Source organism: Halobacillus sp. 12SKB (assembly GCF_052941655.1).
Map to the genome: position 1 here is coordinate 2,203,619 of NZ_JBRFWR010000001.1, position 57,671 is coordinate 2,261,289.

Genomic DNA, 57,671 nt, shown 5'->3' on the forward strand with positions numbered 1-57,671 from the left:
AAAGGAATTCGTACCGCTTAAAGCTCAGTTGGATGAGTTGGAATATGTTTTGGCAGACACGGAACGGGAACTAGAAGAAATACAACAAACCTATCAAGTGGAGGAAGGACATTTGGATTCTCACCGAAGCTTGAAGAAGTGGTTTAATCAAATGCGTAAACGCGTGACTAGTCTTGATTTCAGGCGGGCAGATGGTGAAACTTCCTATGTCCTCCTCCGCGAAGAGGTTGAAGATACGGAAAAACAATTGCAGGAACTTGAAGAGCAGCACGGGTATTTCCAGGAGCGTGTTCAAAACCTCAGAAAAGATGAACGTGAAGCCAAGCAGAAATTGACGAAAATGGAGAGCCTTCTTTTAGATACTCATCGTAAATTAAAGAGAAGCAATATTCCTGGTATTCCTACCTCTATCTATGAAGATATGAAAGCAGCCAGTCATCAAGTCGATGAGGTATTTCAAAGTCTTGAGGCACAGCCGCTGGATATGGCTGTAGTCAATGAAAAACTGGATGAGGCAATGGAAATGACGGAGCAGTTGAGTGGAGATGCGGAAAAGGTAATGGAAACAGCTCAGCTGGCAGAACGTGTGATTCAATGCGGCAATCGTTATAGAAGCAAATATCCAATCTTAGCAGCGAAACTTCTTGAAGCAGAGGAGAAATTCAGGTCTTATCACTATGATCAAGCACTGACTCTTGCAACAGAAGCCATTAAAGAAGTGGATCCAGCTGCACTGTCCAAGATTGACAAAGAGGAAGAAGTCCTAGTTTAGGAAGTGTCTCATTTGAATAAAAGAATCATCATCGGATTAATTTCAGGAACAGTTCTAATATGGGCAAGTGTTCTTACCGTTGTTATTCAAACTTCAGATATCAGGATGTTGGAAAGCGGGGAACATGGTTTTACTCGGCCTATGACAATGGAAAAACACTTGAATGATCAATCAACCGCTGATTTTTTTGAAAGAATCCAAGGAGTAGAAAATGATACTACAACAATCTTTGGAGGAAAAACGTTGACAAAAGCCTGGGTCAACGATGTTCGTGAAGATGGAAAGCTTAGTATTGATACCCTCCTTAACTCTCTTGAATTTAATGACACCGACAATAGTTAGGAAAAGAGCATCTGCTTAAGGCAGATGCTCTTTTGTTGTTCATAACCAAGTGTTTCATTTGACTTCATGTTATGATAAAATAATGAGCTGCAATTCGAAAATAAAAGGAGTCAGAGCCCATGATTTACCTAGATAACAGTGCTACAACTCATCCGCACTATGAAGTGTTGGAGAGTTTTCAAAAGGTCGCAGACCAATATTTTGCCAATCCTTCATCTGTTCATCGTTTTGGGAGTGAAGCGGAACGTTTATTGGGTCGATCAAGAAAACAAGCGGCCCAGCTATTAAACGTTGAACCGCAGGAAGTGGTTTTCACCTCCGGTGGTACGGAAGGAAATAATATGGCGATTAAAGGGATTGCACTTCAACATCAATCCAGAGGGAAACATTTGGTTACGACTATGATTGAACACCCTTCTGTTATGGAAGCATTCAAGGCACTGGAAACATTGGGTTTTGAAGTCACTTATATAAATGTTGATCAGAACGGGAAAGTTAATCCTGAAGATATTAAGCAAGCATTAAGGGAAGATACGATCCTTGTCAGTGTGATGAGTGTAAATAATGAGCTGGGTACCGTTCAACCCGTGCGGGAAATCGGAGAATTACTCAAGGCTCACCCTAAAGTATTCTTTCATGTCGATCATGTTCAAGGATTAGGAAAAATAGAGCTTTCTGTCAAAGATTGGGGTATTGATCTATGTACCCTTTCTGGTCATAAAATTCATGGATTAAAAGGGACAGGAGCTCTACTCATGCAGAAGCATGTGAGTGTTTTTCCTCTATTGCATGGAGGAAGCCAAGAATCAGAAGTCAGAGCAGGAACAGAAAATCTACCTGGTACAGTAGCGTTTGTAAAAGCTCTAAGACTGCTTCATGAAGATCGCAAACAAAAAGTAAACCACTTAAGTAGAATGAGAGCGATGGTATGGGAAGGGCTCATGAAACGTGACTATTGTAAAATCAATTCACCGGAGGACGGGGCTCCTCATATCATTAATTTTTCCATTACAGGATATAAACCTGAAGTCATTATTCACGCCCTAGGGGAAGAAGGGATCTTCATTTCCACCAAATCTGCCTGTTCTTCCAAACAGCCGGACGTGAGTGCTGTACTCAAGGCATGCAACTTGGATTATGAGCGGACGACTTCGGCCTTGCGTGTCAGTCTTTCTACAAAAAATGAATTCAATGAAATTGAACTGTTCCTGAAGCAATTAGATCAAACAGTTGAAAACTTACAAGCAACGATGGGGTGAACATAATGAATTTCGATCGGATTATGATTCGGTACGGTGAAATGGCGTTGAAAGGGAAAAATAAACGTGCATTTGAACAAAAACTGCAAAGTAATATTGCTATAAAGCTGAGAAAGTATCCAAATACAACGATAAAGAAAACACAAGGACGCATGTTTGTCCTGCTGAATGGGGAAGACCCTCATAAAGTAATGGAAGAATGCCAGGAAGTATTCGGTATTCACAGCCTCAGTTTTGCTGTGATGGTGGAAAAAGAAGAAGAGCAGATGAAAGATGCTGTGATGCTGGCCTTTCATGATGCAAGGAATGCCCGCACCTTCAAAATATCATCAAAACGGACGGACAAAACTTTCCCTATTCCTTCGCAGGAGCTCAACCCTTTATTAGGGGGCCATATCCTCCGTCAAACGGAAGATGTAAAAGTCGATGTGCACAATCCTGATGTTGAAATAAAAGTAGAAGTTCGTCATGAAGGATGTTATGTGACCGCACAAGATTACCCGGGAGCGGGAGGACTGCCTGTTGGTACCACAGGGAAGAGTTTGTTGATGCTTTCAGGTGGAATCGATAGTCCTGTCGCCGGTTATTTGACAATGAAACGTGGGGTTGAAATTGAAGCGATTCATTTTCATTCACCTCCCTACACAAGCGAACGGGCGAAACAAAAAGTCATTGATCTTGCCCAGGCCTTATCCAACTTTGGTTCCAAAGTGAAGATTCATGTCATTCCATTCACAGAAATCCAGCAGAAGATTCATCGTGAAATGCCAGAAGGTTACAGCATGACAATCATGCGCCGTATGATGATGAGAATCAGTGAGCAAGTGGCAGCTAAGAATGAACTTCTTTCCATCACTACTGGCGAAAGCCTAGGGCAAGTAGCCAGTCAGACGATGGAGAGCATGAATACCATTAATGAAGTAACCAATTACCCGATTATCAGGCCGCTTGTTTCAATGGACAAAATAGAGATTATCGATATTTCAAGAAAAATTGGAACATATGAGATTTCTATACGCCCTTTTGAAGATTGCTGTACAGTATTCGTGCCAAAAGCACCTAAGACCAAACCAACAAGAAAAAATGCCAATTATTATGAATCCAATTCAGATTTCACCGAAGATATCGAAAAAGCATTGGAAGATTCCTATACCATTGAAGTCTCCCCTGATCGTCAATCGGGTCAAAAAGACGAAGAATTCGATGATTTACTGTAGATTATATTAACTCTGGTCTCTAAGACCAGAGTTTTTTATTGTCCAGGAAATAATGAAAGGTTACATTTTGGTTTAAGTCAGATAGAACTTTAACATCTCGATGCCGTAGCACTGATACTCACATTAGTTCGTTTAGTAGCTTGTACTTCATTTCTTGCCACATATCGATTATGGTATAGATAAAAGGAAGAAAGAGGGAGTGTTAAAAGTGAAGCTCTGGTATGGTGGAAAAATATATACGATGAAAAAAGAAGGAGAATGGGTGGAAGCGGTCGTGACCTCCGAGGGGAAGGTGAAAGCAGTTGGCGATACACAACGGTTATATCAAACCTACAAAGATCAAATAAAGGAAGAACACGATCTAAAAGGGGCTGTCATGTACCCGGGATTCACGGATAGTCATTTACACATCATTGGCCACGGAGAACGTCTGCTGAGGCTGGACCTTTCATTTATGAAATCTGCAGAAGAAGTGAAACAGGCGTTGCAACAGCACGCAGAACAACTGCCACCTGGAGAATGGATCATTGGGGATGGTTGGAATGAAAATCAATGGGAAGAAAAACGCATCATACATAAAGATGAGCTTGATGAAATTTCTTCCGAACATCCTATGATGCTGACAAGGGTGTGCCGACATGCCTTATTAGCGAACACAAAAGCAATGACCATGGCTGGAATTAAGAAAGACACCAAAGACCCTCAGGGAGGCGTAATCGTAAGGGACGAACATGGAGAAGCGACCGGGTTCTTTCATGATCAGGCGCAGGAACTTATTAAAGGGGCCATGCCTGAAGTGACGCCTGAGTATCTGAGAAAAGCTACGGATTTAGCTGTTAAGGATATGCATTCTTTTGGTCTTGTAGGCGGTCATAGTGAAGACTTGAATTATTATGGGGGTTTTAAAAAAACGTACGATGCGTTCCTAAATGTGATTGACGGTAAGGAAACGAAATTCCGTGCCCACCTATTGATCCATCACGGTGTCATTGAACAGGTAGATCAAGAAAAACTAGGGTTCAAAAAAGGGACGGACTTTGTGGAATTAGGAGCTTTGAAAATTTTCTCTGATGGAGCATTAGGCGGAAGGACGGCATGGTTAAAAGATGCGTATGCAGATGATCCGGAAAACCATGGTGTGGCCATTCACACTACTGAAGAGCTTGATCACCTTGTAAAAGAAGCAAGAAAAAGAGATATGCCGGTTGCTGTACACGCCATTGGTGACGGAGCTGTTGAAGCGGTGGCGAATGCCATTGCGTCTAATCCTCTGAAAAACGGGGAACGTGATCGTATTATTCATGCACAAATTCTAAGCCCTGCGTTAATTCATCAATTGCAGCGCTTAAATATCGTTTTGGATATTCAACCAACCTTTGTTGCTTCTGACTTCCCGTGGGTCATAGAACGTCTGGGAAACTTAAGGTTAAAGAATTCTTATTCCTGGAAAACGCTGCTTGATGCGGGAATTAAATGTGCTGGAGGATCGGATGCCCCTATAGAAGAGATTAACCCTTTGCTGGGTATCCGAGCAGCTGTAGACAGAAGGGCCTCCTATGATCACGCTGTCTATCAGGCAGAAGAGAAGCTGAGCGTTTATGAAGCCATTTCCCTTTATACGAAAGGGAGTGCTCAAGCGATATACAAGGAGAATGAACAAGGGATGATTCAGGAAGGGTTCCTTGCTGACTTTACCGTCTTAGATAGAGATCTTTTTGCTCTTAAATCTCATGAACTCGCAGACGCAACGGTTACGATGACCGTTGTAGACGAAGACATTGTCTACCAACGCTCCTAATCGCTCAGCAAAACAAGTTATTAAACGATATGGCAGGATAGTGTAAGACTTGATTATTAGATGTTTCGGGGTTCGTTGCTTGGGATGAGCGTCAGGGGTGGCTGGGAAGCAAGTTATCCTCCGCAGCCCCGAATCTCTAACACTAAAGTCTCGAAACTGAGTCTTCCACAAACAAGAGCTTATCTATAATAGGGACATTTTATACTAAAAAGGAACTTCCGATGTGTCGGAAGTTCCTTTTTTTAGGTGCTGACGATATTACAGGAACGTACGTTTAACGCGGTCCCAGTACGTATTGTTTTTTAGTTTGACCGTCTTAATGACGTTCTCACTGAGATTGATGGTAACGTCGTGAATATTACGGATGGAAAAAGCCTCGTTATCCATGCCAATAATCGGATAATCATTTCCATCTTGGCGGACTTTGAGCTTGAGAGACCGTTCCCCACTTAAAATAAAGGAAGAGCCTAGCGTACGGTAGCGGTTATTGTTAAGAGAAGCAAGCTCACTAATTTGGAAGCACGGAAGCTTCGGATCTACGACCGCACCGTTAATGGATTTATTGTAAGCGGTGCTTCCAGTAGGAGTGGCAATAATTAAGCCGTCTCCACGGAAGGTTTCAAAATGCAAGTCATCAATGTGGACATCAATGACAATTGACTTGATCAACGTGGAGCGGACGCTGCATTCATTTAAACACATGAAGGTGGATTCATCATTAATTGTTGTTTCAATAACTGGGAAGCGGCGTACTTCCACTTCAGAATTCTTCATCGCATCAATCATTTCATCGTGGTCATCGATGTCGAAGTCACAGTAAAGACCTGCTTCATGGCCGGTTCTAATTCCTACATAAAGGCAGTCCTGTCGGAACCCCGTTTTGCGGACAGCCTGCAAGAAGGTGCCGTCGCCACCTACAGCGATGATGATGTTGGCATCTGTGGAATCCTCGACAATATGAAAATCATTGTCGCGTGCAAGTTGGAATAAGGATTCCAATTTATCATTTAGTTCTTCGGTTTGTTGATAAAAAAAGTATAAATTTCTTCGTTGGTCGTTCATCAAGCATCCTCCTTTTATGTATAGCTTGATGTCATTTTATCATTTCATCCTTGAAACCGCACACAATTTTCAAACAAATCGGGAAAGTTTAACATTGTTGAATTGAAGGGTGGAATTCGATATGGTGGATATAGATGAAAACGTAAATGAAGGTTGGCGCATCATGTTTGCTTCAAACAGCTGCGCCAATTTCTTTTGAGATGGTCCTATAATTTTCACCAAGTGTGAAAGCATGATTTTATTTTAAGGAGAATGATTATGAAGCAGGAACAAGTGGAAAAACTATTTCAATGGATCGATGATACTTCAACGGTTATATCTGAAGACTTGAATATCACTTATTTAGAAGCGATTGCAGAAACGATGGATGTTCTGTTCAATGGACAGCCTTTTGACGATATGGGAGATTCTTTGCAGACCTTTCTCACGAATGAACTGCTGAAAGTGAAAAAAGAAGAGTTCGAAAAAGAAGAAATACGAAAAGCGGTTCAACTTGCCATCCTAAAAGGAATGAAGGGAGCCACTCAGCAGCAGCACCTCATCACACCAGACTCGGTGGCTATGTTTATGGGTTATCTGGCTTCTAAGTTGTTCGAAGGAAAAGAAAGCTTGAAACTCTTTGATCCAGCTTCGGGAAGCGCAAATTTAATGACCTCTGTTATGAACCAGCTGGATATGTCGCTGCAAGCATATGCCAGTGAAGTAGACCCTACTCTCATACAGCTTGCCGTTGCGAATGCCAATCTGCAAAAAAATGAAATTGAATTCTTTCATCAGGACAGTCTGGCCCCTTTCTTAATGGAACCTGTGGATTTTGTGATGGCTGATCTACCTGTCGGTTATTATCCGGATGACGCTCAAGCAGAAAGATATAAGCTTAAAGCGGATGAGGGCTTGTCCTATGCCCATCACCTGTTTATTGAACAAGGATTGAATTATACAAAAGAAGGCGGCTTCCTTATGTTCATCGTGCCGAACTTCCTTTTTGAGAGTGAGCAGTCAAAGGCGCTGAATGAATTCTTACGTGAGCATGCTCACATCGTGGGAATGCTTCAGCTTTCCGATAGCTTATTTAAAGATGAAAAGCATGGAAAGAGCATTTTAATTTTACAGAAAAAAGGTCAAGAAACGAAGGCGCCGAAGCAAGCATTGTTGGCCAAGCTTCCTTCCTTTAAGAATCCGAATGGAATGGCGGATATCCTTGCTCAGATGAACCAATGGTTTGATGAATATAAAAGAACGCAATTGTGAGAAAATAACGAATATAACAAGTAAACGTTATCATAGCTCAACGACCTTGAAATCGATGATAACGGGTGATTAAATAGTAGTGGTAGAAAATTACGAACCTATATTTTTAAGGGGATGAGCAACGTTGAGTAATAAAATTCTTGCTATAAATGCAGGTAGTTCATCACTGAAATTCCAACTGATTGAAATGCCTGAAGAAAATGTAATTACCAAAGGTCTAGTCGAGCGTATCGGCTTGAATGATGCTGTATTTACAATTGAAGTAAATGATGAAAAAGATGAAACCGTAACAGATATCCCTGATCATGGAGAAGCTGTAAAAATGCTTCTTGATAAATTGACTGCGAATGGAATCATCGACTCTCTTGATGAGATCAATGGAGTGGGTCACCGTGTCGTTCACGGAGGCGAGCGTTTCAGCGAATCTGTACTCATCACGGATGAAGTCATCCAAGAAATCGAAGAAGTATCCGACTTGGCTCCATTGCATAACCCTGCAAACTTGACTGGCATCAACGCTTTCCGTGAAGTGCTGCCGAATGTACCTCATGTAGCTGTATTTGATACGGCATTCCACCAGTCTATGCCCGAACAGTCTTACCTGTACAGCCTGCCATATGAGTATTATGAAGACTATGGCATCCGTAAGTATGGTTTCCATGGTACTTCCCACAAGTATGTTTCTGAACGTGCTGCTGAGATGTTGGGACGCCCGGTGGAAGAGCTTCGACTTCTATCATGCCACCTGGGAAATGGTGCTAGTATTGCAGCCATCGAAGGCGGCAAGTCCATTGACACATCCATGGGCTTCACACCACTTGCTGGGGTTACAATGGGGACGCGCTCTGGTAACATCGACCCTGCATTGATTCCATTCATCATGGAGAAGACAGGTAAAACAGCGAATGAAGTCATGAATGTATTGAACAAAGAAAGTGGTATGCTTGCGCTTTCCGGATTCTCCAGTGACTTGAGAGATATTGAAAAGCGTGCAGAAGATGGGGATGAGCGTGCCGAACTTGCTCTTGAAGTCTTTTCCGCTCGTATCCACAAATATATCGGTTCTTACGCTGCACGTATGCACGGCATCGATGGAATTATCTTCACCGCTGGTGTAGGTGAAAACAGTGTTACGATGCGTGAGCGTGTGTTGAAAGGTCTTGAGTTCATGGGCGTGTACTGGGACCCTGCTCTTAACAAAGTTCGTGGCAAAGAAGCATTTGTAAACTACCCTCACTCCCCTGTGAAGGTCATGATTATTCCGACAAACGAAGAAGTCATGATTGCTCGTGACACCGTTGAAAAAGGACTATAAAAGGAAAAAGCAATCGCACCTAGGTGCGATTGCTTTTTTTTGAGCTTTCAGTCTACAATATATGGTAAGGAACAAAGACGAGGAGGGAGCGCTTTGTCACACCAAAGAATCCGTACGGAATTAAAGACATGGTTAGAGCAATACCAGCAGTATCAGCCGAATGATTTTGAGATGGTTTATGATCATTGGGTTCAACAAAGCTTGATGAATGTAGATCCTCAGGTGAAAAAAGCATTTTTCTCAAAATTAGATGCCTGGTTTTTCCATACTCATGCTTTTTTGCAAGGAACTTCTTATCAATATGAGGCCAGAAAACGAATCTTAACGGTGGGGAGGATTTTTTCAAATCAGATTGAAAAAATCGAAGATATGGAGAAAGAGCTGACCGTAGAACAGTTGACCTACATAGCCGAGCAGCAGATGGCTCGGGGGCGGCTTTATTCTTTTGCGCAGGGTGGCTTGACAGGGGCCGGTGGCTGGCTTTTCTTAGGAATGGATTATCCTTTAATGATGTTAATGAATATAAGAGCCATCCAGCTGATTGGTCTAACATTTGGCCATGAGATGAACCACCCCTACGAAATGATGATCTCCCTCAAAGTTTTTCATGCTGCTACCTTGCCGAAAAGACTAAAAGCAAGTGCTTGGAATGAGTTAATGGAAGAAGTGAAAAAGAAAGAACATCCTTTTATCTTTGCAGGAGAGGATCAATTGACTGATGAAGGTTGGATGGAACAACCGATGAAACAATGTTTCAAATCCCTATTCATCCTCATGTTCAGAAAAAAGCTTGTTCAAGGTCTTCCATTCATCAGTATCGCAATAGGTGCTTATTCAAACTATCATTTAACAAAACAAGTGACAGAGTTCGCTATGAAGTTTTATCAATATCGTCACCTTATGAACAAGGAAGGAGCGTCTTGATTGGCTGTTGAAGAACATAAAACAAGCGCTAGGGATTCAATTTCCTGCCTTGTGCTCACAGTGAGCGACACCCGTACAGAAGAAACGGATAAAAGTGGTAAGCTGATGATCGATAAGCTTACGAAGGAAGGACACACGGTAGGGGCATACCATATTGTGAAAGATGAGCAAAGTCAAATTCATGACTATGTGAAGCGGGGAGTGGATCACCCGGATATTGATGCAGTCTTACTAAACGGAGGGACTGGGGTGGCCAATCGGGATGTAACGATCGAAGTGATTGAAAACATGCTGGATAAAGAGATGCCTGGTTTTGGAGAAATCTTCCGAATGCTCAGCTACACAGAGGATATCGGATCAGCGGCAATTTTATCCCGGGCCATCGCAGGTGTATCAGGACGAACGGCTGTTTTCTCTACCCCGGGTTCTTCTGGTGCTGTCAAACTCGCGATGGATCGATTAATCCTTCCTGAACTTTCACACGTTGTTGGAGAACTGAATAAAGACAAATAAAAGAGCCCTTGATCAGGGCTCTTTTATTTGTCTTGGCTTTCTTCTGTGTCATCCGGTCGCACAACAAGCACATCGCAGGTAGCGTATCTTGTGATGTGTTCGGATACACTACCGATAAAGAAACGTTCCATCGCATTCAAGCCTGTTGCACCGCAGATGATCAGGTCAGCATTATATTTCGGAGCGACATCTTTAGCAATTTTTACTTTTGGAGAACCGTATTCAATGTCAACCACTACATTCTTCACACCGGCTTTTTCTGCTTTTTCCTGGTAGTCATTTAATAATTCGGTCGCATATTGTTCCGCGCGGATCGCAAGGGAACGATCATAGGCTTCTACGGTCGCAAAGGCTCGTGTATCCACCACGTGAGCTAAAACCAGTTTCGCCTCATTCCGGTTTGCGATGTCAATGGCTTTATTGAATGCCACTTCTGCCGTTACAGAACCGTCGACCGCCACAACAATATCCTTATATTCAAAAGTCATGCTGGATGCCTCCTCTCTTTTCTATATCATTATTATATCATGCCCGTTTATTGGATAGACGGACGAATCGTGCATAATTATAACAATTTTGCGAAAAGTAAACAGGGAGGTGGTCACATGAAGAAACCGAAAAATCCAATCCAAAGAGAAAAAGAAACAGAACAGGATCAGCAACTCATGCAGTCCATGAATGAAAGTTACCAATCTGGAAGTAAGAAAAAAGATAAGCGCTAATAAAAGCCCCAACAGCTTTATGCTGTTGGGGTCCTTGATTTATCTTTCTTTTTTAAAAACGGGTAAATCGTGAAGATCAACAAGAACGTTAAGAATCCCGGAGACCATGATTCAGGAAGAAAGAAATAAAGAAGGCTACCTGCCACAATCGCTCCCATGGCCAGACTGTTCACATACCGTGGCTTCGTTAAGAGAATCAGATCTTCTTCGTCCAAATGAATTCTTTTTACAATGAGGTAATCACTGCAAATAACAGCTGAGATTGGAATGATTAACCCACCAAGCAAAGAGATGAATGATTCGGCTTCATTTACAAGGGTGGGAAAACCACTTAGGAGCACACCTACTGAGCCGAAAACAACGGCCGCTTGAACTCTTGAGAGTTTTGGGAAGGTATTCAAAAGGCTGAATCCTCCTGTGTACGCATTACTGACATTAATGCTGACCATAGAAATGATGGCGGTTGCAGTAATAATCGCTATAAGAAGCGGGGAATTCGTCAACTCAGTGGATGATACATATGGGTTGATATCGTGAAAGAGATAGGCGGATGCACACCCGATGACCGCTGTTATAAAGAAGCCGAGTCCATTTCCAATTAGTAGTCCATAAAAACCATGAGAAGGGGTTTTTGCATACCTTGTCATATCCGCTGATGCACTTACGCCTGATACATACTGCACAAAAGCAAGGCTCGCAAAGAATAACATGGAGGAGAAAGACCCTTCCAACCCCCCCTTTTGAAGCAACATCAGTGAATCAGGTGTGTGATTTGTAGTAAAGTAAACATACAAGATCGTTGCTTCACCGATGAGTAATAAAGGTAAAAAATAGCTCATGGCTTGTTTTACCGCATCAAAACCAACAATGGCAAGTGTAACCATGAGGATGGAAAGAGGAATTGAATAAACCCAAAATGGAAGTTCTATACCTGTTAAACGTAACATCAATTGTTGGATGACATATGTACCACCAATGGTTTGTACACTGAACCAATAAAGAGAAGTGAGACTTCGAATCGGTGCGGATAAAAAACGGGTCCCATTAACTCCAAGAATGGTACGTAACGCATATTGCGCCGGGATGCCGAGTCTTGCACCTGGTAAGGATAAAAATGATACAAGTAAGAAGCCGAGGATTGCCCCGATGCTTGTGGAGATGACACCTGTCCAGAAGGAAAGTCCACCTTCCAACACAGCCAGTGCGGGAACAAGAAAGTTACCTGCGTTGGCAGCTATGGCAATCTGAATGAAAGCAAAGCGGTACCAGGGTGTATCCCGTCTCTCAGCAGGGACAGCTTCTAAACCATATTGTTCAATCACACGTTTCCGTGGTGCATAAGCTTTCAACACATTCACGTCCTTTCTGACCCAATCATTGTACAGAAAGGTGACTCAAGTGTAAATGAAAATGGAGACTTAAGGAGGTTTGGTCAGATGAGACATGCATTGATTACAGCCGGGACCAAAGGGCTTGGCAGGAAAGTAGCCGAACACATGTTGAAACAAAATCATTCCATTACCGTTACATATAGAAATGATGAAGCCAAAGCCCTCTCTTTACTCGATGATTTCCCGGGTGATCATGACAGAATACAAATCATACAGGCTGATGTGACGGTTAAAGAAGACGTCCATCGCCTTACAGAAAGTGCACTGAATCGTTTTGGAAGAGTAGATTATCTAATCAACAATGCAGGGCCTTATATTTTTGAACGAAAAAAGCTGATGGACTACACAGAGGAGGAGTGGAACTCGATGATTCGAGGGAACCTTGATGCAGTGTTTTACCTTATGAAAGCCGCTGTTCCTCATATGAGGAAGCAGAATTTCGGCAGAATCATTAATTATGGGTTCCAAGGTGCACAATCTGCTTCAGGATGGATCTATCGCTCTGCTTTCGCTGCAGCAAAAGTTGGACTTGTATCCCTGACTAAAACCATTGCCTATGAAGAAGCAGAATATGGTATCACATCAAATATGATATGTCCGGGAAACATAACAGGAGAGTGGAAGGAAGCGTGCATTGAGAAGAGCCGAAAAAGTAAAGATGAAGAAACGCCAATAGGGCGTCCTGGAACAGGGGAAGATGTGGCACGAACCATTGCTTTTTTATGTGAAGAGGACTCGGATATGATTACGGGTACGATCTATGAAGTCACCGGAGGATTAGACGTTATACACAGACACCGGTAATGGGTGAGGAATTTGTCAATCCTGGAGTGTTTTCATCACATGTAAAAGATTTGGTACAATGGGAAGGCTTTCTTTTGTTATTAGTTGTTTTGTTTGAGACCCATTACGAGAAACAGCATAAGGAGGTAGGCTTGCGGTGAAGATAGGTGTACCCAAAGAAGTGAAAAATAATGAGAACCGTATAGCAATGACGCCAGCAGGAGTTGTCAGTTTAACTAATGCAGGACATGAAGTGTTTGTAGAAACAGGTGCAGGATTAGGCTCAGGATTCACTGATGATCAATACAAAGAAGCAGGTGCTGCAGTCGTTGAGTCAGCTCAGAAAGCATGGAGTCAGGAAATGGTCATGAAAGTGAAAGAACCTGTTCCGGAAGAGTACGATTATTTTTATGAAGGTTTAATCTTATTCACTTATTTACACTTAGCGCCGGAATCTGAATTGACGAAAGCTCTCGTAAAAAAGAAAGTAATCTCAATTGCATACGAGACCGTCCAATCACCGAATGGATCATTACCGCTTTTAACACCGATGAGTGAAGTAGCAGGAAGGATGGCTTCCCAAATTGGTGCCCAATACCTTGAAAAGTCAAAAGGTGGAAAAGGAATTCTGTTAGGAGGCATCCCGGGTGTAAGACGCGGAAGAGTCACTGTTATCGGTGGAGGCGTTGTAGGTACAAATGCAGCTAAGATTGCCATGGGACTTGGAGCTGATGTCACCATCATTGACCTGAACCCTGAACGATTGCGTCAGCTTGATGATATTTTTGGTTCTGATATCAACACGTTGATGTCGAACCCGCTTAATATTCAAGAAGCCTTGGAAGAGTCCGATCTAGTTATTGGAGCTGTTCTTATTCCAGGGGCTAAAGCGCCAAGCCTTGTTACTGAAGATATGGTCAAATCAATGAAAGAAGGATCTGTCATTGTGGATGTAGCCATTGATCAGGGAGGCATTTTCGAAACGACCGATCGGATAACCACTCATGATGACCCTACTTATGAAAAGCATGGGGTCCTTCATTATGCAGTAGCAAACATGCCGGGTGCCGTTCCAAGGACGTCTACAATCGGGTTAACGAATGTAACCGTTCCTTACGCTCTTCAGTTAGCGAATAAGGGATATGTGAGGGCGTGTCAGGAAAATGAGGCGCTTTATAAGGGATTAAACACGCTTGGAGGACATGTGACCTACAAAGCGGTCGCTGAAGCTCAAGGTCTTGAATATACAGATGCCAAGCAACTTTTTAATAAATAATGATTTAAAAAAGCGAGGACTTTACGTCCACGCTTTTTTCATAGTCTTAAACCATTCTTACGCCATATAGCAGGATTGTGGAAGATTTGATTTCGCTACTTTTGTTGAGTGGGTGGGGGCTGCGGGGAATAACTCGCTTTCCGCGGGAGCGCGATGAGCCTCCTCAGGCTGACGCCTTGCGGGGTCTCACCAAGCACTCTTTTCCCGCAGGAGTCTCGTCATTCCCCTCCGCCCCTTTGCTATATCAGTGTCTCGAAACCACTTCCCGAATAATCAGCTTTTCAGCTTGATGAGAGGATTAGGATACAACTCCATGCCTAGGTATCTGAATCCTTAAAGCTTGAAACAAAGCGTTTTATGCTTTAACAATCGGTGTAACGGAAGACAGTCCAACTTGGTAAAGGGGTTCGTATCTCACATACATCTGAATGGGGTGGTTGGAAAGCTGCGAGACTCCCGTGGGAAAAAGGAGATAGGCGAGATCCCTTAGTGCTTCAGACCGCCCGAGGAAGCTCGCCACTCCCCCACAGGAAAGTGAGTAGCTTCCCGGCCACCCCTGATGCTCATGTTGGGCAACGCCCCCCGGGAACATTTCGAAACTGAGTTCCACAATTGGGAGCTTTAGTTGAATAATTGGTTGTTAACTGTAGTCTTTTAGGCTGATTTGATATGGTTCGTATTTGTGTCTTTTGTGTCTGCATCTTTCTGTTTTCTAAAGATGGTTGCAATGATCGGGCCTGAGATGTTGTGCCAAACACTAAAAATAGCACTGGGTACAGCAGCGAGCGGGTTGAAGTGCACGGCTGCGAGAGACGCGCCAAGGCCAGAATTTTGCATACCAACCTCAATGGAAATGGCTCGCTGTTTTGCCGGCTCCATGTTGAACAGCTTTCCTAACCCGTAGCCTGCTAAGTAACCGAGGAGGTTATGGACGACGACGATTGCGAATATAGCTGCTCCTGTCTCGGCAATTTGAGATTGATTGACACTGACAACTGCTGCGACGATGGCTACTATACTAATAACGGATATAAGTGGCAGGGCTTTGACCGTCGCTTGTACTTTATTCTTGAAAATGGACTGCACGATAAGACCTAGAATAATCGGCACAAGAACGACCTTAACGATGGAGACGAAAAGATCTCCTGCTGAAACCGGAAGCCACTGGCTTGCAAACACCCAAACGAGTAATGGGGTGAAGAGGGGGGCCAACAGGGTTGATACAGCTGTAATAGAAACAGAAAGAGCGGTATCCCCTTTGGAGAGATAAGTCATAACATTGGAAGAAGTTCCTCCTGGGCAGCACCCTACAAGAATGACACCGACCGCTACTTCTGGCGAAACGGGAAGGATCGTCACTAATAGAAAAGCGAGAATCGGCATAAGAGTAAACTGTGCTCCCACACCGACCGCTACATCTTTCGGTCGTTTAAAAACTTCCTGGAAGTCTTTCTTAGACAGAGTCAACCCCATCCCAAACATGATAATCCCTAATAAGGGAACAATATATGGGGCGATCCATGTAAATCCTCCCGGAAGATAAAAAGATAAGGCCGCAAACAGGAGCACCCAGACAGCGAAAGTGCTACCTGCAAATTGACTTATTTTTTCTAATGTTTTCATTCGATTCAACTCCTTATGTAAAAAGATATTTTCTGATTATACGCTCTTTTCAGAAAAAACAAAGGTTCAAAGATCAGAAAAAAATGAAAAAAAGCATGATAGGGGCCTGGATTTGAGATTCCTTAAGATCAGGCGTAAAATAAAAAGAAAAAAGTGAAACCTTTTAAGAACTTATCACGTACATACAGGTACACAGGGTCACAGTTGAAGGAGAGGTGAAGATTTGGGTTTCTTTTCTAGATTGTTTTCTAAAAATGAGAAGCAGGCACCAGAAGTGAAAGAGCGCACACCGTTGAATATCCAAGTCGGGGACATTGTCACATACGATCTTGTGGATTATGAAGTTGTTGGGAAAATTACGTATCGTGACGGTGGTTACGAGTGGTTCTCTTATCAGCTGTTGGAAGGGAATCAAACGAAGTGGCTGGCAGCTGAAATGGATGATGAGCTGGAATTAGGGGTGTATGAGACGGTCAAACTCCCTGTATCCATGCCCTTCCCTGAGAAACTTGAGTATGAAGGCCAAACCTTCTTCAAAGATGAAGAAGGAGAAGCGCGGGTTACGGGAGAAGGAAGAAGTACGAACATTAATGGGCGTACCTCCCGATATGCAGAGTATATTTCGGACGATGAAGAATTGTATTTAAGCCTTGAATCATGGGGCAGTGAAGTAGAAGCCAGTGTAGGGTATGACATAGAAGCCTATGAAATCAAAATCCTGGCAGGTACAAAATAAGGAGGAAGTAAAATGTTTAAATTTTTTAATCGTGTAAAGACAGTCGTAGGTTCAGAGTTAAATGCTATGTTGGATAAAGCAGAAGACCCTGTGAAAATGCTTGATCAATTCATGCGTGATATGGAGAATGACATCCGTGAAGCTGAAAGTGCGGTAGCTAAGCAGATTGCGAACGAGAAAATGTTGAAAAGAAAATACGATGACTCTCAGGCTCTTGTAGATAAGCGGATGCAGCAGGCGGAGAAAGCCATTGAGGCAGGAAATGAAGATTTGGCTCGTCGTGCCTTAGAAGATAAGAAGAACCATCAGGATCAGGCAGATCAATTCAAGGCTTCCTGGGAGCGTGCTCAACAGGATGCGAATAACCTTCGTCAAAAGCTGGATGAAATGAAGAAGGAATATCAGGAAATGAAATTGAAGAAAGATTCCTTGAAAGCACGTGCCGAATCTGCGAAAACGCGTACTAAAATGAACCGTACCATGTCGAACATCGGTGGAGATCAGTCACGTCAAGGTTTTGAACGTATGGAAGAAAAAGTCATGCACTATGAAGCAGAAGCTGAAACGAGTGAGGATATGTCTTCACAATCCCGCTCCTTAGACGATGAATTTGAAGATTTGGATAATAAAGACAGTGTAGACAGTGAATTGGAAGCCCTGAAGAAAAAGATGAACAAAGAGTAATCTCTGGTCCAACATTCGTGCCTGGCTTAGTGGTCAGGCACGGCTGTTTTATGGACTGGAAAATAACAAATTCCGAGTCGTGTATCGATTGCCTTTTTATTGACATCCGGCTTTAGCGCTCAGTGTGACCTGAGCAATTGTTATGTGGAAGGAGGATGTGTGTTGAAAGATTATGCAGGGATCATAGTCGTAGGAATCATTGCCTTTTTCTTATTGTTTAATGTATTCGGCGGAAATGACGAAAGAGGGATGTCCGGTTCTTATACCGAAGATACATATGGAGAACTACCTTCAGAGCCTGACCGGTCAGAGATACTAAGTGGGTTAGCAAATTCAGAAACAAACGATATCGAATCGCTGATTCAGAATCATTTCCCTTTATTGGATACAGTCCGATCTGATCAGGGCATCTCTAGAATTTATATGACAAAAGAATTGACGTTAACCGAGGTCTCAGATTCTTTGACCTCAGCTATTCCTCCTGAAGAAATAAGTGAAAGGCAGGAAAATAAGCAAGCTCTCATTTATCCTGATCATTTTGTGATCCTCCAGGAAAGTACGGAAGAACCTGGGGTCATTACAATTGAACTTGCATCAGATGATTTTGTGAGAAATCATTATTCACCCGGTTTCTTTAGTGGGCTATTTTTAGGATCTATTCTTAATCGCTCTTTGGGATCTAATGACTGGTATGAGCGCCGAAGGGCCAATTGTCAGCAAACCGGGAACTGTTACGGTGGATATGGGATGTACGGGAATTATAATTCAGGTGGAACCACTTCTATGAGAGGGTCATCGAACCGTGGTGGAGGTCCTGGCACAGGAAAATAAAGGAGGTTATCATGATGGAACCATTTTTGGCTACGTTAGGTTATTTTGTAATGGCAGTTGTGATTGTTGTAATTGGATTGGTTATCTTTGAATGGTTAACCAGGCAGTATAAGGATTGGGAAGAGGTAAAGCAAGGGAATCAGGCAGTGGCGATGTCAATTGCAGGAAAAATCATCGGCATATGTATTGTACTGTCATTCGCAATCTATCATAGTTTCACTGTATGGGATACGTTGATTTGGGGAGCGTACGGGGTTGTCCTTCAAATGATTGCCTATCTATTGTTTGAACTGTTCACACGTAAGTTTTCTGTAGAAACGAAATTAAAGGAAAATAATACAGCGGTCGGAATCATTACAATGGGTGTATCGATCGGTTTAGCTTTTGTTATCGGTGCGTCGATTACATAACGGCCTTGGAATATTTGAGAGAAGCCACTATGATCCATTCTCATAGTGGCTTTTTAACATTCAAGTTTAAGTGGAGTGAACGAAGTGGAAGCGAATATTAGAAAAAGTCATTTTATATATTGGGCCTCAGGCATTGTTTCCATATGCGGTATTATTTTCGAAGTGTTATTTGGGGCTCTCGGATCTTATATTCTTGGTGATGGTGTAAAGCAGTACACATTGACAATCAGCTTGTTCCTTACCGGTATGGGGATCGGTGCGAGTATAAGTGAGAGAGTGATGAAGCAACTGATTGTCACGTTCATCTGGATTGAATTTATGGTGGCCTTAATCGGTGGCTTTTCCAGCTTCACGATGTTTGGGATGACGGCTTTTGCCCCTGCAGGAACGGATGCTCTGTTCCTATATCTAGTAACATTCACCATCGGGGCTCTGACCGGTCTTGAGCTGCCGATCCTTATCAGAAAGGCAAATGAAATAGGGGTCGAACTCAATCGAAGTACGGCCAGGGTTCTCTTTTCAGATTATGCCGGTGGATTGATTGGTGGTCTCCTTTTTGCTTTCTATCTCAGACCGCAAATGGGTATGGTGAAAAGCGCCTTTTTTGTTGCTTGTATTAACTTAGCTGTTGCTGTATTGGTCTTGTATTTATTCCGGTCTGAAATTAAAAAGTTTTCCATTCATCTGACAGGGGCAATCATCATTGGGACTCTTCTCGTTGGTGGGCTATTTTTCGGTGAAGAAATGGCTTTTTCTTTCGAACAGAAGCTATATAAAGACCCCATCATTCATATGGAGGAGAGTGCATACCAACGGATCGTTCTTACAAAGGAGCAGGGAGATACCCGCCTTTTCTTAAACGGTTCCCTGCAATTCAGTTCGACGGATGAACACCGCTATCATGAAACACTTGTCCATCCTCCTGTCGCTTTTTCTGAAAAAAATGAAAATGTGCTTATCCTTGGAGGTGGAGACGGGATTGCGGCTAGAGAGTTATTGAAGTATGAGGAAATCAAAGAGATTACGCTTGTTGATCTTGATCCGGCAGTCACAAACCTTGCACGATCCAATTTTCATCTGCTTCAAGTAAATAAAGGAGCGCTTGATGATCCGAGGGTTAATGTATTGAATAAAGATGCGTTTAAGTTTTTGGAGAATGCAGACCAATTCTATGATGTCATTATTATCGATCTCCCTGATCCGAATAACGAAAGTCTGAACAAGCTCTATACACGGGAGTTTTATTCTTTAGTGAGAAATCATCTATCCCCTGGAGGGGCAGTGATGATTCAGGCGACAAGTCCTCTCTTTGCGACAGAAGTGTACTGGACGATTGATGAAACGGTAGCCTCTACAGGGCTTTACACGGAAAATTTCCATGTGGATGTTCCGAGCTTCGGTAATTGGGGGTTCATTATGGCCTCACGCGAACCTTTGGCGGTCGAAAAGGTCCAATTTACTGTGGAAACTGAATTTCTGACAGAGGAAGTTTTTCAATCTATGACAGTGTTTGGAAAAGATGAAGATGGGGAAATCTTGAATGGAGAAGGCCAAGTGGTCAAGTTGGAACCCAATACTCTGATCAACCCACATCTTATTCAGAAGTATGAACAAGCTTGGCGTAATTACTAAATAAGCAATGTTTAAAAGGAGTGTTATGGATGAAAGTTTCTTATCATGGTCATGCCGTTGTAAAAGTTGAAGCCAATGGAAAGACGATTCTTTTTGATCCTTTTATTTCGGACAACGGGAATACAGATCTCGATGCTGACCAAGTAAACGCAGATGTGATTCTGCTTACTCATGGTCACAACGATCACGTTGGGGACACATTTGAGATTGCAAAAAGAAATGATGCTCAAGTCATCGCTCCGTTCGAGTTAGCTACTTACCTTGGAAATAAAGGCCTGAACGCTCACCCTATGTATATCGGTGGAGGTCATGAATTCGACTTTGGACATGTGAAATTCACCCAAGCCTTTCATGGTTCTTCTTATCAGGAAGAAGATGGAACGATCGTGTACACAGGAATGCCTACAGGTATATTACTAACGATTGATGGAAAGACCATTTACCATGCCGGAGATACCGGATTGTTCTCTGATATGAAGATGATTGGGGAACGGAACGACATCGATCTTGCTTTCCTCCCTATTGGGGACAATTTTACGATGGGGCCATCTGATGCGCTCGTCGCTGCTGAATGGATCCAAGCGAAACAGGTTGTGCCTGTTCACTACAACACCTTTGATTTAATTGCCCAGGATGGGGATGCCTTTGCTCATGAAGTGAAACCAGGTAAAGGAAAGGCTTTAAAGCCGGGAGAATCCATCGAACTTTAAACCCAGGGTGTTCAAAGCCGTTTGTCTATTCCATGACAAACGGCTTTTTCTGAAACTTCAGGAAGAAATTGCGGATCATCTGTATCAACTGTATAATAACAATTATAAGAAATTGGATTAGTACAGTTAGAAAGTTTGGTGGGCGTATGGCAACAAAACACGAACAGATCCTGGAACATATCGAATCCCTGTCGGTCGGCAGCAAGATATCTGTTAGAAGAATAGCGAAAGCATTGAATGTGAGTGAAGGTACAGCTTACAGGGCCATCAAAGAAGCGGAGAATCAGGACCTTGTCAGCACCATGGAACGTGTCGGAACCATCAGAATTGAAAAGAAGAAAAAAGAGAACATAGAAAAATTGACGTTCGCTGAAATTGTAAATGTCGTGGATGGTCAAGTACTCGGGGGGCGTGAAGGTTTATATAAAACCCTGAGTAAATTCGTCATAGGTGCGATGAAGCTCGAAGCTATGATGCGTTATACAGAAGCGGGTTCTCTTCTTATTGTAGGAAACAGAACAAACGCACATGAGCTTGCGGTCAAAGAAGGGGCAGCCGTTTTAATTACGGGTGGATTCGATACGAGTGAAACAGTCAAAAAGCTGGCAGATGAAAAGAAACTTCCCGTCATATCTACCAGTTATGATACATTCACAGTCGCAACGATGATTAATAGAGCGATTTATGATCAATTAATAAAAAAAGAAATTGTGCTTGTCGATGATATTTATACATCTTATGAGGACTCAAAGTTCCTCCAAGCATCGGATGCAGTTGCCAGGTGGCACGAATTTAACTCAAACACAGGCCATAGCCGCTATCCAGTAGTAGATCAGCAGAATCGTGTGGTCGGCATCGTCACTTCAAGAGATGTAATTGGAAAAGATAAAGAGACACGAATTGAAAAAGTCATGACTCGAAATCCAATGACCGTACATGCCAAAACCTCTCTCGCGAACGCTGCTCATGTCATGGTTTGGGAAGGCATTGAACTGATGCCTGTTGTCGATCCTTCGCATAAACTCCAAGGGATTATTTCCCGCCAGGATGTGTTGAAAGCACTGCAGCATATCCAAAGGCAGCCTCAGGTAGGCGAAACGATTGATGACCTTGCAACAAACCGCATGGAGGTCATTTCAGAGGATGACTCAAACCCTGTTTGGCAAACAAAAGTAACACCTCAAATGACGAATCCTCTTGGAACAATGTCCTATGGTGTTTTTATTTCGTTAATTACAGAAGCTTCGAGTCGATTATTAAGGAAGTATAAAAAAGGTGATCTAGTTGTTGAAAATATTTCCGTTTATTTCATTAAACCCGTTCAAATCGAAAGCGAAATAGAAGTCCGGCCGCAAATTTTGGAGGTCGGAAGGAAATTTGCAAAAGTAGACATTGAGGTTCACCATGAGAAATCAATCGTTGGGAAAGCTCTTCTCATGGCCCAGCTCATTGACCGATAAAAAAAGTCGCTGAACAACAGCGACTTTTTCTTAGAGATTCATGATTGAGGGCTTGTGCGGTGTTTTTGAAATTCTGCCCGGTAATGCTTGCTTGCTTTCCATCCCAGCCGGGCTTGGAAAATACCAAGAGCAATGAATACGAGGCCTACAAATAGTGAAAGTTTCGTTTGATAGAATACATACTGGTTAATCCCAAAGAAGAAAATGAAACTTCCAAGGAAAAGCTTGGACTTACTATTTAAGTATTCTTGAGTAAGAGGATCATCGGAACGGACAATCATCACCTTGTAATAGATGTAAAGCACAAAAGAGACTAATATAAGGATCGGAAAAATAATCATTTGATCGACTCCTGCGTTTAAATTTCCCTTTTATTGTAGCTTGTTTCTTCGGAAAAGGCTACCTGTACAGAGAATTCTATTATTAAATAACAAGGAAAGCAAAAAGGAGGACCTTTTTAATGAGTAAGCAGGCTATTATGAAAGCGATCAAGGATCACGAAGTTATCATCATTCATCGTCATGTGCGTCCAGACCCGGATGCCTATGGATCGCAGGCTGGTTTAGCTACATTGATTCAAGCCACTTTTCCACAAAAACAAGTGTTTGTCACAGGAGCAGCTGAACCGTCTTTGGAGTTTCTTGCTTCAATGGATGAAGTTCCCGATGAAGCCTTTCAAGGAGCTCTTACGATTGTGTGCGATACCGCAAACCAGGCGCGGATCGATGATCAGCGCTATAATCAGGGAGACTTATTAATAAAAATCGATCACCACCCGGAAGTAGATGCTTATGGAGATATCCAATGGGTGGACACAACAGCAAGCTCCACTTCGGAAATGATCTATCAATTGTACTCTGAGTTCGCAGAGGAAGGATTGGTCCTTAATGATGAGGCAGCTCGACTTCTTTACGCTGGAATTGTAGGCGATACGGGGCGGTTCCTTTTTCCGAGTACTACGAAACAGACGCTGTCTTATGCAGCAAATCTTGTGAATTTTGAGTTTGATCGACCATCCTTATATAATGAAATGTATAAAACTCCTGTTCATGTTGCCAAGTTGAAAGGATATGTTTTACAAAATTTCACCGTTCATGAAGCTGGTTATTCAACTATTCGTCTCGATCGTAAAACGTTGGATGAGTTTAACGTTTCTCCTTCGGAAACGAGTCAGCTCGTAGGTTTACTTGGAGACATAGAAGGAATGCTTGCATGGGCATTTTTTGTAGAGGAAGAAGATACCATCCGTGTCCGCCTACGCTCGAAAGGACCAGTGATTAATGGGATCGCAGCCAACCATAATGGAGGAGGACACCCGATGGCCTCAGGTGCTTCCGCTTCTTCGTGGGAGGAAACCGATGAAATTGCAAAAGAACTTGAAGTTGAATGTCTGAAATATAAAAAAGAGCAGGCGGACTAAGCCTGCTCCATTTCCTATCTCTTTAATTTAATTTCGAGGTGCAGGGTCATAGTTTCACTAACAATTAATTTCGTTACTTTCAACTCATAAGTGAAATCATCGACCACGTAGTTTTTATTTTCAATCGTCGAGATGATGAGATCCACTTGATCAGCAACGATAGAGACATCTTTACCAGATACAGTGAGCAGTTGATCTTTGACCAAAGCATTGAGCTGATGCTGGGTTAAAAGGTCAACCTCTAATTTTTTGGCATTCGTAAACACGACGTTTATTTCTTTGACACTCATGGGCTTGCCTTCTTTATTTTGATTCTGATTGTTTAGGAGAGCTTCATATTTGGTTTCCCACTCACTTAATTGGGCTGTCATTTCTATATGTTCTTCTGTGTATTTTTGCTGCAATTGGCCATGGACGTAAATGAAAAAGGTATAACCGATGATCGCTCCTAAAACAAGACCTGCAAAAAAACGTCTCCATTCCTTGTTTTTATGGTAGGCAGGAAAGTGCATTACGTCACCTCATCACCTAATAACCATTCAAATAAAAGCAATGCTGTCTTTACTCCACCCATGGCGGCTATAATAATCATCACCTGCTTGAAGATATCAAAAGTGGAACCATCAAAAATTCCTTTTTCAAAATTACTTATGGCATCAAATGTTCCACCTATGGCTGCGACAATGGCCCAAATCCTTAAGCCTTTTGCAATCCGAAACATGGATGTCAATGCGGCTTCCCCTGTCAATAAACTTCCTATACTTCCGATAATGGTTCCACCTACGATCACCCCGAACGCGATAAAGAAGCATTGAATCATGGATATGACTAAACGATCTTCCATCTTGTCCCTCTTTTCGCTGTCTGAAAATAAGTCTCTTATCTAACGATTATTCTTCCACCCCTCTCTTTATGCAGAAGGCTTTCATCCAGTCCCCAGAGTAGCTATAATTTATATGAAAGAAGGTGTGCGAAATGACGTTTACCCATTTGAATGTGCAGTCAGGGTACAGCTTGATGAATAGTACGATTAAGATCAAGGACCTTGTACGTACAGCAAAAGCATCCGGGTTTGGTGCTCTTGCCCTCACTGATGAGGGTACGATGAGCGGAGCGGTCTCTTTTTATGAGGCATGTAAAAATCAGGGGATAAAACCAATCATTGGTCTGAAGACCGCTGTCGTTGATGAAACATTCTCCTTTCCGATGATTTTGTTGGCGGAAACTACCAGAGGTTATCACAACCTGCTAGAAATAAGTACACTTGTTCAAACAGAAAACGAAAACATAACGCTTGAGCAATTGGCCGTGTACAAAGAAGATTTGATTTTTATCCAATTGACCTCAAGTTCTCCGTGGGCTGAGTCGATTTCTAATCGTATGACTGACAACATAGAGAAGTCTAGAGAGCGCTGGGTAAATCTCTTGGGAAAGAATCGTTTATACTTGAGCATCCAGGATCGTGACCTTCAGTCAGAGCGACACTTACATACACCTTTAAAAGAATGGGTGGATAAAAACGGAATGAAGGTCGTGGCCGTTGGAGATGTTCGTTATTTGAATCGCGGGGATGCGGATGCTTTCCAATGTCTCCGTGCAATTGACGAGGGGATACGGTACAGTCCTGAAAACAATGATCATCATTGCTATTTTAAAACTAAAGAAGAAATGGAGAATTTCTTTGGAGAATGGTGGCCGGAATCCATTGCAGCAACAGAAGAAATTGTGAATGCGTGCCAGGTAAATTTAGAATTAAACAGGCAATTGCTTCCATCCTATCCTTCCCCGGAAAATAAAAAATCGGATGATTACTTGCGACAGCTTTGTGAATCATCATTGCCTGATAAATATGACACAAAGAATCGCCAACAAGCTGTGGAGAGACTGAATCATGAATTGTCCATCATAGCCTCTATGGGTTTCAGCGATTATTTCCTGATCGTTTGGGATTTCATCAGTTATGCGAGGGAAAATGGCATTCACGCCGGGCCGGGGCGTGGGTCGGCCGCGGGGTCCATCGTCTCCTATTTGCTGGGGATTACTCAGGTTGATCCTTTAGAGTATCATTTGTTATTCGAACGGTTTCTGAACCCTGAAAGAATTACAATGCCGGATATAGATATTGACTTTCCGGATCATCGCAGGGACGAAGTGATCTCCTATGTAGCTGAGAAATATGGGAGTGACCACGTGGCTCAGATTTGTACATTTGGTACGTTTGCCGCAAGGAGTGTCTTGAGAGAATTGTTCAAGGTATTGAAAATAGATGAAAGTGATGCTTCTTTTATTCTTAACCAAATTCCTAAGACGACTGCTTCGTCACTCGTGGATGTCGTGAAGAAATCGGAGGAGCTGAAAGAGTACATTAGAAACTCGGATCGTTTAAAGTTGTTGTTCCGGGTGGCTACGAAGCTTGAAGGGCTGCCGCGCCATGTATCGACCCATGCGGCAGGCGTTGTATTGAGTGAAGAACCACTAGTGAACTATACGCCTCTATTGAAAAGTCAGGGACCTGTATCTTTAACCCAATATGCCATGGGGGACCTGGAAAAAATAGGGCTCCTTAAAATTGATTTTCTCGGTCTCCGGAATCTCTCTTTTCTGGAAAGAATGGAGCGGAAAGTAAAACGATATCGTCAAAAGGACTTTTCAATCAGTCATATTCCGTTGAATGACGCTCTCACTTTTAAACTCTTAAAAGAAGGACGAACCAATGGAGTTTTTCAACTGGAGTCTCAAGGAATGAAAAATGTACTGCAACGGTTAAAACCCAGTCATTTTGAAGATGTTGTTGCCGTCAACGCCCTATACAGACCAGGACCCATGGAGTACATCCCTTTATATATTGAAAGAAAGCATGGACGTGAAAATATTGAATATCCACATCCTGATTTGAAGCCGATTCTTGCCCATACGTTTGGGGTGTTGGTTTATCAAGAACAAATCATGGAAGTGGCTCGTCGCGTGGCGGGATATTCTCTAGGAGAAGCCGATCTCTTAAGACGAGCAGTAAGTAAAAAGCAAGCTGGAGTTCTAGAGAAAGAACGGATGACGTTTGTACAAGGCTGTAAGGCAAAAGGCTATGGTGAGTCGATTGCTCACCAATTGTTTGATTGGATCGTTAAGTTTTCGAATTATGGATTTAACAGGAGCCATGCGGTTGCCTATAGTTTGATCTCATACAGATTAGCATTCATGAAAGCTCATTATCCTTCTTACTTTATGGCAGAGTTAATGAATGCTCACCTTGGAGATCACGAAAAGATGACGATGTATATTCGTGAAGCCAGGGATATGAATGTAAAAGTTAAAGCTCCATCTGTGAATAGAAGTCAAGCGCTTAACCATGACGACGCAGGAGAAATTAGGATCGGAATGACGGCTGTTAAAGGGATCGGCTATCAAGCTGCCCAGGCTATCATTGAAGAGAGAACAAAAGGACCGTTCCGAAACCTTAACGATTTTTGTTTGCGTGTGGACGGTAAGATTGTTTCTAGAAAAGTAATTGAAGCCCTGATTCTTGCGGGAGCCTTTGACGACCTGCATCAAAATAGGGCGAGTGTTCTTGCGAGTATTGATCAAGCTTTAGAGCAGGGGGAACTTTTTAAGGAGTTTCAAGACCAACCGGGATTTTTCGGCAATGAATTGGATATGGAAATGGTGGAAGTGGAACCATTCCCTCCTTTAAAGCGTTTGTCGATGGAAAAAGAGGTGTTGGGCACCTATATGTCTCAACATCCATTGGGACACCAACGGAAAGAGCTCGATGAAAAGGGGGTTCTTCCCCTTCGAGAGGCTCACCGATTTACTAAGAAACAAGTGGAAGTTGCCGTTGTAATTGATGGCCTGCGTGAAATACGTACAAAACGAGGCGATCCTATGGCGTTCTTGACGATTAGTGATGAAACCGCTGAGATGGATGCTGTCCTTTTTCCGGAAACTTATAGGAATATAAAAGTATGGGTGAAAGAACAAATGCTCGTGCAGTTGCAAGGGAAAGTTGATGAGAGAAAAGGACAGAAACAATTGATCATTAACCATGCAGAGCCGTTAGGTATGGATGAATTCCAAGGTGAAAAAAAGCAGCGCCTTTTTATTAAGGTGACAGAAGAACATGAACACTATTCCATAGAAAAATTGAAAAAGCTTGCTGAATATTTCCCGGGTAATACACCAATCTTCATTTTTCGATCTGAAGATCGGGTAACTTATAAACTGGATGAAACCTATTGTCTTGAGGTGAATGATGTTTCGATGGGTAAATTGAATGAATTTTTCGGAGAGTCATCCGTAGCCGTCAGACCTGTGAAAGATGGGGCCGGGTAATAAAAGCTCAGTCCGGATTTTTGTATTTCTTTACACTCTATATTCATCTGTTATAATTAAGAGGTTAATGGTGGTCAGACCACCAGGGTCGGTTCACTATAAGTTTAAAAGGAGAGTGTCGTCGTGTCGAATTTAAGAGATGAAGCTTTGCACATACACCGTGTTAATAAAGGGAAACTCGAAACCCATTCTAAGGTTCCTGTGAGGAATGCCAGAGACTTGAGCCTTGCTTATTCCCCTGGAGTGGCAGAACCTTGTAAAGAAATTTATGATCACAAGGATACGGTTTACGACTATACAATGAAGGGCAATATGGTAGCCGTGGTCAGTGATGGATCGGCTGTTCTTGGTCTCGGGAATATCGGCCCTGAGGCTGCTCTGCCAGTCATGGAAGGTAAAGCTGCTTTATTCAAGAGTTTTGCAGGAGTAGATGCATTCCCTATTTGTTTGAACACACGTGATATTGATCAGATCGTGCAGACAGTAAAATTGATGGAACCTACTTTCGGCGGTGTGAACCTGGAAGATATCGCAGCACCCAACTGCTTCATCATCGAAGATCGACTGAAGAAAGAGACGAATATCCCGATTTTCCATGACGACCAACATGGTACGGCAATCGTTACAGTAGCAGGATTAATGAATGCATTAAAAATAACTGGGAAAACTTTCTCGGAAATTAAAGTGGTGGCTAACGGCGCTGGAGCTGCTGGAATTGCTATTATTAAATTGCTCTACCACTTCGGTGTGCGTGACATCATCATGTGTGATTCCAAAGGAGCTATTTTTGAAGGCCGCGACTACGGAATGAACGATGTGAAAGATGAAATTGCTAAGATTACGAATAAAGACCGGACAGAAGGGAATCTTGAAGAGGTCATGGAAGGTGCGGATGTGTTTATTGGTGTATCCGTTGGTGGATTGCTTTCCAAAGAGACCGTATCTAAAATGAATGATGATTCTATCATTTTTGCAATGGCAAATCCTGAACCTGAAATTATGCCTGAAGATGCAAAAGAAGCCGGAGCGCGTGTCATCGGGACAGGCCGCTCAGACTTTCCTAATCAGGTGAATAATGTGCTTGCATTCCCTGGAATTTTCCGTGGTGCGTTGGACGTAAGAGCGACTAGAATCAATGAAAAGATGAAGATTGCTGCAGCTGAAGCCATTGCCTCTTTAGTAAGCGAGGATGAATTGAGTGAGGACTATGTCATTCCTGCACCATTCGATCCGCGAGTGGCCCCAGCTGTTGCTGCAAGCGTAGCGAAAGCGGCGATGGAGTCCGGGGTAGCCCGCCATCATGTAGACCCAGAGGAAGTTGCAGAAAAAACGAGACAACTGACATTAATTGATGAAGATTGATATGAGAGGGGGAAGCCTTTCGGTTTCTCCTTCTACATAATATGATTGTGGTTAGAGATGAAAAGAGGTGTCCGTGAAACGTGGCCCAGGAGCAGCGAGGAAAAGTTTATGAAGGTGTTCTTCAACAGTTGAAATCCTATATTGAAGAGCACCGGTTAAAGCCTGGAGATAAGCTCCCTTCAGAACGAGAGTTAAGTGAACAACTGAATGTAGGCAGATCCTCAATCCGGGAAGCCTTTCGGGCGATGGAGCTTTTAGGATTGATTGAAACAAGAAGAGGCGAAGGTACCTATATGAGAGCATATCGTCCTTACCATATGGTCGAGCTGCTTTCCAACTTCTTACTTAACGAATCAAGGACCAAGAGTGAATTGATGACTGCTAAACAAATGATAGAAAAAGAAGTACTGCTTTTGTTGAACGGAAAGTTAGCCAGCCAGGAAATGAGCGCATTAAAATCAATCATATCCGGCCATTCCCACACACAAAGGCACCAAAAGGTATTTGAATATTTGTTCAGCCTTTGTGATCAACCTCTCCTTCTGTCGATGTGGCAATTCATCTCAGGATTTACCCATACCTTCCATGATGTAAGCTATTCTGATGAATGGTATGAAGAATTGGTAACCGTCATGGAAGAAGAAGATACAATGAAAATTATACGTCTATTTCAATGATCGTATCATTTAGTGTCGAATCTAATTCGACAGAATGAGTCATATTGCGAATTGGAATTTATGTATATTGATAAGAAAGGAAGCTTTGTCCCAAAGGAGGAATCACTTTGCTAAGAGACTTTTTCAGCAAGAAAAAAAGATACGCATCCATCCCCAGCCAAGAAGCAAAGCAGGATGTACCTGAAGGTTTGATGCAGAAATGTCCAAACTGTCAGAAAATCTTCTATAGAAAAGAATTAAATCGAAACATGAATGTTTGCCCTCATTGCGATCATCATCATCGTCTAAGTGCGTACGAACGTATCCAACATTTATTTGATGAGGAATCCTTTGTAGAATGGGACAAACATATGATTTCCAATAACCCATTGCATTTCCCGGAATACGAAGAAAAATTGGAAAAGGACCGTCAAAAGTCTGACTTGAATGAAGCGGTTGTCACCGGGAAGGTGAAAATTAATGGCATGGAGACAGCTGTGGCCGTCATGGATGCCCGTTTCCGAATGGGAAGCATGGGATCGGTGGTAGGTGAGAAAATTACGAATGCCATCGAGAATGCCAGAAAAGAGAATCTTCCATTTATCATTTTTACAGCATCCGGCGGTGCAAGAATGCAGGAAGGTGTGCTCAGCCTCATGCAAATGGGGAAAACATCGGTCGCTCTTCAACGTCTTCATGCAGACGGAGGTCTGTTTATTTCAGTCATGACCCATCCGACCACAGGCGGTGTTTCTGCAAGCTTTGCCTCACTTGGTGATTATAATTTTGCAGAGCCTGGTGCTTTAATTGGGTTTGCAGGCCGGAGAATCATTGAACAAACGATTCGTGAAAAGCTCCCAGAAGATTTTCAAACGGCTGAATTTCTTTTGGAACACGGTCAACTGGACAAAGTCATTCACCGTCATGACATGAAAAAGACACTAACGACGGTTCTAGATCTTCATAATGTGGGAGGTGACCAATCGTGAAGCACGTACTCGAATTCGAGAAACCTGTCATTGAACTAAGAGAAAAAATTTCTGATTTAAAGCGACTGACTGAAAATAGTGAAATGGATCTAAGCGACGAAATCGTCACGTTAGAGAAGCGGTTGGAAAGACTTGAAACAGATGTGTATGATCGAATGGCTCCATGGGATCGTGTGCAAATGGCACGGCACCCTGAAAGACCGACGACTCTTGATTATATCGAATATCTTTTCACAGACTTCATTGAGCTTCACGGAGACCGTAATTTTGGAGACGATGCTGCAATCGTCTCTGGCATTGCCAAATTTAAAGGTCAACCCGTAACCGTGATTGGTCATCAGAGAGGAAAAGATACAAAAGAAAATATACGCCGGAATTTCGGCATGCCTCATCCAGAAGGATACAGAAAAGCTCTCCGCTTAATGAAACAGGCAGATAAATTCAAGAGACCGATCATTACATTTATCGACACAAAGGGTGCCTATCCCGGGAAAGCAGCAGAGGAAAGAGGCCAAAGTGAAGCGATTGCCAGAAACTTGATGGAAATGGCAGGCCTCACAGTTCCTGTGATATGTATAGTGATCGGTGAAGGTGGTAGTGGTGGTGCGCTCGGGCTTGGTATTGGAGATCGTATTTTCATGCTCGAGAATTCCACATATTCTGTAATTTCCCCAGAAGGGGCTTCCTCTATTTTATGGAAGGATGCAGGCCTGGCCCAGGAAGCGGCAGAATCCATGAAAATTACTTCCTATGACTTGAAAAAATTGAATGTTATTGATGGTGTCATCCCAGAGGTAAGAGGGGGAGCGCACAGGGATATTCAGGCTCAGGCTCAAGAAATTGAGAAAATCATTACTGAATCTTTAGAAACGTTGAGTGCTCTTGAAGTTGAGGATTTATTAGAAAAACGTTTCTTAAAGTATAAAAATATTGGCGATTACACGTATCTTGATTTATAATAGGATGGTTGAAATTAATAAGTCCGTAAAGAAAGGTCGCACTTGGGTGCGGCTTTTCGCATCTTAACAGGATGGTAACGCTATCATTGATGAATGGAATGTTGAAGTTTTATTAATTGTATAGACTAGAGGATAGGCTATCCTTATAAAAATAGACGGAGGTTTCGATTCATCTTTGGTTGGGGACAACATAAATAGAAAACTTTTGAGGTGATGAGAATGAAGAAAATCGGAGTACTTACAAGTGGGGGCGACGCTCCTGGAATGAATGCAGCGATTCGTTCAGTCGTTCGTAAAGCGATCTATCATGGTATAGAAGTCTATGGGATCAAATATGGCTACCAGGGTTTAATTGATGGGGACATTGAAAAGATGGAGCTTGGTTCAGTCGGGGACATCATTCAGCGAGGAGGTACGAAACTTTATTCTGCTCGTTGTGAAGAATTTAAAACAGAAGAAGGTCAGCTTAAAGGGATCGAACAAATGAAAAAACATGGCATCGAGGGCTTGATAGCCATCGGTGGTGATGGTACCTTTATGGGGGCAAAAAAAATTACGGAAAAAGGATATCCATGCATTGGTGTTCCAGGAACGATTGATAATGACATCCCTGGAACTGATTTCACAATCGGGTTCGACACAGCCCTGAATACCATCATTGATGCTATTGATAAAATCCGTGATACGGCTACATCTCATGAACGTACATTTATTATCGAAGTCATGGGTCGTGATGCCGGTGATCTTGCACTTTGGGCAGGACTTGCGGACGGAGCTGAGAGTATCATCATTCCAGAGTTTGACGATGATTTTGAAGATATCATCGATCGTTTGAAGCGCGGACATGACCGTGGCAAAAAGCACAGCATCATTATTGTAGCGGAAGGTGTCGGGAGTGCTGTAGACCTTGGCCGAAAGATTGATGAGGCCGCTGGATTGGAATCACGCGTGACTGTTCTTGGTCACACGCAGCGTGGTGGTTCTCCAAGTGCTGCTGACCGTGTACTAGCAAGCCGTCTCGGTGCGTATGCGGTGGACTTATTGTTGAATGGACACGCTGGTCGTATCGTAGGTATACAGCAGAATAAATTGGTGGATCATGATATTGTAGAGATCCTGAACACGAAGCACGAAATCGACTTTGATATGTATCGTCTTTCCAAAGAACTATCTATATAATGCAAGAGGCACTTGAGGAGGAAATAAAATGTTTAGAAAAACAAAAATCGTTAGTACAATCGGACCTGCTTCTGAGTCTGTCGAAAAATTGACCCAGCTGATTGAAGCAGGGATGAATGTCGCTCGTTTGAATTTCTCACACGGAGATTTTGAAGAGCACGGAGCTAGAATCGACAATATCCGTGAAGCTTCTAAAGCGACAGGTAAGACTGTAGCTATTCTACTTGATACAAAGGGTCCGGAAATTCGTACCGGAACATTGAAAGATGGAGAAGCTTACTTGGAAAAAGGTTCAACGACTTATGTATCAATGGACGAAATTGAAGGGGATGCTGAACGCTTCTCTGTCACTTATCCTGGATTGATCAATGATGTTCACCCTGGTTCCAAGATCTTGTTGGATGATGGCCTTGTGGAACTTCAAGTAGAAGAAATCGACAAAGAGAAAAATGAGATTAAGACGACTGTACTGAACAATGGCCCATTGAAAAATAAAAAAGGTGTCAACGTTCCTAATGTAAGTGTCAACTTGCCTGGAATTACGGAAAAAGATGCGAAGGATATCGAGTTCGGAATTGAGCAAGGGGTTGACTTCATTGCTGCATCTTTCGTACGTCGTGCGTCAGATGTCCTTGAAATCAAAGAACTTCTTGAGAAGCATAATGCCAGTCACATTCAAATCATTCCAAAAATTGAAAACCAAGAAGGTGTCGACAACATCGATGATATCCTTGAAGTCAGCGATGGCTTGATGGTTGCTCGTGGAGACCTTGGTGTTGAAATTCCAGCTGAAGATGTACCACTTGTACAAAAGCGTTTGATCCGTAAATGTAATGAAGCAGGTAAGCCTGTCATTACAGCTACTCAAATGCTTGACTCTATGCAACGCAACCCACGTCCGACTCGTGCAGAAGCGTCTGACGTTGCAAACGCCATTTTTGATGGTACGGATGCGATTATGCTTTCCGGTGAAACAGCTGCAGGAGATTACCCTGTTGAGGCCGTTCAAACGATGCATAATATTGCAAGCAAAACAGAAACAGGCTTAAATCATATGGCTCTATTGCAAGAACGTTCCAAGCACAGTGATATGACAATCACGGATGCAATCAGTCAGTCGGTTACTCATACGGCGATTAACCTAAATGCAGCAGCTATCGTTACACCTACAGAAAGTGGACATACGGCTCGCATGATTTCTAAGTATCGTCCAAAAGCCCCGATTGTAGCTATTACTTCTGATGAAGAAGTAAACCGTAAGCTATCCCTCGTTTGGGGAGTTTATGCCGTAATGGGACCACGTGCTTACTCAACAGATGATATGTTGGATGTCGCAGTTGAACGCAGCCTTGCTTCCGGTCTTGCAATCCGTGGTGACCGCGTAGTTATCACTGGTGGTGTGCCTGTTGGTGAGAGTGGTACGACGAACTTGATGAAAGTTCACGTCATTGGAGATGTCCTAGTAAAAGGACAAGGTGTTGGCCAGAAGAGTGCTTATGGCCGTGCCATTGTAACTAAGAATGCGCAAGAAGCCATTGACCGTGTCGAGGATGGAGACATCCTGGTCACACAAGGAACAGATCGTGACATGATGCCAGCCATTGAAAAGGCTGCCGGAATCATTACAATGGAAGGTGGACTTACTTCTCACGCAGCGGTGGTAGGATTAAGTCTCGGTATTCCAGTGATCGTTGGAGTTAATGATGCTCTTGAATTGATCAAGGATGGTTCTGACATTACCATTGATAGTTCACGTGGGGATATTTACGAAGGCCACGCAAGTGTATTATAAGACTGAAACAAGAAAAGGCAGGGGAGTTGTGTACTCCTCTGCCTTTTCTTTTCATTGTATCCTTAAAAAAGGTATAATAGAGGAAATGGAAAGAAGGGAAGATTCTATGTTTCGTTGGTTATTGCTTTTTATTTTAGTGGTACCCGCATTAGAAATTGGTGTACTCATTTGGACAGGAAATTTAATCGGACCAATTTGGGTCATCTTATTAATTATACTGACAGGCGTTTTAGGTGCATGGTTGGCTAAAAAGCAGGGGTTAGAAACGATCAGGAACTTCCAGCAGTCCGTCCAATATGGACAAATGCCTCAAGATACACTTTTAGATGGTGCTTGCATACTTGTCGGTGGAGCTGTATTGCTTACACCCGGATTTATCACGGATGCAATTGGATTCTTACTGTTGTTTCCGGCAACCAGATCCCCTATCAAACGAGTCATAAGAAATGCGATCCAAAAAGCCATGCAAAAAGGCACGATTACCATATACAGAAAATAAAAACGAACTCAGAGATTTATTTCTCTGAGTTTTTTTGCTTTTGTACATCCTCCCTATCGATTTAACTTAAACTCGATAATGTGGAAGACTCGGTTTTGATATCATCAGGTTCGTTTTCCGTATCAAGGGTGAGGGGGCGACTGGGAAGCCGCTTGCTAGTTTTTTCCTATGATATATGTCCAAATTTCTTTGGTCACTCCTGTTTTCACTAATGTCTGAATCGTCATGAGGACGATAGGACTGATCAGCATCCCTAATCCTCCAAATAATTGAAAACCGAGAAAAAGACTGATGAGAAGGATGATAGGAGGGACACCAAAATGATCAGCCAGCAATTTTGGTTCCAGTGTCTGCCTTGTCAGCATGACGACCATATAGAGAATGGATAAGCAGATCGTCATCATAAATTCTCCCGTGAGAAATTGATAGATAATCCACGGGAGAAAGATGATTCCTGTTCCTACATAGGGGATGAAATCGACAAGAGCTGCAAGAAATGTTATGGTCAAAGGGTGTGGAGCACCAATGATTAGTAAACCTATAGCAATGATAGAAGTTGAAATCATAACGAGCGTGCACTGAGCACGGATCAGTCCTTTGATGGTTTGAATAAATTCACCCTGGAAGATATACATACGTTCAGAAAGGTTATCAGGAAAAATTTTATTCAAAAACTTCACGATCATATACCAGTCTTTGCATATGAAGAAAGTAGCAAGCAGGGTAATAAAGACGAAGGCGAAAGAAGATGGAAGCTCTGCAAGAAAAATCCCTGTAGCTTCAAGTGCACTGTTTAACAAGGAGAGACTTGTCTCACTGAATTTCTCCTGAGCCACTTTCATATATTCTTCCAATGTTTGCTGCTGATTTGCACTTAATTTGTCGGTGAATGCTTCTCCCCTGGATAATAAAGGACTTAAGAGATGCATAAATCCTTGAGTTAAGTAGTTTGTTAGTAGAGAAAAATGACCAGGAACTCCAGATGCTAAATACTGAATACCCCGAATGATTTCTGCCACTAATAGTGCTAAGAGCCCTCCTGCAAGCCCGCCGAAAATGAACAGAACGAGCAAAATAGCCGCACCCCTTGGGATCCGCAGGTGATTGTTTAACAATTGAATAAAGGGTTGGAAGAATGCAGATAACACAATAGCAAGTATAAACGGCTGCAAGTACAGCCAGGAAAAATAAATGAAGAATAGAAGGCTGACTGCGATTATGACAACGAAAATAAAACGTAGAAATACTTGTAATATTTGGTTATCCATATCATCCACCTCCCCATGGTGAAAATGAGTTTGAGCTTTGGTTAGGCAATAAAAGAATAAATATGAACGAATGTATAATTATAATAATTATGTAGGAATATTCGATAAAATCCTGCAAAATTAAACGGTTTCAATTCACATTCTCTTCAGAATACTTTATAATTGTCTGTGGGGTAGTTTTCCTAAAAGGTAAATAAGCAAATAGTAAAGCGTTTTCTTATTGAGAGTTTAAGGAAAAAGGAATTTTTGAAAGGGAGAGATTGTATGTCATCATCAACTAAAGGTCTTGAAGGAATTACAGCAACTGAATCATCCATAAGTTCAATCATCGACGATAAACTGACTTATGTCGGATATGATATCGATGACCTGGCAAATAACTCCAGTTTTGAAGAGGTTGTCTACCTTCTCTGGAATCAAAAGCTACCAAACAAAGAAGAATTGGATGCTTTTAAGGAAGAACTTATTTCAAATATGGACATTCCGACTGAAGTTGTCGATCATCTGAAGTCTTATGATCTGTCGACAGTACACCCTATGGCTGCTTTACGTACAGCTGTTTCAATGCTTGGACTCTACGATCCTGAGTCTGATGTCATGGAAGAGGAAGCGAACAAACGGAAAGCGCTGCGTTTACAAGCGAAAATCCCTACGGTTGTAACTGCATTTGCTCGTATCCGTAAAGGAGAAGAGCCGGTCGCACCTAAAAAAGATTTAAGTTTTGCAGGAAACTTCCTCTATATGCTCAACGGAAAAGACCCGGAAGATTTGGAAGTGGAAGCTTTTAATAAAGCACTTGTCCTTCATGCCGATCACGAGTTGAATGCATCTACATTTACAGCCCGTGTTTGTGTAGCTACGCTCTCTGATGTTTACTCTGGAGTAACGGCTGCCATTGGAGCTTTGAAAGGTCCATTGCATGGTGGTGCCAATGAACGCGTGATGAAAATGCTGACGGAAATCGGAAGCGTCGAGAACGCAATTCCTGCCATTGAGAAAAAACTGGAAAATAAAGAAAAAATCATGGGTATGGGGCACCGTGTCTACCGTTCAGGAGATCCACGTGCAAAACACTTGAAAGAAATGTCCCGTGAATTAACAGGACTTACAGGTCACTCCAAATACTATGAAATGTCTATTAAAATTGAGGACTATATCAAAGAGAATAAAGGACTTCCAGCGAACGTGGACTTTTATTCAGCTTCTGTTTATCATAGTCTTGGAATCGATCACGATATTTTCACACCAATCTTTGCCGTTTCCCGTGTATCCGGCTGGTTGGCACATATTCTAGAGCAGTACTCCAACAACCGTCTGATTCGTCCACGTGCTGAATACGTAGGACCTAAAGGCCAAAGCTATACACCAATTGAGGATCGATAAGAGAGCAGCCGGTACGCCGGCAAGCCTCCCTTTTTATTCAACTTATTTTAACGTATGATAGAAGAGGATGATCCATCCATATTTCTTACAAAATATTAGGAGGGTTTATTGTGACACAAGCACAAAAAATTACAGTAGAACAAAACGGAACACTAAATGTACCAGAGCGTCCGGTTATTCCTTACATCGAAGGTGATGGAATCGGTCCTGATATTTGGGCAGCCGCTAGCCGCGTGATCGAAGCTGCCGTTGATAAAGCATACAATAGTGAGAAATCCATCGAGTGGAAAGAAGTACTTGCTGGTCAGAAAGCCTATGATGAAACTGGTGAGTGGCTTCCAGAAGCAACTCTTGACACAATCAGAGATTACAAGATTGCAATCAAAGGTCCTTTGACGACTCCAATTGGTGGCGGAATCCGTTCATTGAACGTTGCTCTTCGTCAAGAGTTGGACTTATTTACATGCCTGCGTCCTGTACGCTACTTCGAAGGGGTACCTTCTCCAGTTAAGCGTCCAGAAGATACAGATATGGCAATCTTCCGTGAAAACACTGAAGATATTTATGCAGGTATCGAGTGGCAAAAAGGAACACCAGAAGTGAAGAAAGTCATCGACTTCCTTCAAAATGAAATGGGTGTACATAACATTCGTTTCCCTGAAACTTCCGGAATCGGAATTAAGCCGGTTTCCGAAGAAGGTACGAAGCGATTGGTTCGTGCAGCAATTGATTATGCATTGAACGAAGGACGTAAAAACGTCACGCTCGTACACAAAGGAAACATTATGAAGTTCACAGAGGGCTCCTTTAAGGCTTGGGGTTATGAAGTTGCTGAAGAGGAATACAGTGATAAAGTATTCACATGGGCAGAGTATGACCGTATTGTTGAAAAAGAAGGTAAAGACGCTGCAAACAAAGCTCAGGATGCAGCAGAAGCTGAAGGTAGGATCATCGTAAAAGATGCGATTGCAGATATCTTCCTTCAACAAATTCTTACTCGTCCGAAAGAGTTCGATGTTGTTGCAACGATGAACCTAAACGGAGACTATATCTCTGATGCACTCGCTGCACAAGTGGGTGGAATTGGAATTGCTCCAGGTGCGAATATCAACTTTGAAACAGGACACGCGATCTTTGAAGCGACACATGGTACAGCTCCGAAGTATGCTGGTCTTGATAAAGTGAATCCATCTTCTGTTATCCTTTCTGGTGTGCTTATGCTTGAGCACCTTGGTTGGAGAGAAGCGGCTGATTTAATCACGAAATCTATGGACAAAACAATCGGAAGTAAAGTTGTCACATATGATTTCGCTCGTATGATGGAAGGCGCAACAGAAGTGAAATGCTCTGAGTTCGGTGATGAACTGATTAAGAATATGGACTAATCAATAAGGGAGAGTGGGTCATGATGGCTATTCGTAGAAACAAAGTATCCGTAATCGGTGCTGGTTTCACTGGTGCTACGACAGCGCTTATGCTCGCACAAAAAGAGCTGGGAGATGTTGTACTCGTTGATGTTCCTGATATGGAAGATCCAACGAAAGGAAAAGCTCTGGACATGTTGGAAGCGAGTCCTGTTCAGGGATTTGATGCGAAGGTTACTGGAACTTCTGACTATAAGGATACGAAAGATTCAGACCTTGTCATCATCACTGCAGGAATTGCTCGTAAGCCTGGTATGAGTCGTGATGATCTAGTCAACACAAACTCGAAAATAATGAAGAGTGTGACGAAAGAAATCGTCAAAAACTCTCCAGATTGTTTTATTGTTGTGTTGACGAACCCTGTTGATGCCATGACTTATTCTGTATTCCAGGAGGCTGGTTTACCTAAGAATCGTGTCATCGGACAGTCCGGTGTCTTGGATACAGCACGCTTCCGTACATTCGTTGCAGAAGAGTTGAATGTATCAATCAAAGACGTAACTGGTTTCGTTCTTGGTGGCCACGGTGACGATATGGTGCCACTAACACGTTATTCTTTCGCTGGCGGAATTCCTTTGGAAAAATTAATTTCCAAAGAGCGTTTAGATGCAATTGTTGAGAGAACGCGTAAAGGTGGCGGAGAAATTGTCGGTCTTCTTGGAAATGGAAGTGCCTATTATGCACCTGCGGCTTCGTTAGTCCAAATGGCAGAAGCAATTCTGAAGGATCAGCGTCGTATTCTTCCTTCCATAGCTTACTTGGAAGGGGAATATGGATATGACGGTATCTATCTAGGAGTTCCTACGATCCTTGGTGGAAATGGAATTGAAGAGGTCATTGAGCTTGAACTGACAGAAGAAGAAAAACAGCAGTTGGATAAATCGGCGGATTCTGTTAAAAATGTGTTGAATGTATTAAAATAAAGGGGAAGGGATTCGGGGAAAACCCTCGGATCCCTTTTTTTAACACTAAAGAAAACGCTTACAAGAGGTGAGGATATGTTAGGAAAGAAGAGAAAGCTTGGAAAGAAAATCAATGATTTGAAAACAGGCGAAAAATTCACGACTTCTTTTACAGTCGAAGACCGTGATTTACTTATGTATCTAGGTTTGACCAATGACGCAAACCCTTTGTATATTCAGCATGATTATGCTTCACAAACACCTTTTAAACGCCCGGTCGTACCTACAGTTATGGTGTTTGGTATGGTGTCGTCCATCGTATCCATGCATTTGCCTGGTCCGGGGAGTCACATCATCAAGCAAAATATAGAATACCCTAAACCGGTTTATCATTATGCAGACGTCCGTTTTAACGCCGAAGTAACAGCAATTCACAAAGAAGAACATCAAGTTGAACTTCAAGTGGTAGGATATGATGAAGAAGGCGACGAGGTCGTGAAAGGAATGCTTATCGTTCAACCACCGTATGAACCTGATTCTATGAATGCTATCTCATTGGAGAACTTTTATTAAATTCGGAACTGCCGCTTAGTTCTCACTGATAACAACAAGCCGCTCGGACTAAAATAGACCAGCGGCTTATTCCTCTTTTCTACATACCCCTAAAGATGGTCACACCATCCGCTTCCTTTTCCACATGATCTAAGAGTCTTTAAACGGATGAAAAAGAGCTTAATGTCTATATTAAGATTAAGTAAAAATGGTAAAGATCCGTATTCAAATTGTAAACTTCATTGTATGATGAAAGTAACTTGTAGTAGAGGTGATGTCATTGGAACAAAAAATTCTTATTGTAGATGATGAAGAATCTATTGTAACTTTACTAAAATATAATATTGATCAAGCAGGATATGAGACAGATGTGGCCTATAACGGTACGGATGCTCTTGAAAAAGCTTCGAAAGATCATTTTGACTTAATCGTCCTTGACGTTATGCTTCCGGGGATGGATGGAATGGAAGTATGTAAGAAGTTGAGGCAAATGCAAGTGAATACGCCTGTCCTCATGTTGACCGCTAAAGACGATGAGTTTGATAAGGTACTTGGTCTTGAGCTTGGTGCAGACGATTACTTGACCAAACCATTCAGTCCTAGAGAGGTCGTAGCTAGAATTAAAGCAATCTTGAGAAGAATGGTTCGGGAAAATGTAGTAAACGATCAAAAAATTATTCAAATTGCTGATCTATCTATTTACCCTGAACAATATGAGGCAACAATCAAGGACGAGCCTTTAACATTTACCCCGAAAGAATTTGAGCTTCTCCTATACCTGGCTCAAAACTTAGGTCGTGTTCTTTCCAGAGACCAACTATTAAGTGCCGTATGGAATTATGATTTCGCGGGAGACACTCGTATTGTCGATGTCCATGTGAGCCATTTACGTGAAAAAATTGAACCCGAGACAAAAAAACCAGTGTATATAAAAACAATACGGGGGCTCGGTTATAAAATGGAGGAGCCTAAATAAATGAGCTCCAATACTAGGCCACTGATGACCTATACGGTTTTAGTGGTCATTGTCATGTTAGGGCTGGGTATTATTCTCGCTCAACTGACCCGCGGCTATTTTATCAATATATTTGAAGAGAGAGTAGAGTTGGAAAGTCAATATTTCATCACGTACTTGGATCAATTTACGGAAGATAGGGAAGTAAGTCAGGATGAGTTGTATAACTTTAGTGAACAGTTGAATACAGGCATGATTTTTATATCGGATTCTGGAGATAGAATAATTGATACGGTTGATGCTGTACCTGTTATAAATAATGATGAAAAGCAGGAAGTGATTACAAGGGTTGAGAGTGGAACCTCCCCGATGAATGAAGGGCAGATGCTTGATGAGATCTTCTATTACCCTGTGAATAATAGTGTGGATGATATTAATGGTACACTTATTCTTCTGTCGCCCGTGGAAGCATTAACTAATATCACAAAAAACATCTGGCTTTTAATCGGTTTTACATTACTTCTTGGTCTTTTAGTCATTTTTGTAATTGGCTTTAACGTATTTTCGAAATATATCCGCCCTATTCGATCAGCCGCTAGTGTCGCTACAGAACTTGCAAAAGGAAATTATAAAGCAAGGACTTATGAAGGACATTTTGGTGAAGCAGGGCAACTTAGCCAGTCGATTAATATCCTGGCGAGAAATCTGCAGGAGATGACGAGTACAAAGGGGATGCAGGAGAATCAATTAGAAGCAGTCATCAACAATATGGGGAATGGGTTAGTATTGATTGATGAAAAAGGGTATATTCTACTTTTGAATCGTGCTTTCTTAGAAACGTTTAAAGGAGAGCAAAAAGACTTTATCGGTCATTTGTATCACGATGCTATCCCTTACACAACCATTCACGAGACAGTTCAGAAGATTTATATGTTTGAAGAAACGGTCAGTGAAACGTTTGTCCTGCCTGTCAATATAGACAGGAAACACTTGGAGGTTACCGGGGCTCCCATATTCAGCGAAGACCAAAAATGGAGAGGAGTCGTTTTGGTTTTCCATGATATATCTGAACTGAAACAGTTGGAGCAAATGAGAAAAGACTTTGTGGCTAACGTTTCTCATGAATTGAAGACACCGATTACTTCCATTCGCGGTTTTTCAGAAACCCTGCTTGATGGGGCTATGAAAGATGAAAAGATGCTCGAGCAGTTTTTACAAATCATCTTAAAAGAAAGTGGCCGGCTGCAGTCCTTGATCCAAGATCTTTTGGAATTGTCCAAACTTGAAAGGGATGACTTCCTTTTAAATGTTGAACAAGTGGAAGTCCAACGGTTGTTAAATGATTTACTGCCTATTGTTGAACAACATGCCGAGCAAAAAGAAGTGAAGCTCCACGCTTCCGTGGATGGAAATACTTTGATTCAAGGTGACTCCAGCCGCTTGAAGCAAGTGTTCATGAACTTGTTGACTAATGCTATTAATTATTCAGGAGATGAAGGGGAAGTTACATTAGAATTTCAAGAATCGGAAAATCATGTAACGATTAAAATCACTGATAATGGTGTTGGAATACCTGAGGAAGAAATATCCAGGATCTTTGAAAGGTTCTACCGTGTGGATAAAGCGAGAAGCAGGAACTCAGGTGGAACAGGTCTAGGTCTTGCCATTGTAAAACACATTGTAGAAGCCCATGAAGGGACCATCCATGTAGAAAGTGAAGTGGATGTCGGGACGTCGTTTTATGTTGAGATTCCAAAGAAGTTTACGGAAAATTAATATTTTATTAAATTAAGGTTAACATTACTTCGATAGAATACCTTTGAAACCCTTTCATCCAAGGTGTTTTCTCTTTTTGGCAGAAGCTTCCCTCGCTTCTGCCTTTTTTTGTTTCGATTCCGTTAAAACCTTGTAAAAATACGCCCCTATACTTCCCATTCAAAATCCAATCCCTTAAACCAATATTCCACTATACAGCAGGATTGTTGAAGTCTCAATTTCGAGTTGTACTCGGGGTTCGTTCCCTGGTGAAGCGTCAGGGATGGCTCGGAATCCAATCGTCCAGCTCCATCGCACTGGCACTCGTGTCTACAAGGGTGGGTCCGCATTTGAAAACTTTCCTGTGTGGGAGTGCCGAGCTTCTTTGGGCGGTCTGAAGCCCTAAGGGATACCGCTTATCTCCTTTCTCAACGAAACTTCCCAACCCCTTTTCGATGTTGGAGAGAAACGAACCCCTTCACTGCGTCAGGATGACTTTCACTATGCTGGTGTTAATAAGCATAAAGCGCTCTATAACAACCTTTTCGCATGCAGAGTAGCTTCCAAGGGAGTTAATTCCCCTCCGCCCCACCCACTAAACAAAAGTCTCGAAACGGAGTCTTCCACAATCGGGAGCTTTAGTTATGAAAAAATGGAGGTTACTTTTTTGAAACCTTTTTGTTACATAAACGTAATTATAGTATCCATAAAGATAAAGGGGAAGTCGATATGAGTCTTAGACAACTATACAAATGGACGGGCCTTGTTGTCGTAGGTGTGTTATTAATTATCGCTCTTATAACGACATGGTACACCGTAGATGAATCAGAACAGGCCGTGGTCCTTACGTTCGGAAAAGCTGAAGATGGCATAACAGAACCAGGCTTGCACTTCAAAATGCCATGGCCGATCCAAGAAGTAGAAAAAATGTCGAAAGAAACGTTCAGCTTGGATTTCGGTTTCGATGACAGCGGAGAAGAAACGGATAAAGTAACGATGATTACAGGTGACGATATGATTTTACAGGCCGATCTCGTCGTCCAATGGAAGATTACGGATCCAGCTGCTTATTTGTTTGCCTCGGAGAAACCTGAACAGGTTTTATTTAATGCCACATCTTCTTCACTTAGAGGTGTCATTGGAAGTAGTGAAATTGATGAAGCTCTAACATCTGGTAAAGCTGAGATTGAAAATGAAGTGAGAGAAGGATTAGTCAGTTTAATTGATAGCTATGAAATTGGTGTATCCATTATAGATGTACGTCTCCAGGAGGTCGATCTTCCCAACAAGGAAGTGCGCTCTGCGTTTACAAAAGTGACAGACGCTCGTGAACAAAAGCAAAGTAAAGTGAATGAAGCGGAGAAGTATGCCAACCAGAAACGTGAAGAAGCGCTTGGTGAAAAGGACGCGATTATTCAAAGGTCGGAAGGTGCGAAAGTAGAGAGAATTCAACAAGCAACGGGGGCTGTTGCTAGTTTTAATGCCTTGCTTGAGGAGTATCAGGGGAACGAAACGATTACCCGTGAGCGTCTTGTGATGGAGACACTTGAAGAAGTACTTCCAGAGGCTAATGTATACATTATGAATGATGATGGAAACACAATGAAATACCTGCCATTAAATCAAGGAACCGTTCAAAATGTTGTACCTCCTAGTTCGGCTGAAGATGAGGAGAGTGAAGAATCATGAGTGAAGAAATCTTTAATGAAAATGAAAAACAAAAGAAGGACCTCAGAAAGTACGTGAAAGCTGGAGTCACATTACTTGTCATTATAGGGATTCTCCTTATAGGTATAAATTCAATTGTGATTGCTAAAGAAGGGGAGTATAAGGTCGTTCGCCAATTTGGAGATGTTGTGAAAATTCACGAAGAGCCGGGGCTTAAGTTCAAGATCCCATTAGTACAAGAAGTATCCACCCTCTCTAAAAAGAAGATGGTCTACGATGTGGATGAAAAAGAGATCACCACTTTGGATAAAAAGCGGATGATTATCGATAATTATGCCATATGGAGCATCACTGATCCCGAAAATATGATTGCTAATGCCAGGACTGAGATGAATGCAGAAGCGAGAATGGGAGAGTTTATTTTCTCCATTGTTCGATCTGAATTAGGGAAGATGAATTTTTCTGAGATTATTAATGAGGAAGAAAGTTCCAGAGGCGTATTGAATGAAGAAATTACGGCCAAAGTTAACGAATATTTGCAAAGAGATAATTATGGCATCGTTGTAGATGACGTGCGAATAAAGCGCTCTGACCTGCCGGAGGCAAATGAGGAAGCGGTTTTCAATCAAATGATTACAGACCGTGAAAAAATAGCTCAGCAGTACTTGTCAGAAGGGGAAGCGGATAAGAGTAGAATTCGCGCAGAAGTGGATCGGGAAGTACAGGAAATGTTGTCTACAGCCCGGGCAAATGCTGAAAAAATACGAGCAGAAGGAGAACAGGAAGCTGCTCAGATATACAACAATGCCTTTTCTCAAGATCCTGAGTTCTACCAACTTTATCGAATCCTGGAATCTTATAAGAAGACGATTGATGGGGAGACGACCATTATTCTTCCTCAGGATTCTCCTTATGCTGAATTACTTTTAGGTTATTTTGAATAAACGATCAGGCGCGCCTTTTTCCTCTCTACTGTAAACGTGGTAGAATGATGAAAAAGGCGTTTTTTATATAGTAATGGAACCTCAGAATCCATTGAAGAAATATACATTGATTCATTAAACCAACGAAGACTAAGGAAAAGAAACAGATGGAGATCATCGAGTATCATCTATAACGAGGAGTGAGCCAATGGCTGAGAAAGTGGTATTAATTGATGGGAACAGTATTGCGTACCGGGCATTCTTTGCATTGCCTTTGTTGAACAATGATAAAGGCGTGTACACGAACGCCGTGTATGGATTTACAACTATGTTGTTGAAAATTCTGGAAGAAGATCAACCGGATCATCTGCTCGTTGCTTTTGATGCTGGTAAAACAACATTCCGTCATAAAACTTATGAGGATTATAAGGGTGGCCGGCAGAAAACTCCTTCTGAACTATCTGAACAATTCCCTGTCCTCAAGGAACTCCTGGATGCGTTTGAAGTCAATTATTATCAGCTTGAGAATTATGAAGCGGACGATATCATAGGAACTCTTGCGACACAGGCGGGGGAAAAGGGCCTTGAAGTGAAAGTGATTTCAGGGGACAAGGATCTCCTTCAACTTGTGAATAAGAACATTACCGTGAGCCTGACGAAAAAAGGGATTACTAATGTGGATACATACACCCCTTCTTTCCTTATGGAGAAGATGGAAGTCCGTCCGGATCAGATTATTGACCTGAAGGCGCTCATGGGAGATAGTTCTGATAATATTCCTGGTGTCCCCGGGGTTGGTGAGAAAACGGCGGTCAAACTTCTGAAGCAATTTGATACGCTGGAAAACCTTTATGAGAACTTAAGTGATGTGAGTGGGAAGAAGTTGAAAGAAAAACTGGAAACAAATAAGGAAGAGGCGTTGATGAGTCAGCAGCTGGTTACCATCGAGCGTGAAGCCCCGATCGAAATCAACATCTCTGATATTGGTTATTCCGGTTATCAATCTCAAAAAGTGAGCGAGTTTTTTAAAGAGCTTGGATTTCAATCGCTGCTTTCCCGTGTCCAGGAAGGCGGTGCAGAATCTGAAGAAGCTCATGAACTCCCGGAGATTGATGTAGAAGTGGTCCAGGAATTAACAGCAGATCTTTTCACAGGGGAAGAGGCGGTGGTGGTCGAAATGCTTTACGACAATTACCATACGGCACCAGTGGAAGGCATTGCTATTGTGAATGACCAACGAAAATTTGTCCTTACAATGGAAGATGCTAAAAACTCGGACGCGTTTCAAACGTGGGCAGAGAGTGCAGAAAATGAAAAATGGGTCTTCGATGCAAAACGGACGTGTGTGGCTCTTTTGCGTCATGGGATTGAGATGAAGGGGATCACGTTCGATTTATTGCTTGCTTCTTATTTGATTAACCCCGCAGAGAATAACCATGATATTCCTGCGATAGGCCACCGTTTAGGTGAAACAGCCGTCAAATACGACGAAGAAGTGTATGGAAAAGGCGCTAAAATGAAACGTCCAGATGATGATCAGGACTTCTATGAGCATATTGGCAGAAAAGCATCTCTTCTTTATAACATGAAAGAGGATATGGAAAAGAAACTGAAAGAAAATGAACAATATCAGTTATTCAGAGAACTTGAAATGCCATTAGCGCTTATTCTTGGTCGGATGGAGCATCGTGGTGTATGTGTGGACGTTGAGAGGTTGGAAAATATGGGGGAGGAACTGGAAGAACGGTTGAATAAGGTTGAACAGGAAATTTACGAACTTGCAGGAGAGAAATTCAACCTCAATTCCCCTAAACAACTAGGGCCGATTTTATTTGAGAAGCTGGAGCTTCCGGTTATCAAAAAGACGAAGACCGGTTATTCCACTTCTGCGGATGTTTTAGAGCAATTGGAAGATCAACATGAGATCATCCCTAAAATCCTTCTTAACCGTCAGCTCAGGAAGCTGAAGTCGACGTATATCGAAGGTCTTCTCAAGGTCGTTCATGAAGAGACGGGGAAAATTCATACACGCTTTAACCAAGCTCTTACACAAACCGGGCGGTTAAGTTCTACGGATCCTAACTTACAGAATATTCCGATCCGCCTTGAAGAAGGGCGTAAAATAAGACAGGCCTTTATTCCATCTCAAAAAGGGTGGGTCATGTTTGCGAGTGACTATTCTCAAATCGAACTTCGTGTCCTCGCCCATATTGCTCAGGATGAAAAGCTTATGCAGGCATTTAAAGAAGGGGAAGATATTCACACCCAGACAGCAAGTGAAGTTTTCGGTGTATCAAGAGACGACGTTACAAGTGAAATGAGAAGACAGGCGAAAGCAGTAAACTTCGGGATCGTTTACGGAATCAGTGATTATGGTCTGTCACAAAGCCTTGGTATTACTCGGAAAGAAGCGCAGGCTTTCATTAATAAATATTTTGAGAGCTATCCTGGAGTCAAATCTTACATGGATGAGACTGTAAGGGAAGCAAAAGAGACAGGATATGTATCAACATTTATGAACCGTAGACGATACCTGCCTGACATCAAGAGCCGGAATTTTAATAAACGCAGCTTTGCCGAGCGAACGGCGATGAACACCCCCATTCAGGGAAGTGCAGCCGATATTATTAAAAAAGCGATGATTGACCTTGAAGAAAAACTTCAAGACGAGAACATGCAAGCCAAAGTCCTCCTTCAAGTGCATGACGAATTGATCATTGAAGCACCAAAAGAAGAAGTGAAACATCTAGAAGAGATTGTATCCTCTGTCATGGAAAATACCGTTGATTTAGATGTTCCTCTAAAAGTCGATTCTTCTTATGGGGACACTTGGTATGATGCAAAGTAAGAGGAGAATGAAACGATGCCAGAGTTACCTGAGGTAGAAACAGTCAGAAAAACATTGAAACATCTCGCTTTAGGAAAAGAGGTTGAAAAGGTATCCGTGTTTTGGGGGAATATCATTAAACAGCCTCAAGACCCCAAAGAGTTTGAGCAGTTATTGGTCGGGCAGACCATTCGAGATATCGATCGTAAAGGAAAGTTTTTAATCTTCCATATGGATGACATTGCACTCGTTTCCCATCTGCGAATGGAGGGGAAGTTTGGTGTTTACGAGGGTGCGACCGAAAAAACGAAGCATACCCACGTGATCTTCCATTTTACAGATGGAACAGAACTTCGATACAACGATGTGCGGAAATTCGGGACCATGCACGCTTTTCCAAAAGGAATGGAGCTTAAAAACAAACCGCTTATTCAATTAGGACCTGATCCGTTTAATGAAGCTTTCACCGTGGATTATTTTTATGAGAGGCTTAGGAAAACATCTAGAAACATGAAAGCGGTCCTGCTTGACCAATCGATTGTAGCAGGCCTTGGGAATATTTATGTAGACGAAGCCCTCTTCAGGGCAGGCATTCATCCTGAGCGTATCGCCAATACTCTGACAAAAATTGAGGTTGAAAAGATTCGTGAAGCAAGTATTTCCGTTATCCTTGAGGCTATTGAACAGGGCGGAACGACCATTCGCTCCTACTTGAACAGTCAGGGAGAAATCGGGATGTTTCAGCAGAAGCTCCGTGTTTATGGAAAGCAGGATTTAGAGTGTCTTGAATGTGGCACACCGATTACAAAGTTGAAGGTCAGCGGAAGAGGGACTCACATCTGTCCTAAGTGTCAACCTTTACACACTACTAGGTAAACCCCCATATACTATCCCACAGCTTAAGATATGAAGGTGTGGGATGCATGGGGATTGGGATGTTCATTTTTTTGTTCGTTACAGCAGTCAGCATCGATAGCTTTGGAATCGGCTGCGTCCTGGGTTTAAAAAAGGTCGGCCTTACTTTAAGAGGCGTCTTTTTAATTGCGAGTGTCTCCGGTTGTATGTTTCTTTTGTCCTCTTATTTTGGACATTTGCTGGCAGCGGTCGTGGCAGCAGAAGACGCCGAACGCGTGGGGGCACTTGCATTAATCGGTATCGGGATCTATTTTTTATGGCAATTTTTTAAGAAAGAAAAGGATAGTGAGGAAAAGAAAGAGCCTTGGCTTAATCCAGCAAAAGTACTGAACGACCCCTTAGCGGCGGATGTAGACCACTCCGGTGGCATCCAAGGGAAAGAAGTATGGCTGCTGGGAGCAGCGCTGTCCCTTGATACCATTGGAGCTGGAATCAGCGGAGCGCTCATTGGAATTCCTATCTTATTTACAGCGGTCATGATTACCGTAGCGACTTTCTGCATGCTTGGGTGTGGAATTTTGAGTGGTTCAAAGCTTAGTGATAAAGCGGAAAGCTTGTCCATTTTACCTGGAGTGTTACTTATCATTATCGGGCTGATCAAGTTGTCTTAAGGAGGTGTCAGGATGACTTTAGTCATCGGATTAACAGGAAGTATTGCAAGTGGTAAAAGTACCGTAGCAGAGATGTTCAAGAACATGGATATTCCTGTTATTGATGCCGATCAAATATCAAGGGATGTCGTCAAACCTGGTGAACCTGCCTATCAAGAAATAGTAGAAGCTTTTGGAGAACAGGTGCTTCAAGAAGGCGGGGGTCTGGATCGGAAAAAACTCGGCAAGATCGTCTTCAGTGACGAAATGAAGCGGAAACAGCTAAATGGCATTGTTCACCCTAAAGTAAGGCAAGAGATGATCAGGCGGCGAGAAGAGTATAAGCAGAAACAATATCAAGCAGTCGTCCTGGATATTCCATTGCTGTTTGAAAGCAACTTAACCGATTACGTAGAAAAGATCCTCGTTGTGTATGTGGACGAAAAAACACAATTGGAACGCTTGATGGAAAGGGATCAGTCGGGGCGAGAGGAAGCTGAAGAGCGGATTCACGCACAGATCCCAGTGAAAAAGAAAGCAGAAATGGCGGATGCGGTCATTGATAATACCGGAACAATTGAACAAAGTTCACAGCAATTAAGAGACATACTTCAAGGTTGGTACATCGTATAATAACACGTCTGAGTAGACGTGTTATTTTTTGTGGAAAGTTTTCGTTCTGTATGTAAAACCGCTTACAATATGTTATACTAATCTAGGAATTACAGAGTAAAAGTATATCATATATAGGGGGCTGGAACAGCATGGGGAAAACAAAGATTGCTATTAACGGGTTGGGAAGAATTGGTCGCATGGTATTTAGAAAGGCTGTGGCGGATGAATCTATGGAGTTGGTCGCCGTTAATGCAAGTTATCCAGCTGAAACAATTGCTCACATGATTAAATATGACAGTGTGCATGGTCGTTTTCAAGGAGAGGTCAATGTCGTAGATGGGGACTTAGTCGTTAATCGGAAAAAAGTGAAACTGTGTTCAACAAGAAACCCATTGGAACTTCCATGGGATGAAATGGATATTGATATTGTTATTGAAGCAACGGGCAAGTTCAAAACAAAAGAAGAAGCAGGTCTTCATTTAGAGTCTGGAGCAAAAAAAGTCATTATTACAGCGCCTGGAAAACAAGTGGATGCGACAATTGTGATGGGTGTTAATGAAGAAACATATATGCCGGGGAGTCATGATGTCATTTCCAATGCTTCCTGCACAACCAATTGTCTCGCCCCTGTAGTGAAAGTGTTGGAAGATGAATTCGGGATTGAGAATGGTTTGATGACAACGGTCCATGCCTTCACCAATGATCAGAAGAATTTAGATAATCCACATAAAGATTTACGAAGAGCTCGCGGGTGCACTCAATCCATTATCCCGACATCAACAGGTGCAGCCAAAGCCTTAGGAGAAGTGATCCCGAGTCTTCAAGGGAAGTTGAATGGTATGGCCTTACGCGTACCGACGCCAAATGTATCTCTTGTTGATCTTGTCGTCGATTTAAAAAGGGAAGTTACGGCCGACGAAGTAAATGAAACATTTGAGAGAATGGCTAAGGGTGAAATGAAAGGGATATTGGAATACAGTGAAGAGCCACTCGTTTCCATCGATTACACGACTTCATCATCCTCAGCGATCATAGATGGTTTATCTACACAAGTCATCGATGACCGTAAAGTAAAAGTACTGGCCTGGTATGATAATGAGTGGGGATATTCCTGCCGTGTGGTAGATCTTGCTAAGTATGTCGGGAACATGATGAAAGAAGAGAAAGAGGCACGTGTTTCATAAATGACCGGAACCCTATTGCATCTATGCCCCCCATGGGAGCAGTAAGAATAGTTGTACAAAACCCAGTAAAATATTTCTTGCAAATTAAGGGTAAACCATATATACTTTCTCTTGAACTTCTGAATTTCATATAAATTCATGTCTACTCAAAGGGTTAGGACCTCTCAGGACTAACTTTCCCCCGTGGTAGTTCATGGCTGTTATTTCAGAGGTATTGAAGTGAATGTACAAAGGGGGATCCTTAATATGGATACAATGGGAAGACACGTAATTTCTGAATTATGGAATTGTAATGAAGAAAAATTGAACGATATGTCGTATATAGAACAAGTCTTTGTAGATGCAGCTCTTAAAGCTGGTGCAGAAGTGCGGGAAGTCGCGTTTCACAAATTTGCTCCTCATGGCGTTAGTGGAGTAGTCATCATTTCTGAATCACACTTGACGATTCATAGTTTTCCAGAGCATGGATATGCAAGTATTGATGTTTACACATGCGGAGACCGCATTGATCCTAATGTTGCCGCTCAGTACATCGTCGATGCACTAGAAGCGGGTAAGAATGAAACAGTAGAAGTACCAAGAGGAATGGGACCTGTAGAAGTACAGCAGTCTCGTGCCCTATAACGTAAAAAGAAGCCGCGCAGGATTCCTGCGCGGCTTCTTTTTACATTCATCTATATAGTTAGTTGCTCTGTGCTATTCGGTAGTAATTCCTTAAGACCATCTTGAAATGTTCGATGGAGTATAGGGTCCTAAGGGAAGGGCCAGTCTAGTTCAGACACAATCACTAAAAACTGTAAAAGAACCTTAGGTTTCAATAATCATTTCTTATTTTCATAAGTCATGTTAAAATAAAGGGAGATTATGTCGAATGGAATTGAAGGGGTTAGGTAAGTGAAAGCATTTATTTCCAGGTATTTCAGCAACCATTCCGAGACGAGTGAAGAGCATAAGGATTCAGCGCTTGTCACACACTATTATAAAGCCAAGCATGATGATCTTTTCCGTGCTGTTGAAGGGTTGTTTTCGTCGCCTTCAGAAATTGTAGCAAGTTCTAAAGAACGTGGAGAACTGACCGTGAAATATAAAGGGAACAGACGCGCGTTTATAGTGGCCACAATCATAATGGTACGCCCATTTCGAACGGCCGTTGACTTTTCTGTCACCACGGACTCAGGAGGTCCTGTTGATTTTGGACACAGCCGAAATCTAATCGTTCAGCTTTATAAAAAATTGGACAGTCAGTTCACAACGGTGGATCCTTCCTGAGTACTGCCGAAAAGAAGATGATGTGGAGTTGATCATACGTGAAGTGCCCGAATTGCCACTATAAAAGTACAAAAGTCCTTGATTCCAGGCCGATTGAAGAAGGACAGGCGATCAGACGACGCAGAGAGTGTGAACAATGCCAATTCAGGTTTACAACTTTCGAACGGATTGAAGAAGTTCCACTGATTGTCGTGAAAAAAGAAGGCACAAGAGAAGAGTTCAGTCGTGAAAAATTGATGCGTGGACTGATTCGAGCTTGTGAAAAGAGACCAGTGGCCGTGGAGGAACTGGAAAGAGTAACAATGGATATCGAGAAGGAATTAAGAAATCGTGGCGTTTCTGAAGTCATGAGTGAAGATATCGGTGAAATGGTGATGGAGCGTCTGTCCGGCATTGATGAAGTTGCTTATGTTCGTTTTGCTTCCGTATATCGACAGTTCAAGGACATCAACGTTTTCATTGACGAATTAAAAGAATTAATTAAACATGAAGACAATGAATGAGCCTGTTTCGGCTCATTTTCTTTTTCTGGGATCTTAGATTTTGGAGGCAGTCAGTTGTTTTAAATTTGAAACGAATGATTGCTTCCTGTTTGAAATACAATGAACAAGCTTTAACGATTGAAGGAGGTGGAGGCGGTGAGTTACTCTATTGGCAAGCTGCTCCCCGTGGACGGATTTAAGATTATACGGAATGGAGAGCTGCCTCGAAGTTTTCATCGTTCCTTATCACATTTATATCAGCCGATTATAGGGAGGTTGGCGGTTTCGCTATACCACGTCCTGATATCGGAATCGGACATGATTGAAGGGGGGCAGGTACAGTCTCATCATACATTGATGTCTTACCTTTCTGCTCCTCTGGACAAAATTTATGAGGCGAGGGGGAAGTTAGAGGCTATTGGACTACTGCGAACGTTCCGCTCGATTGATGAGGATCAGCAGGCAGTATATCTGTACTCCATACACCCTCCTTTTTCTCCTGAAGAGTTTTTTCTTGATGATATGCTCTCGTTGTTGCTGCATCATGAGTTGGGAAAGGAAAAGTATGAGCGCTTAAAGAGCCGTTTATTGAATACTGGACAAACGCTTGATGGTTTCACGGAAGTAACCGCCACTTTTGATGAAGTCTTCCATAATAAAATGATTGAAACTGTGCAAAGAGAAACGGAAACCATTGCGAAGCAGCAAAATCATCAACAAGAATCCAGAGGCCCCGTAGCATCTATGGATCGAGTAGATTTCAATTGGCTGAACCATGCATTAAAGAAGCGCATGTATCCATCAGAACAAATATTGACTGGTCGCAACAAAAAGTTGATTGTCCAACTGGCGACGTTGTATGACCTTTCTAACACGGAGTTGGAAAAAGCGGTCACGTGGGCTATTGATGAAAACCATTATTTAGTGGAAGAAGAGTTGAAGGCGGCCTGTCATGATTTTATGAAAGAACAAAAAAATGACAGTCAGCGGAATTCGGCTCTAGACCGAAGAGAGAAAATGAAAGTGGAAAACAAGTCAGCCAATGGTACGAAAGAGGACCAGTTTATACAAATGCTGGAGGAAATCTCTCCTAGGGAATTGCTTGAGGATGTTTCCAATGGTAACCGTGCTTCTGAACAAGACCTGAAAATGATTCGTGACGTGATGACAGAACAAGGGATTGAACCCGGTGTTATGAATGTGCTTGTTCATTACGTATTATTAAAAACAGATATGAAATTGTCGAAACCTTACCTTGAGAAAATCGCAAGTCACTGGGCAAGGAAAAATGTAACGACCGTGAGACAAGCGATGAACCTGGCTAAGGCGGAGCATCAGAAATATCAGCAATGGGGCAAACAGAAGTCCCAAAAACGTAAAAACCAAAAAGAAGAAGTCATTCCAGCCTGGTTCAAACAACAGGACGTGCCGCAGCATGAGGAAAAGGAAGCGGTACAAGTTAATACGGATGACATAGCTGCAAGGATTAAGAAGCTGACGAACAAAGGTAATTAAAAGGGGGGATACCAATGGAACCTATTCAACAATCATTAAAAAAATGGATGCGTAACAATGAGCAGTTTCAAAAACGAATGAATCACATGAAATCGGAAGTTATGGAATCCTCAGAAGTGAAAAAGTTGATGCAGGAGCATGAAGAATTAACGGAAGAAGCTATTGAGAAACAGTTGATAAAACTCTATGAATACCGAACTCAATCAAAAAACTGTGAGAAATGTCCAACACGTGAAGAATGTATCAACATCCTTCCAGGTTATGTTCCAAGAGTAGAAGTGGAAGGTTCTGATGTGAAGTTGATTTATGATAAATGTCGTCGTCAACGGAAACATGAACAGCAGGAAGAGCAGAAGTCTTTAGTTAGAAGTCTCCATATGCCACGTGAAATTCTTGAGGCTTCATTAGAACGGATGGATCTTCAAGACCCGGATAGGGGAGCTGCTGTGGAACGAACCGTCCAATACATTGAAGGTCTTAATGATGAACTGCCAAGTAAGGGACTTTACTTTCATGGGCCATTTGGTGTGGGAAAAACTTATTTCCTGGGAGCTATTGCCAATGAACTAAGCTCTAAAAATATTCCTTCCATGGTCATCTACATGCCGGAATTTGTAAGAGAAATTAAAGCATCCATCAAAGACGATTCTATGAATGAAAAGATTGAGGCATTCAAAGAAATTCCTGTTCTCATGCTCGATGATATCGGGGCGGAATCTCAATCTGCGTGGTTTAGAGATGAAGTCCTCGGAAGTATCCTCCACTACCGAATGATGGAAAGACTTCCGGTTTTCTTCACATCTAACTACAATTTGAATGAGTTGGAGAAGGTGTTGATGACGAGTAACCGTGGAGATGTAGAACAAGTAAAAGCAAAAAGAATTACAGAGCGGATCCGCCAACTGAGTGAAGGCGTCCACGTGAATGGGCGGAATAGGCGAGGATAACGATTATAAAAAAGAAGACAATAGCATGATTCCCTCCCTTGTCACATAAATATAACAAGGAATAGCCAACTTTATGTCATAGGTGCGTCATCTTTTAATGGTTGATTTTCAGAGGCTTGTCCTTGAGGTCGTCCATTGAACATAGAAGTTGAATGAAGTCGGGACGAGGGGGAATTTTGGTGTTTTGCATTCATTTTTCTAATCGTACGGAAGCGATCCTATTCTATAATGCGATTGTCTCAGAACAAAAACTTTGGATCTTCAAGGAACACAAAGACGGGTTTGATGTGAAGTTGATGAATGCTTCATTGAATGGAGCGGCTTATGTGCAGGCCATCCGCGCCTTTTTGCAAGTCATTCGGAAAAGGAAAATGCTCGGATGGATGGAAGGGGTATTAAAATATCGGTACTACTACGAGGATCCACAAGAAGTTCAACGAATGCTTGAAATTGGACAAGACTTTGAAGATAAACCACCCGCAGGACTCCAGTTGCCACCGATTTACCACTATTTACGAGCTTTTATACAGGATTATTTGATTGCCAGATGTTTTGTGGAGTTTGATGAACTCAGTGCGGCTTGTTTGCAGTCCGTCCATGACTC

The 57,671-nt window shown here is 42.3% G+C and carries 54 protein-coding genes (2 of these 54 running past the window's edge); 46 read left to right on the forward strand and 8 right to left on the reverse strand.

Features of this window, described 5'->3' with window-relative positions:
• The 5 genes from ezrA to ACQ4XT_RS10615 all read left to right on the forward strand — a co-directional run.
• Window positions 1-772 carry the 3' portion of a septation ring formation regulator EzrA gene (gene ezrA, locus ACQ4XT_RS10595; protein ID WP_446853650.1) on the forward strand. 920 nt of this gene lie to the left of the window's left edge, so only the last 772 of its 1,692 coding nucleotides appear in the window; its start codon lies off the left edge, out of view; the stop codon is at window positions 770-772.
• Window positions 773-784: 12 nt separating this feature from the next.
• On the forward strand, window positions 785-1,114 hold the full coding sequence (locus tag ACQ4XT_RS10600) for a hypothetical protein (protein WP_446853651.1): 330 nt from the start codon (window positions 785-787) through the stop codon (window positions 1,112-1,114).
• A gap of 119 nt (window positions 1,115-1,233) precedes the next feature.
• The gene (locus ACQ4XT_RS10605) at window positions 1,234-2,373 is read left to right on the forward strand and encodes a cysteine desulfurase family protein (protein WP_446853652.1); all 1,140 of its coding nucleotides are present in this window, start codon (window positions 1,234-1,236) and stop codon (window positions 2,371-2,373) included.
• A 5-nt stretch (window positions 2,374-2,378) separates the two neighbouring features.
• A complete protein-coding gene (gene thiI, locus ACQ4XT_RS10610) occupies window positions 2,379-3,590 on the forward strand; it encodes a tRNA uracil 4-sulfurtransferase ThiI (protein ID WP_446853653.1) in 1,212 nt (403 codons plus the stop codon).
• Between the two features lie 241 nt (window positions 3,591-3,831).
• Window positions 3,832-5,388, forward strand: coding sequence for an amidohydrolase (locus tag ACQ4XT_RS10615; RefSeq protein ID WP_446853654.1), 1,557 nt, complete (start codon window positions 3,832-3,834; stop codon window positions 5,386-5,388).
• Window positions 5,389-5,646: 258 nt separating this feature from the next.
• Here ACQ4XT_RS10615 and ACQ4XT_RS10620 read toward each other — a convergent pair whose 3' ends face one another.
• Window positions 5,647-6,450: an NAD kinase gene (locus ACQ4XT_RS10620; protein WP_446853655.1), complete on the reverse strand. Its 804-nt coding sequence runs from the start codon at window positions 6,448-6,450 to the stop codon at window positions 5,647-5,649.
• Between the two features lie 258 nt (window positions 6,451-6,708).
• On the opposite strand from ACQ4XT_RS10620, the gene ACQ4XT_RS10625 reads away from it, so the two are divergent.
• From ACQ4XT_RS10625 to ACQ4XT_RS10640, 4 genes are all read left to right on the forward strand, one after another.
• Window positions 6,709-7,701: a class I SAM-dependent methyltransferase gene (locus tag ACQ4XT_RS10625; RefSeq protein ID WP_446853656.1), complete on the forward strand. Its 993-nt coding sequence runs from the start codon at window positions 6,709-6,711 to the stop codon at window positions 7,699-7,701.
• A 124-nt stretch (window positions 7,702-7,825) separates the two neighbouring features.
• A complete protein-coding gene (locus ACQ4XT_RS10630) occupies window positions 7,826-9,016 on the forward strand; it encodes an acetate kinase (RefSeq protein ID WP_446853657.1) in 1,191 nt (396 codons plus the stop codon).
• 93 nt (window positions 9,017-9,109) lie between these two features.
• Window positions 9,110-9,940 (forward strand): EcsC family protein, encoded by an 831-nt coding sequence (locus ACQ4XT_RS10635; protein ID WP_446853658.1) that lies wholly within the window; start codon window positions 9,110-9,112, stop codon window positions 9,938-9,940.
• On the forward strand, window positions 9,941-10,453 hold the full coding sequence (locus ACQ4XT_RS10640; RefSeq protein WP_446853659.1) for a MogA/MoaB family molybdenum cofactor biosynthesis protein: 513 nt from the start codon (window positions 9,941-9,943) through the stop codon (window positions 10,451-10,453).
• A 23-nt stretch (window positions 10,454-10,476) separates the two neighbouring features.
• Here the strand turns inward: ACQ4XT_RS10640 and ACQ4XT_RS10645 are convergent, their stop codons facing one another.
• The gene (locus tag ACQ4XT_RS10645) at window positions 10,477-10,941 is read right to left on the reverse strand and encodes a universal stress protein (RefSeq protein ID WP_446853660.1); all 465 of its coding nucleotides are present in this window, start codon (window positions 10,939-10,941) and stop codon (window positions 10,477-10,479) included.
• Between the two features lie 251 nt (window positions 10,942-11,192).
• Entirely contained in the window at window positions 11,193-12,527 is a 1,335-nt protein-coding gene (locus ACQ4XT_RS10650; protein WP_446853661.1) for a purine-cytosine permease family protein, read from the reverse strand.
• An 84-nt stretch (window positions 12,528-12,611) separates the two neighbouring features.
• Between ACQ4XT_RS10650 and ACQ4XT_RS10655 the strand changes: the two genes are divergently transcribed.
• Complete coding sequence (locus ACQ4XT_RS10655; RefSeq protein WP_446853662.1) at window positions 12,612-13,370, forward strand: SDR family oxidoreductase; 759 nt, start codon at window positions 12,612-12,614, stop codon at window positions 13,368-13,370.
• A gap of 136 nt (window positions 13,371-13,506) precedes the next feature.
• Complete coding sequence (ald, locus tag ACQ4XT_RS10660) at window positions 13,507-14,625, forward strand: alanine dehydrogenase (RefSeq protein WP_446853663.1); 1,119 nt, start codon at window positions 13,507-13,509, stop codon at window positions 14,623-14,625.
• Window positions 14,626-15,279: 654 nt separating this feature from the next.
• On the opposite strand, the gene ACQ4XT_RS10665 is transcribed toward ald, so the two are convergent.
• A complete protein-coding gene (locus tag ACQ4XT_RS10665) occupies window positions 15,280-16,248 on the reverse strand; it encodes a bile acid:sodium symporter family protein (protein ID WP_446853664.1) in 969 nt (322 codons plus the stop codon).
• Window positions 16,249-16,471: 223 nt separating this feature from the next.
• On the opposite strand from ACQ4XT_RS10665, the gene ACQ4XT_RS10670 reads away from it, so the two are divergent.
• The 7 genes from ACQ4XT_RS10670 to ACQ4XT_RS10700 all read left to right on the forward strand — a co-directional run bounded on the left by ACQ4XT_RS10670 (window position 16,472) and on the right by ACQ4XT_RS10700 (window position 22,711).
• On the forward strand, window positions 16,472-16,984 hold the full coding sequence (locus tag ACQ4XT_RS10670) for a DUF4178 domain-containing protein (RefSeq protein ID WP_446853665.1): 513 nt from the start codon (window positions 16,472-16,474) through the stop codon (window positions 16,982-16,984).
• A gap of 12 nt (window positions 16,985-16,996) precedes the next feature.
• The gene (locus ACQ4XT_RS10675) at window positions 16,997-17,668 is read left to right on the forward strand and encodes a PspA/IM30 family protein (RefSeq protein ID WP_446853666.1); all 672 of its coding nucleotides are present in this window, start codon (window positions 16,997-16,999) and stop codon (window positions 17,666-17,668) included.
• A 159-nt stretch (window positions 17,669-17,827) separates the two neighbouring features.
• Entirely contained in the window at window positions 17,828-18,499 is a 672-nt protein-coding gene (locus ACQ4XT_RS10680; protein ID WP_446853667.1) for a DUF4247 domain-containing protein, read from the forward strand.
• A 14-nt stretch (window positions 18,500-18,513) separates the two neighbouring features.
• Window positions 18,514-18,909: a DUF350 domain-containing protein gene (locus ACQ4XT_RS10685; protein ID WP_160916238.1), complete on the forward strand. Its 396-nt coding sequence runs from the start codon at window positions 18,514-18,516 to the stop codon at window positions 18,907-18,909.
• Between the two features lie 84 nt (window positions 18,910-18,993).
• Window positions 18,994-20,541: a polyamine aminopropyltransferase gene (locus tag ACQ4XT_RS10690; protein ID WP_446853668.1), complete on the forward strand. Its 1,548-nt coding sequence runs from the start codon at window positions 18,994-18,996 to the stop codon at window positions 20,539-20,541.
• 29 nt (window positions 20,542-20,570) lie between these two features.
• Window positions 20,571-21,251 carry a metal-dependent hydrolase gene (locus tag ACQ4XT_RS10695; RefSeq protein WP_446853669.1) on the forward strand — a complete coding sequence of 227 codons (681 nt, stop codon included), beginning with the start codon at window positions 20,571-20,573 and terminating at the stop codon, window positions 21,249-21,251.
• Window positions 21,252-21,397: 146 nt separating this feature from the next.
• Entirely contained in the window at window positions 21,398-22,711 is a 1,314-nt protein-coding gene (locus ACQ4XT_RS10700) for a DRTGG domain-containing protein (RefSeq protein ID WP_446853670.1), read from the forward strand.
• Window positions 22,712-22,749: 38 nt separating this feature from the next.
• Here the strand turns inward: ACQ4XT_RS10700 and ACQ4XT_RS10705 are convergent, their stop codons facing one another.
• The gene (locus tag ACQ4XT_RS10705; RefSeq protein WP_446853671.1) at window positions 22,750-23,052 is read right to left on the reverse strand and encodes a YtpI family protein; all 303 of its coding nucleotides are present in this window, start codon (window positions 23,050-23,052) and stop codon (window positions 22,750-22,752) included.
• Between the two features lie 119 nt (window positions 23,053-23,171).
• On the opposite strand from ACQ4XT_RS10705, the gene ACQ4XT_RS10710 reads away from it, so the two are divergent.
• Window positions 23,172-24,131, forward strand: a complete 960-nt coding sequence (locus tag ACQ4XT_RS10710) for a DHH family phosphoesterase (protein ID WP_446853672.1) — start codon at window positions 23,172-23,174, stop codon at window positions 24,129-24,131.
• A 14-nt stretch (window positions 24,132-24,145) separates the two neighbouring features.
• Here the strand turns inward: ACQ4XT_RS10710 and ytrI are convergent, their stop codons facing one another.
• Window positions 24,146-24,643, reverse strand: coding sequence for a sporulation membrane protein YtrI (ytrI, locus tag ACQ4XT_RS10715; RefSeq protein WP_446853673.1), 498 nt, complete (start codon window positions 24,641-24,643; stop codon window positions 24,146-24,148).
• Window positions 24,643-24,975, reverse strand: a complete 333-nt coding sequence (ytrH, locus tag ACQ4XT_RS10720) for a sporulation membrane protein YtrH (RefSeq protein WP_089650537.1) — start codon at window positions 24,973-24,975, stop codon at window positions 24,643-24,645. The genes ytrI and ytrH overlap by 1 nt, the downstream gene beginning before the upstream one ends.
• Before the next feature lie 131 nt (window positions 24,976-25,106).
• Here ytrH and dnaE point away from each other — a divergent pair, with 131 nt between their 5' ends.
• From dnaE to ACQ4XT_RS10760, 8 genes are all read left to right on the forward strand, one after another.
• Window positions 25,107-28,457 (forward strand): DNA polymerase III subunit alpha, encoded by a 3,351-nt coding sequence (gene dnaE / locus ACQ4XT_RS10725; protein WP_446853674.1) that lies wholly within the window; start codon window positions 25,107-25,109, stop codon window positions 28,455-28,457.
• 123 nt (window positions 28,458-28,580) lie between these two features.
• Window positions 28,581-29,819: an NADP-dependent malic enzyme gene (gene ystJ, locus ACQ4XT_RS10730; RefSeq protein ID WP_089650539.1), complete on the forward strand. Its 1,239-nt coding sequence runs from the start codon at window positions 28,581-28,583 to the stop codon at window positions 29,817-29,819.
• A gap of 80 nt (window positions 29,820-29,899) precedes the next feature.
• The gene (locus tag ACQ4XT_RS10735; protein WP_446853675.1) at window positions 29,900-30,496 is read left to right on the forward strand and encodes a FadR/GntR family transcriptional regulator; all 597 of its coding nucleotides are present in this window, start codon (window positions 29,900-29,902) and stop codon (window positions 30,494-30,496) included.
• Between the two features lie 107 nt (window positions 30,497-30,603).
• Complete coding sequence (gene accD, locus ACQ4XT_RS10740) at window positions 30,604-31,464, forward strand: acetyl-CoA carboxylase, carboxyltransferase subunit beta (RefSeq protein ID WP_446853676.1); 861 nt, start codon at window positions 30,604-30,606, stop codon at window positions 31,462-31,464.
• On the forward strand, window positions 31,461-32,423 hold the full coding sequence (locus tag ACQ4XT_RS10745; RefSeq protein WP_446853677.1) for an acetyl-CoA carboxylase carboxyltransferase subunit alpha: 963 nt from the start codon (window positions 31,461-31,463) through the stop codon (window positions 32,421-32,423). Before accD ends, ACQ4XT_RS10745 begins: the two co-directional genes overlap by 4 nt.
• A 219-nt stretch (window positions 32,424-32,642) precedes the next feature.
• Window positions 32,643-33,602: a 6-phosphofructokinase gene (gene pfkA, locus ACQ4XT_RS10750; protein WP_446853678.1), complete on the forward strand. Its 960-nt coding sequence runs from the start codon at window positions 32,643-32,645 to the stop codon at window positions 33,600-33,602.
• 28 nt (window positions 33,603-33,630) lie between these two features.
• A complete protein-coding gene (gene pyk / locus ACQ4XT_RS10755) occupies window positions 33,631-35,394 on the forward strand; it encodes a pyruvate kinase (RefSeq protein WP_226591417.1) in 1,764 nt (587 codons plus the stop codon).
• A 106-nt stretch (window positions 35,395-35,500) separates the two neighbouring features.
• Window positions 35,501-35,893 (forward strand): FxsA family protein, encoded by a 393-nt coding sequence (locus ACQ4XT_RS10760; RefSeq protein ID WP_446853679.1) that lies wholly within the window; start codon window positions 35,501-35,503, stop codon window positions 35,891-35,893.
• A gap of 155 nt (window positions 35,894-36,048) precedes the next feature.
• Here ACQ4XT_RS10760 and ytvI read toward each other — a convergent pair whose 3' ends face one another.
• Window positions 36,049-37,161: a sporulation integral membrane protein YtvI gene (gene ytvI, locus ACQ4XT_RS10765; protein WP_446853680.1), complete on the reverse strand. Its 1,113-nt coding sequence runs from the start codon at window positions 37,159-37,161 to the stop codon at window positions 36,049-36,051.
• A gap of 264 nt (window positions 37,162-37,425) precedes the next feature.
• On the opposite strand from ytvI, the gene citZ reads away from it, so the two are divergent.
• The 19 genes from citZ to ytxC all read left to right on the forward strand — a co-directional run.
• A complete protein-coding gene (gene citZ, locus ACQ4XT_RS10770; RefSeq protein ID WP_160915696.1) occupies window positions 37,426-38,544 on the forward strand; it encodes a citrate synthase in 1,119 nt (372 codons plus the stop codon).
• A gap of 110 nt (window positions 38,545-38,654) precedes the next feature.
• Window positions 38,655-39,929: an NADP-dependent isocitrate dehydrogenase gene (gene icd, locus ACQ4XT_RS10775; protein ID WP_446853681.1), complete on the forward strand. Its 1,275-nt coding sequence runs from the start codon at window positions 38,655-38,657 to the stop codon at window positions 39,927-39,929.
• Window positions 39,930-39,952: 23 nt separating this feature from the next.
• A complete protein-coding gene (gene mdh, locus ACQ4XT_RS10780) occupies window positions 39,953-40,891 on the forward strand; it encodes a malate dehydrogenase (protein ID WP_160916347.1) in 939 nt (312 codons plus the stop codon).
• 75 nt (window positions 40,892-40,966) lie between these two features.
• The gene (locus tag ACQ4XT_RS10785) at window positions 40,967-41,443 is read left to right on the forward strand and encodes a MaoC/PaaZ C-terminal domain-containing protein (RefSeq protein WP_446853682.1); all 477 of its coding nucleotides are present in this window, start codon (window positions 40,967-40,969) and stop codon (window positions 41,441-41,443) included.
• A gap of 259 nt (window positions 41,444-41,702) precedes the next feature.
• Window positions 41,703-42,398 (forward strand): response regulator transcription factor, encoded by a 696-nt coding sequence (locus tag ACQ4XT_RS10790; RefSeq protein WP_220585465.1) that lies wholly within the window; start codon window positions 41,703-41,705, stop codon window positions 42,396-42,398.
• On the forward strand, window positions 42,399-44,153 hold the full coding sequence (gene pnpS, locus ACQ4XT_RS10795) for a two-component system histidine kinase PnpS (RefSeq protein ID WP_446853683.1): 1,755 nt from the start codon (window positions 42,399-42,401) through the stop codon (window positions 44,151-44,153).
• Window positions 44,154-44,861: 708 nt separating this feature from the next.
• On the forward strand, window positions 44,862-45,821 hold the full coding sequence (hflK, locus tag ACQ4XT_RS10800; protein ID WP_446853684.1) for an FtsH protease activity modulator HflK: 960 nt from the start codon (window positions 44,862-44,864) through the stop codon (window positions 45,819-45,821).
• The gene (hflC, locus tag ACQ4XT_RS10805) at window positions 45,818-46,744 is read left to right on the forward strand and encodes a protease modulator HflC (RefSeq protein ID WP_446853685.1); all 927 of its coding nucleotides are present in this window, start codon (window positions 45,818-45,820) and stop codon (window positions 46,742-46,744) included. The genes hflK and hflC overlap by 4 nt, the downstream gene beginning before the upstream one ends.
• 187 nt (window positions 46,745-46,931) lie before the next feature.
• Window positions 46,932-49,571: a DNA polymerase I gene (gene polA / locus ACQ4XT_RS10810; RefSeq protein ID WP_446853686.1), complete on the forward strand. Its 2,640-nt coding sequence runs from the start codon at window positions 46,932-46,934 to the stop codon at window positions 49,569-49,571.
• Between the two features lie 15 nt (window positions 49,572-49,586).
• Window positions 49,587-50,426 (forward strand): DNA-formamidopyrimidine glycosylase, encoded by an 840-nt coding sequence (gene mutM / locus ACQ4XT_RS10815; protein WP_446853687.1) that lies wholly within the window; start codon window positions 49,587-49,589, stop codon window positions 50,424-50,426.
• 59 nt (window positions 50,427-50,485) lie between these two features.
• Complete coding sequence (gene ytaF, locus ACQ4XT_RS10820; RefSeq protein ID WP_446853688.1) at window positions 50,486-51,076, forward strand: sporulation membrane protein YtaF; 591 nt, start codon at window positions 50,486-50,488, stop codon at window positions 51,074-51,076.
• A 12-nt stretch (window positions 51,077-51,088) separates the two neighbouring features.
• Window positions 51,089-51,688: a dephospho-CoA kinase gene (gene coaE / locus ACQ4XT_RS10825; RefSeq protein WP_446853689.1), complete on the forward strand. Its 600-nt coding sequence runs from the start codon at window positions 51,089-51,091 to the stop codon at window positions 51,686-51,688.
• Window positions 51,689-51,819: 131 nt separating this feature from the next.
• Window positions 51,820-52,854 (forward strand): glyceraldehyde-3-phosphate dehydrogenase, encoded by a 1,035-nt coding sequence (locus tag ACQ4XT_RS10830; RefSeq protein WP_446853690.1) that lies wholly within the window; start codon window positions 51,820-51,822, stop codon window positions 52,852-52,854.
• A gap of 246 nt (window positions 52,855-53,100) precedes the next feature.
• Window positions 53,101-53,478 (forward strand): adenosylmethionine decarboxylase, encoded by a 378-nt coding sequence (gene speD / locus ACQ4XT_RS10835; RefSeq protein ID WP_264187743.1) that lies wholly within the window; start codon window positions 53,101-53,103, stop codon window positions 53,476-53,478.
• A 270-nt stretch (window positions 53,479-53,748) separates the two neighbouring features.
• A complete protein-coding gene (locus tag ACQ4XT_RS10840; protein ID WP_226591391.1) occupies window positions 53,749-54,123 on the forward strand; it encodes a cytosolic protein in 375 nt (124 codons plus the stop codon).
• A 38-nt stretch (window positions 54,124-54,161) separates the two neighbouring features.
• Window positions 54,162-54,626, forward strand: a complete 465-nt coding sequence (nrdR, locus tag ACQ4XT_RS10845; RefSeq protein ID WP_446853691.1) for a transcriptional regulator NrdR — start codon at window positions 54,162-54,164, stop codon at window positions 54,624-54,626.
• Window positions 54,627-54,761: 135 nt separating this feature from the next.
• Window positions 54,762-56,120: a replication initiation and membrane attachment family protein gene (locus ACQ4XT_RS10850; RefSeq protein ID WP_446853692.1), complete on the forward strand. Its 1,359-nt coding sequence runs from the start codon at window positions 54,762-54,764 to the stop codon at window positions 56,118-56,120.
• 14 nt (window positions 56,121-56,134) lie between these two features.
• Window positions 56,135-57,067, forward strand: coding sequence for a primosomal protein DnaI (gene dnaI, locus ACQ4XT_RS10855; protein ID WP_446853693.1), 933 nt, complete (start codon window positions 56,135-56,137; stop codon window positions 57,065-57,067).
• Between the two features lie 179 nt (window positions 57,068-57,246).
• Window positions 57,247-57,671 carry the 5' portion of a sporulation protein YtxC gene (ytxC, locus tag ACQ4XT_RS10860; RefSeq protein ID WP_446853694.1) on the forward strand. 394 nt of this gene lie beyond the right edge of the window, so 425 of the gene's 819 nt are visible here — the first part of the coding sequence; the start codon lies at window positions 57,247-57,249; the stop codon falls past the right edge of the window.

What these genes read in the sequence shown, in the direction of transcription:
- polA (WP_446853686.1), top strand. Translation starts at nt 46,932, where the DNA reads ATGGCTGAGAAAGTGGTATTAATTGATGGGAACAGTATTGCGTACCGG.
- ACQ4XT_RS10615 (WP_446853654.1), top strand. Translation starts at nt 3,832, where the DNA reads ATGAAAAAAGAAGGAGAATGGGTGGAAGCGGTCGTGACCTCCGAGGGG.
- ACQ4XT_RS10645 (WP_446853660.1), bottom strand. Translation starts at nt 10,941, where the DNA reads ATGACTTTTGAATATAAGGATATTGTTGTGGCGGTCGACGGTTCTGTA.
- ACQ4XT_RS10830 (WP_446853690.1), top strand. Translation starts at nt 51,820, where the DNA reads ATGGGGAAAACAAAGATTGCTATTAACGGGTTGGGAAGAATTGGTCGC.
- ACQ4XT_RS10710 (WP_446853672.1), top strand. Translation starts at nt 23,172, where the DNA reads ATGAGTAAGCAGGCTATTATGAAAGCGATCAAGGATCACGAAGTTATC.
- ACQ4XT_RS10785 (WP_446853682.1), top strand. Translation starts at nt 40,967, where the DNA reads ATGTTAGGAAAGAAGAGAAAGCTTGGAAAGAAAATCAATGATTTGAAA.
- hflK (WP_446853684.1), top strand. Translation starts at nt 44,862, where the DNA reads ATGAGTCTTAGACAACTATACAAATGGACGGGCCTTGTTGTCGTAGGT.
- speD (WP_264187743.1), top strand. Translation starts at nt 53,101, where the DNA reads ATGGATACAATGGGAAGACACGTAATTTCTGAATTATGGAATTGTAAT.
- pfkA (WP_446853678.1), top strand. Translation starts at nt 32,643, where the DNA reads ATGAAGAAAATCGGAGTACTTACAAGTGGGGGCGACGCTCCTGGAATG.
- dnaE (WP_446853674.1), top strand. Translation starts at nt 25,107, where the DNA reads ATGACGTTTACCCATTTGAATGTGCAGTCAGGGTACAGCTTGATGAAT.
- ACQ4XT_RS10705 (WP_446853671.1), bottom strand. Translation starts at nt 23,052, where the DNA reads ATGATTATTTTTCCGATCCTTATATTAGTCTCTTTTGTGCTTTACATC.
- ACQ4XT_RS10655 (WP_446853662.1), top strand. Translation starts at nt 12,612, where the DNA reads ATGAGACATGCATTGATTACAGCCGGGACCAAAGGGCTTGGCAGGAAA.
- ACQ4XT_RS10695 (WP_446853669.1), top strand. Translation starts at nt 20,571, where the DNA reads ATGAAAGTTTCTTATCATGGTCATGCCGTTGTAAAAGTTGAAGCCAAT.
- thiI (WP_446853653.1), top strand. Translation starts at nt 2,379, where the DNA reads ATGAATTTCGATCGGATTATGATTCGGTACGGTGAAATGGCGTTGAAA.
- ACQ4XT_RS10700 (WP_446853670.1), top strand. Translation starts at nt 21,398, where the DNA reads ATGGCAACAAAACACGAACAGATCCTGGAACATATCGAATCCCTGTCG.
- ytrI (WP_446853673.1), bottom strand. Translation starts at nt 24,643, where the DNA reads ATGCACTTTCCTGCCTACCATAAAAACAAGGAATGGAGACGTTTTTTT.
- ACQ4XT_RS10620 (WP_446853655.1), bottom strand. Translation starts at nt 6,450, where the DNA reads ATGAACGACCAACGAAGAAATTTATACTTTTTTTATCAACAAACCGAA.
- pnpS (WP_446853683.1), top strand. Translation starts at nt 42,399, where the DNA reads ATGAGCTCCAATACTAGGCCACTGATGACCTATACGGTTTTAGTGGTC.
- dnaI (WP_446853693.1), top strand. Translation starts at nt 56,135, where the DNA reads ATGGAACCTATTCAACAATCATTAAAAAAATGGATGCGTAACAATGAG.
- citZ (WP_160915696.1), top strand. Translation starts at nt 37,426, where the DNA reads ATGTCATCATCAACTAAAGGTCTTGAAGGAATTACAGCAACTGAATCA.
- ytaF (WP_446853688.1), top strand. Translation starts at nt 50,486, where the DNA reads ATGTTCATTTTTTTGTTCGTTACAGCAGTCAGCATCGATAGCTTTGGA.
- ACQ4XT_RS10665 (WP_446853664.1), bottom strand. Translation starts at nt 16,248, where the DNA reads ATGAAAACATTAGAAAAAATAAGTCAATTTGCAGGTAGCACTTTCGCT.
- ACQ4XT_RS10605 (WP_446853652.1), top strand. Translation starts at nt 1,234, where the DNA reads ATGATTTACCTAGATAACAGTGCTACAACTCATCCGCACTATGAAGTG.
- mutM (WP_446853687.1), top strand. Translation starts at nt 49,587, where the DNA reads ATGCCAGAGTTACCTGAGGTAGAAACAGTCAGAAAAACATTGAAACAT.
- ACQ4XT_RS10675 (WP_446853666.1), top strand. Translation starts at nt 16,997, where the DNA reads ATGTTTAAATTTTTTAATCGTGTAAAGACAGTCGTAGGTTCAGAGTTA.
- ACQ4XT_RS10625 (WP_446853656.1), top strand. Translation starts at nt 6,709, where the DNA reads ATGAAGCAGGAACAAGTGGAAAAACTATTTCAATGGATCGATGATACT.
- ACQ4XT_RS10760 (WP_446853679.1), top strand. Translation starts at nt 35,501, where the DNA reads ATGTTTCGTTGGTTATTGCTTTTTATTTTAGTGGTACCCGCATTAGAA.
- mdh (WP_160916347.1), top strand. Translation starts at nt 39,953, where the DNA reads ATGGCTATTCGTAGAAACAAAGTATCCGTAATCGGTGCTGGTTTCACT.
- ACQ4XT_RS10685 (WP_160916238.1), top strand. Translation starts at nt 18,514, where the DNA reads ATGGAACCATTTTTGGCTACGTTAGGTTATTTTGTAATGGCAGTTGTG.
- coaE (WP_446853689.1), top strand. Translation starts at nt 51,089, where the DNA reads ATGACTTTAGTCATCGGATTAACAGGAAGTATTGCAAGTGGTAAAAGT.
- hflC (WP_446853685.1), top strand. Translation starts at nt 45,818, where the DNA reads ATGAGTGAAGAAATCTTTAATGAAAATGAAAAACAAAAGAAGGACCTC.
- ytrH (WP_089650537.1), bottom strand. Translation starts at nt 24,975, where the DNA reads ATGGAAGATCGTTTAGTCATATCCATGATTCAATGCTTCTTTATCGCG.
- ytvI (WP_446853680.1), bottom strand. Translation starts at nt 37,161, where the DNA reads ATGGATAACCAAATATTACAAGTATTTCTACGTTTTATTTTCGTTGTC.
- pyk (WP_226591417.1), top strand. Translation starts at nt 33,631, where the DNA reads ATGTTTAGAAAAACAAAAATCGTTAGTACAATCGGACCTGCTTCTGAG.